The organism is Paenibacillus chungangensis, from assembly GCF_042675905.1.
GTDB classification, from domain to species: Bacteria; Bacillota; Bacilli; order Paenibacillales; family Paenibacillaceae; genus Pristimantibacillus; species Pristimantibacillus chungangensis.
In genome coordinates this window covers 1-57,671 of record NZ_JBHTJZ010000035.1, presented here as the reverse complement: position 1 = coordinate 57,671, position 57,671 = coordinate 1, and the positions used below count along the sequence as shown (strand labels likewise).

Annotated in this window: 49 protein-coding genes and 1 riboswitch (1 of these 50 running past the window's edge); of the genes, 11 read left to right on the top strand and 38 right to left on the bottom strand. The window is 51.8% G+C overall.

The window, feature by feature from the left end; all coding sequences use genetic code 11:
* The 17 genes from ACFQ2I_RS18725 to ACFQ2I_RS18645 all read right to left on the bottom strand — a co-directional run.
* Positions 1 to 572, bottom strand: partial view of a polysaccharide biosynthesis protein gene (locus ACFQ2I_RS18725; RefSeq protein WP_377566916.1) — the start only. 1,249 nt of this gene lie to the left of the window's left edge; only the first 572 of its 1,821 coding nucleotides appear in the window; its start codon is at positions 570 to 572; the stop codon falls past the left edge of the window.
* 40 nt (positions 573 to 612) lie between these two features.
* Complete coding sequence (locus tag ACFQ2I_RS18720; RefSeq protein WP_377566914.1) at positions 613 to 1,278, bottom strand: CpsD/CapB family tyrosine-protein kinase; 666 nt, start codon at positions 1,276 to 1,278, stop codon at positions 613 to 615.
* Entirely contained in the window at positions 1,268 to 2,002 is a 735-nt protein-coding gene (locus ACFQ2I_RS18715; RefSeq protein ID WP_377566912.1) for a YveK family protein, read from the bottom strand. Before ACFQ2I_RS18715 ends, ACFQ2I_RS18720 begins: the two co-directional genes overlap by 11 nt.
* A gap of 102 nt (positions 2,003 to 2,104) precedes the next feature.
* Entirely contained in the window at positions 2,105 to 2,515 is a 411-nt protein-coding gene (locus ACFQ2I_RS18710; protein WP_377566910.1) for a helix-turn-helix domain-containing protein, read from the bottom strand.
* A 242-nt stretch (positions 2,516 to 2,757) separates the two neighbouring features.
* Positions 2,758 to 3,624: a 5'-3' exonuclease gene (locus ACFQ2I_RS18705; RefSeq protein WP_377566908.1), complete on the bottom strand. Its 867-nt coding sequence runs from the start codon at positions 3,622 to 3,624 to the stop codon at positions 2,758 to 2,760.
* 91 nt (positions 3,625 to 3,715) lie between these two features.
* Entirely contained in the window at positions 3,716 to 4,942 is a 1,227-nt protein-coding gene (locus tag ACFQ2I_RS18700; RefSeq protein WP_377566906.1) for an aminotransferase class I/II-fold pyridoxal phosphate-dependent enzyme, read from the bottom strand.
* The gene (locus ACFQ2I_RS18695) at positions 4,935 to 5,315 is read right to left on the bottom strand and encodes an arsenate reductase family protein (RefSeq protein WP_377566904.1); all 381 of its coding nucleotides are present in this window, start codon (positions 5,313 to 5,315) and stop codon (positions 4,935 to 4,937) included. Before ACFQ2I_RS18695 ends, ACFQ2I_RS18700 begins: the two co-directional genes overlap by 8 nt.
* Positions 5,302 to 6,495 carry an RluA family pseudouridine synthase gene (locus ACFQ2I_RS18690; protein WP_377566902.1) on the bottom strand — a complete coding sequence of 398 codons (1,194 nt, stop codon included), beginning with the start codon at positions 6,493 to 6,495 and terminating at the stop codon, positions 5,302 to 5,304. Before ACFQ2I_RS18690 ends, ACFQ2I_RS18695 begins: the two co-directional genes overlap by 14 nt.
* Positions 6,496 to 6,539: 44 nt before the next feature.
* A complete protein-coding gene (locus ACFQ2I_RS18685; protein ID WP_377566900.1) occupies positions 6,540 to 7,133 on the bottom strand; it encodes a cob(I)yrinic acid a,c-diamide adenosyltransferase in 594 nt (197 codons plus the stop codon).
* Between the two features lie 160 nt (positions 7,134 to 7,293).
* The gene (locus ACFQ2I_RS18680; RefSeq protein ID WP_377566998.1) at positions 7,294 to 8,511 is read right to left on the bottom strand and encodes an aminotransferase class I/II-fold pyridoxal phosphate-dependent enzyme; all 1,218 of its coding nucleotides are present in this window, start codon (positions 8,509 to 8,511) and stop codon (positions 7,294 to 7,296) included.
* A gap of 13 nt (positions 8,512 to 8,524) precedes the next feature.
* Positions 8,525 to 9,016 carry an Lrp/AsnC family transcriptional regulator gene (locus ACFQ2I_RS18675; protein WP_377566898.1) on the bottom strand — a complete coding sequence of 164 codons (492 nt, stop codon included), beginning with the start codon at positions 9,014 to 9,016 and terminating at the stop codon, positions 8,525 to 8,527.
* 186 nt (positions 9,017 to 9,202) lie between these two features.
* On the bottom strand, positions 9,203 to 9,604 hold the full coding sequence (locus tag ACFQ2I_RS18670) for a spore coat protein (protein WP_377566896.1): 402 nt from the start codon (positions 9,602 to 9,604) through the stop codon (positions 9,203 to 9,205).
* Positions 9,605 to 9,648: 44 nt separating this feature from the next.
* On the bottom strand, positions 9,649 to 9,867 hold the full coding sequence (locus ACFQ2I_RS18665; RefSeq protein ID WP_377566894.1) for a hypothetical protein: 219 nt from the start codon (positions 9,865 to 9,867) through the stop codon (positions 9,649 to 9,651).
* A gap of 155 nt (positions 9,868 to 10,022) precedes the next feature.
* Positions 10,023 to 11,228 (bottom strand): MFS transporter, encoded by a 1,206-nt coding sequence (locus tag ACFQ2I_RS18660; protein ID WP_377566892.1) that lies wholly within the window; start codon positions 11,226 to 11,228, stop codon positions 10,023 to 10,025.
* Positions 11,229 to 11,318: 90 nt separating this feature from the next.
* Positions 11,319 to 11,813 carry a hypothetical protein gene (locus tag ACFQ2I_RS18655; RefSeq protein ID WP_377566890.1) on the bottom strand — a complete coding sequence of 165 codons (495 nt, stop codon included), beginning with the start codon at positions 11,811 to 11,813 and terminating at the stop codon, positions 11,319 to 11,321.
* 147 nt (positions 11,814 to 11,960) lie between these two features.
* Positions 11,961 to 12,365 carry a DUF350 domain-containing protein gene (locus ACFQ2I_RS18650; protein WP_377566996.1) on the bottom strand — a complete coding sequence of 135 codons (405 nt, stop codon included), beginning with the start codon at positions 12,363 to 12,365 and terminating at the stop codon, positions 11,961 to 11,963.
* A 45-nt stretch (positions 12,366 to 12,410) separates the two neighbouring features.
* Entirely contained in the window at positions 12,411 to 14,774 is a 2,364-nt protein-coding gene (locus tag ACFQ2I_RS18645; protein WP_377566888.1) for an endonuclease MutS2, read from the bottom strand.
* 195 nt (positions 14,775 to 14,969) lie between these two features.
* On the opposite strand from ACFQ2I_RS18645, the gene ACFQ2I_RS18640 reads away from it, so the two are divergent.
* Positions 14,970 to 15,329, top strand: coding sequence for a phage holin family protein (locus tag ACFQ2I_RS18640; RefSeq protein WP_377566886.1), 360 nt, complete (start codon positions 14,970 to 14,972; stop codon positions 15,327 to 15,329).
* Between the two features lie 294 nt (positions 15,330 to 15,623).
* Complete coding sequence (locus tag ACFQ2I_RS18635) at positions 15,624 to 16,031, top strand: hypothetical protein (RefSeq protein ID WP_377566884.1); 408 nt, start codon at positions 15,624 to 15,626, stop codon at positions 16,029 to 16,031.
* Positions 16,032 to 16,768: 737 nt separating this feature from the next.
* Here ACFQ2I_RS18635 and zapA read toward each other — a convergent pair.
* The 12 genes from zapA to ACFQ2I_RS18575 form a co-directional block, all read right to left on the bottom strand.
* Complete coding sequence (zapA, locus tag ACFQ2I_RS18630) at positions 16,769 to 19,240, bottom strand: cell division protein ZapA (protein ID WP_377566882.1); 2,472 nt, start codon at positions 19,238 to 19,240, stop codon at positions 16,769 to 16,771.
* Positions 19,241 to 19,422: 182 nt separating this feature from the next.
* Entirely contained in the window at positions 19,423 to 21,864 is a 2,442-nt protein-coding gene (pheT, locus tag ACFQ2I_RS18625; protein WP_377566880.1) for a phenylalanine--tRNA ligase subunit beta, read from the bottom strand.
* A gap of 21 nt (positions 21,865 to 21,885) precedes the next feature.
* Entirely contained in the window at positions 21,886 to 22,920 is a 1,035-nt protein-coding gene (pheS, locus tag ACFQ2I_RS18620; protein ID WP_377566878.1) for a phenylalanine--tRNA ligase subunit alpha, read from the bottom strand.
* A 448-nt stretch (positions 22,921 to 23,368) separates the two neighbouring features.
* Positions 23,369 to 28,078, bottom strand: a complete 4,710-nt coding sequence (locus ACFQ2I_RS18615; RefSeq protein WP_377566876.1) for a heparinase II/III domain-containing protein — start codon at positions 28,076 to 28,078, stop codon at positions 23,369 to 23,371.
* A 316-nt stretch (positions 28,079 to 28,394) separates the two neighbouring features.
* Positions 28,395 to 29,450: a M14 family zinc carboxypeptidase gene (locus tag ACFQ2I_RS18610; RefSeq protein ID WP_377566874.1), complete on the bottom strand. Its 1,056-nt coding sequence runs from the start codon at positions 29,448 to 29,450 to the stop codon at positions 28,395 to 28,397.
* 37 nt (positions 29,451 to 29,487) lie between these two features.
* Positions 29,488 to 30,363 carry a carbohydrate ABC transporter permease gene (locus ACFQ2I_RS18605; protein WP_377566872.1) on the bottom strand — a complete coding sequence of 292 codons (876 nt, stop codon included), beginning with the start codon at positions 30,361 to 30,363 and terminating at the stop codon, positions 29,488 to 29,490.
* A gap of 13 nt (positions 30,364 to 30,376) precedes the next feature.
* Positions 30,377 to 31,270, bottom strand: a complete 894-nt coding sequence (locus ACFQ2I_RS18600) for an ABC transporter permease (RefSeq protein ID WP_377566870.1) — start codon at positions 31,268 to 31,270, stop codon at positions 30,377 to 30,379.
* Between the two features lie 14 nt (positions 31,271 to 31,284).
* Positions 31,285 to 32,940, bottom strand: coding sequence for an extracellular solute-binding protein (locus ACFQ2I_RS18595; protein WP_377566868.1), 1,656 nt, complete (start codon positions 32,938 to 32,940; stop codon positions 31,285 to 31,287).
* Positions 32,941 to 33,277: 337 nt separating this feature from the next.
* Positions 33,278 to 35,599 (bottom strand): helix-turn-helix domain-containing protein, encoded by a 2,322-nt coding sequence (locus ACFQ2I_RS18590; protein ID WP_377566866.1) that lies wholly within the window; start codon positions 35,597 to 35,599, stop codon positions 33,278 to 33,280.
* Between the two features lie 431 nt (positions 35,600 to 36,030).
* Positions 36,031 to 36,720 carry a response regulator gene (locus ACFQ2I_RS18585; RefSeq protein ID WP_377566864.1) on the bottom strand — a complete coding sequence of 230 codons (690 nt, stop codon included), beginning with the start codon at positions 36,718 to 36,720 and terminating at the stop codon, positions 36,031 to 36,033.
* Complete coding sequence (locus tag ACFQ2I_RS18580; protein ID WP_377566862.1) at positions 36,717 to 37,574, bottom strand: sensor histidine kinase; 858 nt, start codon at positions 37,572 to 37,574, stop codon at positions 36,717 to 36,719. Before ACFQ2I_RS18580 ends, ACFQ2I_RS18585 begins: the two co-directional genes overlap by 4 nt.
* 57 nt (positions 37,575 to 37,631) lie before the next feature.
* Complete coding sequence (locus ACFQ2I_RS18575) at positions 37,632 to 37,952, bottom strand: hypothetical protein (RefSeq protein ID WP_377566860.1); 321 nt, start codon at positions 37,950 to 37,952, stop codon at positions 37,632 to 37,634.
* Between the two features lie 279 nt (positions 37,953 to 38,231).
* On the opposite strand from ACFQ2I_RS18575, the gene ACFQ2I_RS18570 reads away from it, so the two are divergent.
* Positions 38,232 to 39,611, top strand: a complete 1,380-nt coding sequence (locus ACFQ2I_RS18570; RefSeq protein ID WP_377566858.1) for a Glu/Leu/Phe/Val family dehydrogenase — start codon at positions 38,232 to 38,234, stop codon at positions 39,609 to 39,611.
* Positions 39,612 to 39,657: 46 nt separating this feature from the next.
* A complete protein-coding gene (locus ACFQ2I_RS18565) occupies positions 39,658 to 39,975 on the top strand; it encodes a hypothetical protein (RefSeq protein ID WP_377566856.1) in 318 nt (105 codons plus the stop codon).
* Between the two features lie 705 nt (positions 39,976 to 40,680).
* Here ACFQ2I_RS18565 and ACFQ2I_RS18560 read toward each other — a convergent pair.
* The 3 genes from ACFQ2I_RS18560 to ACFQ2I_RS18550 all read right to left on the bottom strand — a co-directional run bounded on the left by ACFQ2I_RS18560 (position 40,681) and on the right by ACFQ2I_RS18550 (position 44,430).
* Positions 40,681 to 41,640, bottom strand: coding sequence for an aldolase catalytic domain-containing protein (locus ACFQ2I_RS18560; RefSeq protein WP_377566854.1), 960 nt, complete (start codon positions 41,638 to 41,640; stop codon positions 40,681 to 40,683).
* A gap of 97 nt (positions 41,641 to 41,737) precedes the next feature.
* On the bottom strand, positions 41,738 to 43,012 hold the full coding sequence (locus ACFQ2I_RS18555; protein WP_377566852.1) for a DHHW family protein: 1,275 nt from the start codon (positions 43,010 to 43,012) through the stop codon (positions 41,738 to 41,740).
* An 11-nt stretch (positions 43,013 to 43,023) separates the two neighbouring features.
* Entirely contained in the window at positions 43,024 to 44,430 is a 1,407-nt protein-coding gene (locus tag ACFQ2I_RS18550; RefSeq protein WP_377566850.1) for an MBOAT family O-acyltransferase, read from the bottom strand.
* Positions 44,431 to 44,584: 154 nt separating this feature from the next.
* A riboswitch (cyclic di-AMP (ydaO/yuaA leader) is annotated at positions 44,585 to 44,746 on the top strand.
* A gap of 2 nt (positions 44,747 to 44,748) precedes the next feature.
* Here ACFQ2I_RS18550 and ACFQ2I_RS18545 point away from each other — a divergent pair.
* Positions 44,749 to 45,186 (top strand): hypothetical protein, encoded by a 438-nt coding sequence (locus tag ACFQ2I_RS18545; protein ID WP_377566849.1) that lies wholly within the window; start codon positions 44,749 to 44,751, stop codon positions 45,184 to 45,186.
* A gap of 80 nt (positions 45,187 to 45,266) precedes the next feature.
* On the opposite strand, the gene ACFQ2I_RS18540 is transcribed toward ACFQ2I_RS18545, so the two are convergent.
* From ACFQ2I_RS18540 to ACFQ2I_RS18530, 3 genes are read right to left on the bottom strand one after another with little or no spacing between them, the layout of a single operon-like run.
* Entirely contained in the window at positions 45,267 to 46,049 is a 783-nt protein-coding gene (locus tag ACFQ2I_RS18540) for an ABC transporter permease (RefSeq protein ID WP_377566847.1), read from the bottom strand.
* Positions 46,050 to 46,056: 7 nt separating this feature from the next.
* On the bottom strand, positions 46,057 to 46,872 hold the full coding sequence (locus tag ACFQ2I_RS18535) for an ABC transporter permease (RefSeq protein WP_377566845.1): 816 nt from the start codon (positions 46,870 to 46,872) through the stop codon (positions 46,057 to 46,059).
* A complete protein-coding gene (locus ACFQ2I_RS18530) occupies positions 46,869 to 47,858 on the bottom strand; it encodes an ABC transporter ATP-binding protein (RefSeq protein ID WP_377566843.1) in 990 nt (329 codons plus the stop codon). Before ACFQ2I_RS18530 ends, ACFQ2I_RS18535 begins: the two co-directional genes overlap by 4 nt.
* Positions 47,859 to 49,145: 1,287 nt before the next feature.
* On the opposite strand from ACFQ2I_RS18530, the gene ACFQ2I_RS18525 reads away from it, so the two are divergent.
* The 3 genes from ACFQ2I_RS18525 to ACFQ2I_RS18515 all read left to right on the top strand — a co-directional run bounded on the left by ACFQ2I_RS18525 (position 49,146) and on the right by ACFQ2I_RS18515 (position 50,630).
* Positions 49,146 to 49,796, top strand: a complete 651-nt coding sequence (locus tag ACFQ2I_RS18525; protein ID WP_377566841.1) for a hypothetical protein — start codon at positions 49,146 to 49,148, stop codon at positions 49,794 to 49,796.
* Positions 49,797 to 49,892: 96 nt separating this feature from the next.
* Positions 49,893 to 50,069: a hypothetical protein gene (locus ACFQ2I_RS18520; protein ID WP_377566839.1), complete on the top strand. Its 177-nt coding sequence runs from the start codon at positions 49,893 to 49,895 to the stop codon at positions 50,067 to 50,069.
* Positions 50,070 to 50,156: 87 nt separating this feature from the next.
* Positions 50,157 to 50,630 carry a GNAT family N-acetyltransferase gene (locus ACFQ2I_RS18515; RefSeq protein WP_377566837.1) on the top strand — a complete coding sequence of 158 codons (474 nt, stop codon included), beginning with the start codon at positions 50,157 to 50,159 and terminating at the stop codon, positions 50,628 to 50,630.
* A 95-nt stretch (positions 50,631 to 50,725) separates the two neighbouring features.
* Here the strand turns inward: ACFQ2I_RS18515 and kduD are convergent, their stop codons facing one another.
* From kduD to kduI, 3 genes are read right to left on the bottom strand one after another with little or no spacing between them, the layout of a single operon-like run.
* Positions 50,726 to 51,481 carry a 2-dehydro-3-deoxy-D-gluconate 5-dehydrogenase KduD gene (gene kduD, locus ACFQ2I_RS18510; RefSeq protein WP_377566835.1) on the bottom strand — a complete coding sequence of 252 codons (756 nt, stop codon included), beginning with the start codon at positions 51,479 to 51,481 and terminating at the stop codon, positions 50,726 to 50,728.
* A gap of 4 nt (positions 51,482 to 51,485) precedes the next feature.
* Positions 51,486 to 52,280 (bottom strand): DeoR/GlpR family DNA-binding transcription regulator, encoded by a 795-nt coding sequence (locus tag ACFQ2I_RS18505; protein ID WP_377566833.1) that lies wholly within the window; start codon positions 52,278 to 52,280, stop codon positions 51,486 to 51,488.
* 24 nt (positions 52,281 to 52,304) lie between these two features.
* Complete coding sequence (gene kduI, locus ACFQ2I_RS18500) at positions 52,305 to 53,135, bottom strand: 5-dehydro-4-deoxy-D-glucuronate isomerase (protein WP_377566831.1); 831 nt, start codon at positions 53,133 to 53,135, stop codon at positions 52,305 to 52,307.
* A 226-nt stretch (positions 53,136 to 53,361) separates the two neighbouring features.
* On the opposite strand from kduI, the gene ACFQ2I_RS18495 reads away from it, so the two are divergent.
* The 3 genes from ACFQ2I_RS18495 to ACFQ2I_RS18485 all read left to right on the top strand — a co-directional run bounded on the left by ACFQ2I_RS18495 (position 53,362) and on the right by ACFQ2I_RS18485 (position 57,152).
* Positions 53,362 to 54,840: a sensor histidine kinase gene (locus ACFQ2I_RS18495; protein WP_377566829.1), complete on the top strand. Its 1,479-nt coding sequence runs from the start codon at positions 53,362 to 53,364 to the stop codon at positions 54,838 to 54,840.
* Between the two features lie 7 nt (positions 54,841 to 54,847).
* Positions 54,848 to 55,534: a response regulator transcription factor gene (locus ACFQ2I_RS18490; protein ID WP_377566827.1), complete on the top strand. Its 687-nt coding sequence runs from the start codon at positions 54,848 to 54,850 to the stop codon at positions 55,532 to 55,534.
* Positions 55,535 to 55,664: 130 nt separating this feature from the next.
* Complete coding sequence (locus tag ACFQ2I_RS18485) at positions 55,665 to 57,152, top strand: S-layer homology domain-containing protein (protein WP_377566825.1); 1,488 nt, start codon at positions 55,665 to 55,667, stop codon at positions 57,150 to 57,152.
* The last annotated feature ends 519 nt before the right edge of the window (positions 57,153 to 57,671 follow it).

The window sequence follows — 57,671 nt, the reverse complement described above, 5'->3', positions numbered from 1 at the left end:
GCTACAATCTGTGATACCGTCCCCGCTACCGGCACACCCATAATATCCAGTTCTTGCTTATAAGCGTCGTCATCGACGAATGCGACGGGATACAGCTCCGTGTCAGAGTTGTTCAGCAGCTGCCGTACCAGCATGGTACCTGCCGATCCGGCTCCGACGATCAGCGTCCGCTTGCGCTTGCCGCTCTGCCGACTGAAGCTTCCCCGTACCACGCGCCAGACGAGTCTGGAACCGCCGATAAGCATCATATGCATCATACCGATGACCGTCAGCAGACGAACATGCATATCCCCGAAAGCGATCCACTGCAGGAGAGCCGTCCCGCCGATCGTCAGCGCAGCCGCTTTGGCAATCATGACGAGCTCACCGATACTGGCATACTCCCAGGCTTTCTTGTACAGCTTGTAGAATAGAAAGAAGATATGGTGCAGAACGAACAAGGATAATGCGAGCAGCATAATAGAGGAAGGAGCTGCCGACTCCCCCAGCAACCAAACGCTGCCGCCTACTGCCGCAGCTACAATGACGGAATCCAGTATGATCAACAACCAGAATCTGCGACGATAAGTCATATCAATCTCATCCTTTCGATACGCATTAACGACGGGACTTTTAGCGGTCTTTTTTGTTCAGTATTACCCCCACGATGTTCGCTCCCGCGAACGTGAGAGATTGCTTCGCCTGCAGCGCCATACTATGAGTCGACTTGCCGCACTGCAGAAGCAGCACAATCCCATCGCATTGCTTCACCAGCATATTCGTATCCGGTCCTGACAGGACGGGAGGACAATCTAGCACGATGCGATCATACTTCTCGGCAGCCTCAGCAATAAGCACTTTCATCTCATCCGAATCCAGCAGCTCTGTTGAATGAGACTGTCTCTGTCCGCTCGTAAGCAGATGTAATCCCTGAATTTCCGTAGGCTGTACAGCATCCTCCAGACTGAGCTGTTTTGACAAAACGTTGGATAAACCAGGAGAGGTTTGCAGTTGGAACAGTGTATGTATCATAGAATTGCGGAAGTTTGCGTCCACTAGCAGCACCTTTTCTCCCCGGTTCGCCATACTGATGGCAAGATTGACCGCTGCGGTCGTTTTGCCGTCACCTTCACCCGGCGATGTCATCATGATTGATTTGATCGTCCTATTCTGGACAGAGTACTGAATGTTGTTCCTGATGGTGCGGAATTGCTCTGCGATCCGGCTCGAAGGCTGCAAGTAGGAATACAGGCTGCGATGAATAACGGCTTTTGCCACTTTTGCTCGTTCACGAACCAATGGTCTCACTCCTGTTCAACGCTTGTTTTGGTTGATTGCTTCCGGTAGAAGACGGTACTCTGCGCTTGATGACGGACACATGCCCCAGCATATTGAGCTCTAGGAGCCTCTCAATCTCTCGCTCCGACCTTATCGTATCGTCCAAGGATTCCAGTAGGAATATAAGCGTCAGGCTGAGCATGAGGCCAGCTGCGAATGCCACATAGACAATCGTGTTCGTCTTCACTGTAATCGATACAGGAATGGGCTCCGCTGGCGTCAATAGACGAATGTTGCTTACACCCAGCGTATCCGCTGCCACCTTGCGGAACACTTCCACCGTTGTATTGGCGATATCCGCAGCCCGATTGGGATCGGTATTCGTCGCGGTGATGACGGTAACGAGCGAATTGTCTACATTGGTTACTCTAATCTGAGAGCGCAGTTGACTGACGGACACATTCAGATCAAGCATGTCGACCACCTGAGAGAGTACGATTGGCTCGCGCACCATGACTCTTACCGTATTCATCATGTCGTTGCTTGCAGATATGATAACCCGCGTAGAGGAGGAGTAATATTGCGGCTCCGGCTTGGCATTATACAGATAACCGAGCGTTGTCAGGAGTCCGGTAAGCACGATAACGATCCATAAGCGCTTCATGATGATGCCGGCAATTTCTTTCACATTAATTTCTTTCTCCTTTATCATTCCAGCGCTACTGTCCAATCTTCTCATTTCCATTAAATACACCCGCTTGCCGTTTGTTATAGTGAACATTAATATCATAATAGTTCTTTATATAGAACATGTCAACATACTTTCACTATAATATTTCACAACATGTTAATGATCGATATGAAGAATGATAATGTTAGAAGACTTCTTCTTCCCCTTATGCACGGCGTCTGACGCCAAGTATTCTTCCTTCCATTTCGTCGATCTGACCAAATCCTTCAACGCCTGGAAATCGCCCTTGCTCATTCCCTCATCCACCGCATCGCGAATTAGCGTCTGCCACTCCTCATCCAGCACATGATCCACCCACACTTTAGGAGCAAGCTCTTGTCCGAGCAAGTATTCAATATGGGTATCCAGATGATAAGCGATTTTGGCAAGCACTTGAAGCGAAGGATTATTCTGTACATTTCGTTCAATGTAGCTTAAATAAGACTTTGACACTCCGGCAAGGTCGGCAAGCTTCGTTATGGAATAACCTTTCTTCTCCCTCAATGATTTAATCCGTTCCCCAATCATAGAATTCTCCTTCAATTAGATTCGATCTGCAGTGCATAGTCTCTATAACGTACAATAATTATATTGTAGTTCTTTAAAGAGAACAGGTCAATACTTTGCAATGCTTTACTTTGTCCAACCTTTCATCCGCGGTTGTTCTTTATAAAGAACTTTTCTTGGAAACAAAATGCCGATCCTTTTTTTCGTGCTATGAAAAAAGGGACTGTTCAAGGCGCCCCTCACCTTTGCACAGTCCCACTGCTCTAACTTATTAATGAAAGCAGACTTCTGAATTCCAGCTCTTCGAACTTGTTCAGCACACTTGCCCGATTATAATGCCAATTGCAAGTTTCCCAATCCGCCTGAAGCGGAGCGTCGCATTTGATCGTCGCCAACTCCCGGGAGAGATGAAGCATGTCCAGATCGGCTTCAATCTTGGTCCGCACCGACTTCGATACGGCATCCAGATTGGCCAACAGCGCTTCGATCGATCCATACTCCAGCAGTAGCTTGTGAGCCGTCTTCTCGCCGATTCCGCGCACGCCTGGATAATTGTCGCTCGCATCGCCCATCAGACCTTTCATATCAATTACTTGCTTAGGCGTTAACTGGCGTTCCTCCATTAGGCTGTGAGGCGTGTAGAGCATATAATTGCCGATCCCTTTCTTCATTATCGCTACCGATACGCCTTCATCGACCAATTGCAGCATGTCGTGGTCCCCGGTTACGATATACACATCCGCTTGTTCCTTGTACATGGCCGCCAGCGTGCCGATACAGTCATCTGCCTCGAACCCTTCTATGCCAATATTGGGCACGTCGAAGCTCGCAACGACTTCCTTGACCAGACTGAACTGGGGAATAAGATCCTCCGGCGCCTCTGGACGGTTCGCTTTGTAGCCATCATACTGTTCCGTGCGGAACGTCTTGCTGCCCATGTCCCAGCAGCAGATGACGTGAGTCGGATTGAACGTCTTGACTGCGTCCATGAAGTAGCGGACGAAGCCGTGAACGCCATTGACAGGAATTCCGCTGCTCGTTCTTCGGATCTGACCGGTGAACGATGTGGCGAAATAAGCCCTGAACAGAATAGCCATTCCATCAATAAGCAGCAGTCGTTGTTTTTCCATCTTTCGTTCTCCTCTCTATTGGTGCTTGCCCCAGCCTGTCATTCATCTTGTTAAGCTCACAATGAGCTGCTTTCGACTTATGAAGCGCCTATTAGCTCCTATCATCACCGCGTATAAAGCGTCCTATACGTCTGGCTGCCTCTTGTAATCTCGCTTCTTCCTCTACCAGCGCGATACGCACATAACCTTCGCCTTCGGAGCCGAATGCTTCTCCGGGAATAACGGCAACGCCGCAGCTACGTAGCATTTCCCGGGAAAAGGTTCTCGCCGACCAGTTGCTCCCGTTATCCCAATTCATCTGAGGCAGCTTCGCCCATATGAACATCGTTGCTTTCGGCTTATTGACGTTCCACCCCTCCGCTCGGAGCGCATTTATGAAGGCATCTCTTCGCCGCTCGTACATGGCGCTTACAGCAGCCCTTCCGTCTCCTGCCATTGCTTCCTTCAGCGCAGCGATGCCCGCTTCTTGAATAGGAGTGAACACGCCGTAGTCAATGTTGTCCTTCAACTCCCGTAACGCACTGACCGCTTCCTTATTGCCCACTAGAAATCCGATGCGGCACCCAGCCATATTGAAGCTCTTCGATAGAGAGTGGAATTCCACGACATGATGAAATGCGCCCGGCAGCTGCAGCATGCTGGGAGGTCTGCAGCCGTCAAAGGCGAGCTCGGAATAGGCCAAATCATGCACGACCAGCACATCATGCTTCTTCGCTTTATGAAGCAGCCTCTCGTAGAAGGACAAGTCAGCTACAGCAGACAGCGGATTGTTAGGATAATTGACGAGGATGAACTTCACCCCATCCCATACCGACGATGGGATGCCATCCAGATCAGGCAAGTAATGATTCTGCTCGAGAAGCGGCATCAGCTCCGCCTGCACGCCTGCCAGCGCCAGTGACGCTCCATAGATGGGATATCCCGGGTCCGGGAGCAGCGCCCTGTCGCCTGGATCGCATATCGCCATGGCCAGATGGGCAAGGCCGTCCTGCGAGCCCATTAAGGTGACCAGCTCGGAGACAGGGTCTGCCTGAACACCGAATCGATGATGCATCCAGGCGGCGGCCGCCTCCTTGAACGGCATGCCGCTTCCCACAGCCGGATACGCGTAGGAATCATCCCTTAGCACCGCTTCGCTGAGCACACTCCGTATCGAAGCCAGCGGCGGACGGTCCGGACTGCCGATACCGAGGTCAATCATATGAAGGCCATCTGCCATCGCTTCCCGCTTCCAGGACGCCACTTCGGCGAAGATCGATGAACCGAGCTGCGACAAGCGGCCCGAGCGCCAACGCCGGCCTCTTGCGTCATTATGCATGACCGCCCCAAGCCTCCTCGAATTGCTCGGGCTTGAAGCCGATGGTCACTCGTCTTCCGTCTGTTACGATGGGGCGCTTAATGAGCATCCCGTGCGTTGCCAGCAGCTCCCTCTTCTCCTCGTCGCTCATGCTCGCCAGCTTATCCTTCAGTCCCAGCTCCCGGTATACTTCCCCGGATGTATTGAAGAACTTCTTCATATCCTGTCCGCTGATCGCGATTAGCTGCATCAGCTCATCCGCCGTAGGAGTTTCTTCAACGATATGACGGGACTCTACTTCGTAACCTTTTCCTTTCAGCCACTTGACCGCATTACGACATGTGCTGCACTTCGGATACTCGATAATCGTCACTTTCTGGTTAGCTTCTGTCACTGCTGCTTCTGTCTCCTTCCGCCATTTCGGATAATATTCTCTCCAATGTAATGAATTCATCAGGAAGTGGCGCTTGCCATTCCATCCTTTGCTTCGTCATCGGATGGGTCAATCCCAGCCGTTCCGCATGAAGCGCTTGCCGACCGGCCGCCTCCTCCAGCAGTTGCACGGTTAACTTCTCTATGCTATACATTTTATCTCCGATTAACGGACAGCCGATGTGCCGCATATGCACGCGAATCTGATGCGTTCGCCCCGTCTCCAGCTTCAATCTGACGAGGGAAGCGGCATCGCCAGACCTCTCTCCCCATCTGTACGTCCGTACCGTCTCATAATGCGTAACGGAAGGATATCCGTCAGGAGTAACGATGCGATAATGGGGGCGATCGGGATCACGATCAATCGGGCCTTGCACAGTGCCGCTGGACGGTTCCGGAATAGAGTGGACGAAGGCCAGATACTGCTTGTCTACCGTTCCGGCTTGAAGCTGCTCCGACAGTTGCTGGTGCACATAGCTGGTCTTGGCAATCGCAACAAGTCCCGAGGTCTCCTCATCCAGACGATGAATCGGGCGGAATCTCACCTTCTCACCCGCCGTCTGCCAATGTCGGACGACCCCGTTAGCCAACGTTCCGGTATAGTGACCATGAGTCGGGTGAACGATCAAGCCGGCCGGCTTATTCACGATGAGCAGATACTCGTCTTCATAGACAATCCGGATCGGAATATCCTCCGGCAAGATATCATCCGACTCTTCCCGCAGCATCCTCAACTGGACCACATCTCCCGCCGATACGATAGCGGTCGTGTAGACGCGCCGTCCATTCAAGGTCAGACCATGCTCGGTAAGCTTGACCTGTGACAACAGCTTGCGCGATACACCAAGCCGCCTCTGCAGCAATGTACGAACCTGCTTTCCTTCGTCGTCCGATGTTGCGTAGACGGTTAATGGCTTGTAATACAGTTCACTCAGCTCATCTTCTTCTGCCTCGATGTCCGCTTCTCCTCCAACAGCCGGCTTAGTGACATTCTCTGAATCTTCCTTATCCGCCATCGTCATATTGTCCATTGTATCATGATTGCCTGATGACGGTTGGCAACATATAATGTCAGCGGCTCCGGCGTTACCAGCTCGGCGGTCACTAGTATGGCTCTTCTCCGTATCCTCGCTTGGCCTCATGGCTTCCTCACCTTCTCGGTAATCGCGCTCGTTCTGACTTCTATCTATTTATTCCTATTCTCTTCCTTGCTTCTACTCTTGCGGAATACTTCAGCGCTGCGCACATATTCTATATCCGGTACGTTTAGCTTCGCGTTAGCTACTCTGGCAGCCGCGAAGAAAAAATCCGAAAGTCTGTTCAAATAAATCACGACATGCTCATTGACATCATGTTTCCCAGACAGCGTTACAGCACGCCGCTCCGCTCGGCGGCATATCGTGCGGCATACATGAAGCTGTGAAGCGGCCAAGCTTCCGCCCGGCAATATAAAGCGGGTAATCTCCGGAGCTTCCGCAATATAACGGTCGATCCATTGCTCGATTCGTAAGCCTGGCTCCTCGTTCATCTTGAATGGCGTTCCTTGCTTCGCATACGCAAGATCGGAGCCGCAATCGAACAACTCCTGCTGGATCTCCATTAACATGCCTGCCAGTTCCTCCAGCTCCCGATGCTTCAAGGCTTCGGCTGCCGCGACGCCAACGAAGCTGTTCAGTTCATCAATCGTACCGTAAGTTTCCACCCTCACGTCGTCTTTGCGAACTCGACCGCCTATGAGCGACGTCTCCCCTTTATCGCCTGTTTTCGTATATAACCTCATACGCCAACACCCCTTTTCGATTACGTTATTCGTAGCCATTTCGACTCTCTAGCGTATGCCGCATACACTGGCAACACTCCAACCTCCAGCGCGCCTTCAAGCATACGGCGCAAACAAACGGCAGGCCAGCTCTGTGACTGACCTGCCCTTAATGGCCTGCTTATCCTTTTCTCAATGTGTCCACAAACCGGCCGATACGATCCAACGCCTCGGTCAGCTGGGATACGGAAGTCGCATAGGAGCAGCGCAGATGGCCTTCGCCTCCCCTGCCGAACACATCGCCCGGCACAGCTGCTACGCCCGCTTCCGCCAACAGTCTCTCGGCGAATTCCTCACTCTTCAAGCCCGTCGATGCAACAGACGGGAATGCGTAGAATGCGCCTTGCGGCTCATGGCACTCCAGTCCGATATCACGGAAGCCCTTCACGACCAGACGACGACGCTGATTGTAGGACTCCACCATACGATCCTTCTCCTGCAGCCCGTTCGTCAATGCTTCTAACGCCGCATATTGCGCCATAATAGGGGCGCACATGACCGTATACTGGTGAATCTTCAGCATCGTAGAGATCAGATCGGGATGCCCGCAAGCGTAACCCATACGCCAGCCTGTCATCGCGAACGCCTTCGAGAAGCCGCTTACGAGTATCGTCCGGTCCTTCATTCCCGGCATCGACGCGAAGCTTACATGCTTGGAGCCGTACGTAAGCTCCGCATAGATCTCGTCGGAGATTACGATAAGATCGTTGTCTTCGACTACCTTGGCGATCGGCAGCCAATCTTCGTATGTCATAATTCCGCCCGTCGGATTGCTGGGATAACAGAGAATAAGTACTTTGGAGCGAGGCGTAATCACAGCTTGCAGCGACTCCGCCTTCAGCTTGAACTGATCCTTTGCGAACGTCTCTATGCCGACCGGAACACCGCCTGTCAAGGACGTAATAGGCGAATAGGAAATATAACAAGGCTCCGGCACAAGAATCTCATCGCCCGGCGATATAAGTGCACGCAGCGCAAGATCGATCGCTTCGCTGCCGCCCACCGTTACCAATATTTCATTGGAAGGCTCATAAGCAACGTCGAAGCTGTCGCTTAAGTATTGTCCGATCGCCTCTCTCAGCTCCGGCATACCGGCATTGGATGTATATTGCGTCTTGCCGGATTCCAGCGAATAGACTGCCGCCTCCCGCACATGCCACGGGGTGACAAAGTCGGGTTCCCCTACCCCAAGCGTAATGACATCTTTACGGGAGCTGACCAAGTCGAAAAAGCGGCGAATGCCTGATGGCTTCAGCCCTTTCGCCAAAGGAGACAAGTAATCTTTCATCGAATCGCGCCTTGCAGTCTCTTGAGCTGCATGTAGTCCCTCGTTCACCATCATCAATGCCCCCTTATGGCGAAACCATCAAGCGATGGTCACCTTCATCCTCTTCGAAGATGATGCCGTCCTGTTTATATTTTTTCAATATAAAGAATGTTTTCGTCGAAAGCACCGCATCGATCGGCGACAGCTTGTCAGAGACGAAGTTGGCCACCTGCCGGAGGCTCTTGCCCTCGACTTCTACGAGCAGATCGTAAGCGCCGCTCATCAGATATACGGACTTCACTTCGGGATATAAATAAATGCGTTCAGCAATGCCTTCGAAACCGCGGCCGCGCTCAGGTGTAATCTGCACCTCGATCAGAGCGGTAACCTTGTCGTTGTCCACCTTGCTCCAGTTGACAACAGTGGCGTATTTCACGATGACATGATCCTGCTCCAGCGCGGCGATGGCATCCTTCACTTCCTCCTCCGTGACGTCAAGCATCGTCGCAATCAACTCCGGCGCCCGTCGGGCATCCTCCTTCAGCAGCTCAAGCACCTTCAACTGTAGTTCGCTCATCACAAAACTCCTTCCTGCAGCCATTTATAAGTGAAAATAAGTAATAAAGAATATTTTACAATGAAATGATGCTTCCTGCAAAAAGAAATTGTTCATGGCTTTGCAAATTGACATCCCATCGTCGCAAGCAAGCAAAGGGGCTGCGCCCAAGGTTTTATTACGGCCTTGGGCGCAGCCCTTGTCAAGCTACATATAATACGGTTGATTGTTCTGCTGCATATTTTGCGGTTGTGCACCGCCGTGCTGCATCGGCGTATACATCGTTTGAGATTGACCCGCTCCCGCCTTTTGCAGTTGATTCATCGTTTTTTGCTGCGATTGCCGGTATTGCGTCGCTTGCTTGTCTATCTCCTGACGAAGCGCCGGCGATGCCGTATTGTACATATTGCTTTGCTGCATCGCCTGGAACATCTGTCCTTGCGCCGCCAACGTATTGTTCATCAGCTTCGTGAACATTTGTCGAATATCCGGACAAGTGGATTCCGTTGCGGCCGTCGCATATTCCCTCACGACCCGTTTCAAATCGTTAAGTACAGCGGATGCCAGATCCTCTTCAGTCAATATGGATTGCAATTGCTGTTGGTGCATATGGTTCCCTCCATTTAGTAGCTATTCTTCCATTCATCCTTCTCTTATTGGGGCCCAGTAGGCGCGATCCCCTGATGATGCGTTAAGGCGTGCATCATCGAATCGTAGTGCTGCTGATGCATGTTGATCATGCTGGAGCAGCAGTTGCGAATTGCGGGATGTGTCGACACAGAGACGACTGCTGCGCATTGCTTCATAAGCAGATCTTCATTGGACATGGAATCCACAATGTACTCCAACTCTTTGGCTGTCATTGGCTGCATGGTTGCATCCTCCTTCTAGATTCTAATGACTGGAACATCTAGTATTATGATACTTTTTTGAGAATGTTATGTATCGCCTCGTCATTCACTTCCACACCACGCAATCGTTGCCCAGAAGTGAATGACCAGATTCATGAAGAGGTGGAAAAAAGGAGTTACGCTTTCGTTCTCTGCGAATCGAGAAACGGGGAGATGAACCACCATCCTAAAATAGGTGATATGCCAACGGCAAGCATCAGCCAGGTTATGGCGGTCTCGGAATGATTGAAAGGTAGAACAAGCATATACGCTGCAAGACCAATCAATCGCCCGAACGTCAGACCTCCTTCTCTAAGCACAACGAATTCTTCTCTCTCCGTCGCACTTTCCTCGGTCTGACCGATCAGATCGAATACGCGAGAGGTCATTGGAATGATGTACAAGGGCATGAATAGCGATGTGCCCACGCCGAATAGAAGAAGCGTCGTATACGTAACGCCTTGGAACAAGGGGAGAATGACAACGCCAAGCATAATGACTCCCACGAGCATTGCCCACTTGCGCCCGCCTTTCTTCAACCATCTGCCTACGAGCCAGAAGCTGAGCAACGCGACGAACGAAGTGATGAGCGAATACATGCCCAGCTTGCTCTCATCCTTGGTCGCCGTATACACCGTCAGACCGACGAGGAACATGAACACACCCTCCCTGATCCCTTGCGCCGCGATGGCAGGCAGCATTCGCCGCCAGGGATTGCCCTTCTGCTTCAATTGCATCCAGCCATGCTTCCAATTGTAAGCTCCGTCTCCCTGCCGCTTCTTCAGGAAGAAGCTGAGCGAGACACTTACCGCGAATATGGCAAGCGAGATGGTGAAGATGAGCCGGTAACCCTTTACCCCTTGCATTGATGTAATCACGAGACCCGAAGTCCAAGGGGCGACAATACCGGCAGCCGCTCCCAGCAATCCGGCCCAGCCGTTGAATCGATCCCGCGTATCCGGCTCCGTAATTTCGAAGTAGACGACATTGTAGGCAAGCCAAAACAATCCCCCGGCCATTCCGCTCAATATGCCTAAGGGAACGATCCAGCTTGATGCAGCATCTTCCAGGAGCAGCACTGCACAATAGAATAAGCCTGACAACGCTATGCCAGCGCGCAGGCTATTCATCTTGTTATATTCTTTCACCCACTTGCCCGCCAGCCAAAACGTCAAACCGCCTACGACGTATTGCGCTAGCGTAAACCAGCCAATAACAGAATACGACTGGCTTGCTTTCCACAAATAAACAGGAAGAAAAGTACCGGACAGGGCATTCGCCACCCCGTATAGCGCCTGTACAATGAGTAGTAGAACAGCTTGTTTCTCCAGAATTCTTGCCAAAACGTCACCTCCTGATCCACCGCTTCAGCGGTATGCGAAATACGTTTTGTCAAGTAACATGCCCTGAAGAGAAAGCATTCATCCCCTCTACTAATCCGCGAGTTTCTTCAGCATGTGGAGCCGCTCCTCCAGCGCCAGCTGCGAAGTTGCTTGATGACAGGCTGGACATATATACCACTTCACATGGAAAGGATTGGGCAATAGCGGCTGACCTGTCGCTTCCGGCACGAATGGCTGGAAGTGAGCCCCTCCCATCGTCTGGGTTCCTGCTTCCAGCATATACTCCCGGCAAGACGGGCATTCCGGCGCTTCGTCCTGTTCGTCGATGATGCGCTGCATAACGCTTCCTGCTGCTAGCATGCTTCGGCTCGTTCGGGTATAGCCTTCTTCGTTTTCCAACCACGCTTCATCAGACCCGTCGCCATTGTTGATGTCGTCATCTTCCGCCTGATTATCAAGATCCATCTCGAGCGACCTGTAGCCTCCCAGTTCGTTCTCGCAATGCGGGCAATGGGATTCCGGCCCGAGCTCCTCGTCCCATACGATTTCCGTTGCACACCATGGACATAATTGTCGATCTTCCATTTATCCGCTTCCTTTCTTCTGCATAGCTTTAACTTCTATCCATTGAATACCATATACAACACGCCGAAGGCGAAAAACAGGATCGCCACAACGAGTAAAATTCTCCACAAATACTCCATACTTGCCCCTCCCAGCTGCATCATCGCATTATATCATTACGCTGGCTCCAATGACATAAGACAAGGCAATGGAAATAACCATCGCAATGAACCCCACAGCACGGTTATCTTTGGCGATCTCCTCATCAATCCGGAATACGGGTGTGAGGAACTCGAACAAGAAATACGCGATCAACAAAATGACGAAACCGTATGCACCCCAAATCAGAAACTGGTAAATGGAATCATTCGCTTCGATGGAGAAACGAAAGATGTTGCATATGCCGAAAATTTTGCCGCCGGTCGCCATCGCCACGGAAACATTGCCCCGCTTAATCTCTCCCCAGCACTTATACTTGGTGACAAGCTCAAATAAGGAAAGGAATACAATAAGCGATAGCACCGCAACTGACACATAGACAATAGTGGCAGCGTAAGGATTCGTCAGCAGCATATCGATATCTGTATCCAAGCTTCATTCCCCTCTCTATGTTCAGATCTACTTCAATTCAGCGACGGTAACACCTATGCCGCCTTCCCCGTAGTTCCCGCTGCGGAAGCTCTTCACATGACTGTGCTTGCGTAAATACTGCTGGATGCCGGAGCGTAGAACACCCGTTCCTTTGCCATGAATCAAATACACCTGCCCCATCCCGGCAAGGAATGACTCGTCCAGGAAGCGGTCAACCTCCATAATCGCCTCTTCCAGACTTTCACCGCGCAGATCGAGCTCCATCTTCACATCGTCGCCGCGCGTACGCTTCAGGCTCGCTGCATTCTTCACGGGGGCGGGAGCGGTCGACTGCTTCGCCTTCATGAGCTCCATATCTTCCAGGGCAACCTTCATCTTCAATATGCCTAGCTGCACAGTCGCTTCCGAGCTATGCATCTCCACGATGAAGCCCTTCTGATTCAAGCTAAGCACCTTCACCTCGTCCCCCACCTCGAGCTTCTCCTGCTTGCCTGAGGTTGACACGCTTCGCTTGCGTACAGGCTCCTTCGGCGCGGCCTCTTCCAGCTTGCGGCGGGCTTCGATCAGCTTGTGCTCTTTAATGGACGCGCCTTCCGCCAGCGCCTGCTTCCTGAGATCCGCGATGATCGCCTCGGCTTCCGCCTTCGCCTTCGCAAGCACCTGGCGAGCCTCATCCTTCGACTTCTCAAGCAGCTTATCCTTCTGTTCCTGGAACCGTTCGCGCTCGGCCTTGAGCTTCGCTCTCAGTTCCTCCATCTCGCGCCGCAGTTCCTCCGCGGTCTGACGCTCTAATTCCGCGCTCAGACGATTCTCCTCCAGTGAGGCGATCATGCTCTCGATCCGCTGATCCTCCTCGCTCACTTCGCCAGCGGCCCGTTCGATGATGGATCGATGCAATCCCAGACGCTCGGCAATGGCGAATGCGTTGCTTCGTCCCGGTACGCCTACGAGCAAGCGATAGGTCGGACTTAATGTTGCTACATCGAATTCCATGCTGGCGTTAATGACGCCCTTGCGGTTATACGCATATGCCTTCAACTCGCTATAATGCGTCGTCGCGACGATGCGGCAGCCCTTGGAGTGTACATGCTCCAGAATAGCAATTGCCAGCGCGGATCCCTCCGCCGGATCGGTGCCGGCCCCAAGCTCGTCCAGCAGGACGAGACTCTTGGAGGTCATCTCTCCCAGAATGGATATAATGTTCGTCAGATGGCTGGAGAACGTACTCAAGCTTTGCTCAATGCTCTGCTCATCCCCGATATCGGCATAGATGGCATCGAATACACATAGCTGGCTGCCTTCCTCCACCGGCACGAACAAGCCTGACATGGCCATCAAGCTAAGCAGCCCGATCGTCTTGAGGGTTACCGTCTTGCCGCCCGTGTTCGGACCGGTCACAATAATACTGCTGTACGAATTGCCGAGCTCAATATCGAGCGGAACGACCTTCGCTTGTTCAATAAGCGGATGACGGCCACGCTTCAGCTTGATGAAGCCCCTGTCGTTCATACGTGGACGGGAAGCTTTCATCGAATGCGCCAATCTCGCCTTGGCGAAAGTGAAGTCGAGCTGACCCAATATGTCGGAGTTGATCAACAGATCGTCTGCGCAATCCGCGACTGCCGCAGTAAGCATCTGCAAAATCTTCTCGATCTCTCTTATCTCGGACGCCTTCAGCTCTCGCAGCTTGTTGTTCATGGCCACGATCGCTTCCGGCTCGATGAACAACGTCGCGCCTGAGCCTGACTGGTCATGAATGATGCCGCCGAAGCTGGAGCGGTATTCCGCTTTCACAGGAATGACGAAACGATCGCCGCGCAGTGTCACGATAGCGTCTTGCAGCATCTTCTGGACCGAAGAGGAACGGATCATTGCCTCCAGCTTCTCCCTGATGCGGGACTCTCCGGAACGGAGCTCGCGGCGGATGGAGGCAAGCTCCATACTGGCGCTGTCGAGCACTTCCGCCTCTTCGCCGATACAGGAGAATATCTGATCCTCCAATGATTTGTGCTCCTGCACATGATCCGCGAGGCCTCTGAGCAGCGGTATGGGATGTCCTTCATGAATAGCCATAATATGCTTCTTGACGCGGCGTCCTCCTCTGGAGGTGGAGCCGACGCTCAGCAGCTCCGACGGATTCAGAGTGCCGCCGATCTTCGATCGATGCAGCGCAGAGCGTATATCGGATACTCCGCCGAACGGCGCGCTACCCTTCAACCGATCCGCCGCATACGCCTCATCGGTCGCTTGCAGCATTTCGTTCACATTGTCCAGCTCGCTGATCGGTTGAAGCTCCAATGCAGCGGCTTTGCCTAGCGATGTGGCGGCATGCTGAGCTAATTTATCTATAATTTTGCTATATTCCAACGTTTTCAATATCTTTCCATTCAAGCGTAACACTCCTCTCGCCATTATATTATAGCCGATGACTGAACCCGTTGCACGGGCGGAAATCGTTTAGAGCATCGACAAGCATAATTTATGTCATTACGGTCACACTATTAGTGCATGAACCGCACATGAAAGTTCCTTCGTGCAGTAACTATAAAGTCATATATCCACCAAATTCAAAGGAGGAATACTATAATGACGTTCTTGGGACATGTTGTCCGATTTATTGTTTCGGCATTGGTTTTAATGGTTGTTGGCTGGATAGTTCCTCAATTTAGTGTCGGCGGATTCTGGAGCGCGCTGTTCCTCGCACTGGTCATTGCTGTCCTTGGCTGGATTGTTGAGGCCATATTCGGCAAGAAAGTGACTCCGTTCGGCAGGGGCATCGTCGGCTTCCTAGCAAGTGCAGCCGTCATCTGGGTGGCACAGTTCATCGTTGGCGGCGTGGATGTCTCCTGGCTGGGCGCCATTCTGGCGGCGCTGGCTATCGGGATTATCGATCTGTTCATTCCCGTCAGCACGCCATATGAAGCAGGCAGAAGCCGCAACGACTAGATACAGCATACTTATTCGGAGAACCGCTGTAAGCAATGAGCGTTAGCGCCAGCGTAACGAGACAGAACTAAGAAGCCTTCAAGGCGAATCATGTCCCTTCATTAATGAGCATAAATGACCTCTCCAGCCCATGCTTCCGTCGCTAACGGACATGGGCCATTCTTTTTTTCAACATACTGTCATGATGTTGTCACATCGTTGCCATAAGTCATGTATAAAGCTGTGAGATTCTTCGCTACAATGAGTATGAATAGTCCTTACAGCTATTTATTGACAGGAAGGAGAATCTGTATAATGAAGAAATGGGTCGTATTTATTTCAATCTTGAGCATTGCGCTCGTAGTCGCTGCATGCGGCGCCAACTCCGGCGGTAATAAGCCTGCCAGCGGTACTGCAGAAGGCGGAAAGGGCGAAGTGAATTCTGCGCCGGCTAGCTCCGGTTCCGGTCTGGTCATTACAGCATCGAACTGGGAATTTGATCAAGAAGAGTACAAAATTAAAGCTGGTGAGCCGATTGATTTGACATTCAAATCCATTGAAGGCGTACACGGCATGGGCATTTTGAAAACGGATTACACAAACATAGGCATGGACGAAACCGTCTCCGTCAAAATTGACGAGCCCGGCACATACAACATCATTTGCTCTGTCTCATGCGGCGTTGGCCATGCAAAAATGCGGGCGAAGCTTATCGTAGAATAGCAGAAATTTAAGAGTCAGGTTGACCTAATTAAGGCGCTGTAGAGAAAGTAAACCACTTTCCTTGCAGCGCCTTATTTTTGTTTCTTAGTCGTCTGGATGTTGTCCGATAATTAGGCGATTATCAACGGGTGCGTAACTGGAGGATACTGGTCAGCTTCGTAGGTTGCTTCGAAAGGGGAGTGGAGCGGGTTCAGAAGCAATGTACGGAGGGGCATGGTGGCGTAAGGTGTTGGAATAACGTAGGCGTGTATGGTGGATGGATGATAAGATACTTGATTGGATTTAGTAACTTTTCTAGTATGGACTTTGATGAGCTCGGACTCACTTTGATGGAACTACAGGCTTGGATCAGCTTGGACTCACTTTGATGGAACTACAGGCTTGGATCAGCTCGGACTCACTTTGATGGGTTTGGACTTGGACACACTTTGATGGAAATGATAAGCTTGGTGCTCGCAACAACTGGATTTTCTGTATTTATTTCTTCCTTTCTCGCGGTTGTGCGACCTTCCAAATGGATTTCTTGCTATTATTTTCATTCATTTCAGCTCATATCGATCAATACTGCTTAAATAAATGTACAATTTCCATTTAAGTTGTACGTCTACGCCATCTCAGTTTGAAATAATGACATGAAATCCATTTAAGGGGTGTCCCTAATCGTCGATTATCGACTTTTGGGACACCCCTCCATTTCAACTGCTAGTCTGATGTTATTATTCCTGACTCATCGTTGCTCAGCTCTGCTCAATCAGCTCTATCCATTCGTTGAACTCCGTCTGAAGCTTCGAATATTCCTTCTTCAACTTGCGATGCTCGTCGAGCAACTCGGCCAGCTCTTGCTCGACGCGCTCCTTCTGACGGGCAGCCTCTTGCTGTTCATGCTGGAGATCCTCCAACTTCTCTTGCCAACTTTGCTCAAGATCAGTAGCGGATGCCGCTTCTTGCATCGCCAGTTCCAGACGTTCGCGCAATTCATCCTCCTGCGCTGTCAATGCCAGCTGTGCTTGCTTCAAGCGTCTCGCTTCTTCTGCTGCTTCTTGAGCTGTGAGCTTCTGCTCTTCCAACTCCTTGACCAACTGTTCTTCACGTTCCATCATGGATGCCAGCTGACCCGATGCCAACCGCTCTCGGGCGGCTGTCAATTCCAGTTGACCGATTAAATCCTCTTCCTTCTCTTGCTGCGCGGACAGTTGCTTCTGCCAATCCTGTTCCGCCGTCTTCAGCTCCAACAGCTTCTGCTTGTAGTCGGCCAGTTCTTTCGCATGTTGGTGAAGACCTTCCCGGCCGGCATCCAACTGCCCTTCCAGTTCCTCAATTTTCGCTGTAAGCTTCGAGACCTCCCGCTGGTGGTCGTGGGAAAGCAGATGTTGCTTCTCTTCCAGAGTCGCTTGCCATTGCTTTCGCTGCTCGGTCAGCTCAGCTTCTGCAGTAGCCAGCAGCTCCTCAAGCTGCCCGTCCAGCTCTACCTGGGCCGCGCGCTCCAACTCCGCACGCTGCTCGCTCAGCTTCGCCTCCGACGCGCGCTCCAGCTCCGCACGCTGCTCGCTCAGCTTCGCCTCCGACGCGCGCTCCAGCTCCGCACGCTGCTCGCTCAGCTTCGCGCGCTGCTCGCTCAGCTTCGCCTCGGCCGCGCGCTCCAGCTCCGCGCGCTGCTCGCTCAGCTTCGCCTCCGACGCGCGCTCCAGCTCCGCACGCTGCTCGCCAAGCTTCGCCTCCGACGCGCGCTCCAGCTCCGCACGCTGCTCGCCCAGCTTCGCTGCCGCCGCGCGCTCCAGCTCCGCACGCTGCTCGCTCAGCTCTTGCGCAGACCTGCCTTCCAGCTCCTTGTAATCGATCTGCAGCTGCAGATACAACTCCTCGTATTCGCTGCATTTATGTACAAGCTGCTCAATCCGCTCATTATGCTTCACTGCCGTATCAGCAAGCTGCTTCATATCATCCTTCGCGGATCGAAGCTGCTCCTGTTGCTCTTCCCGTTCCTGCTCTAATTGTGCAATCGTGCCTCTAAGCGACTCTTCCTGCTCCATCGCCGTTACCAGCTGCTCTTCGGCAAGCGCAATCCGATGCTCCAATGCCGACTTGTCAGCTGTGTGTGCCTCTTCCTGCTCCGCCAGCTTCGCGCGAAGCGCAGCAAGCTCTCCCTCCAGCTCCACAATCCGTTCCTTGCACTGCTCCTTCTCCTGTACAGCCGCAGCATAATTGGATTCAAGCGAGCTGAATTCCAATGTATTCTTATCGATAGCTGCCTGCAATTCCGACTTCTCCCGCTCCAACTGGGCTACGTTCTCCCGAAGCTTATCCCGTTCCTGAAGCCAATTGCTTCTTCTGCGCTCCAGATCCTCCTTGAAGCCGGCTTCCTTCTTCAGCAGCTCCTTATTGTAACGTTCTTCCCTTTGCTGCACCTGGAGATCGGCCGCTGTTCGCTTTTCTTCTTCGGCCTGCTTCCACTGCTGCTCTCTTTGCCCCCACTTTTGCTGCCACTCTTCATGAATCCGCGACTTCTCCGACTCTATCGCTTTCGCATGCTCTTCCTCCTGCTGCCTGCGTTCATCGGCCATACTCGCAAGGGCTTTCTCCTTCTCCTCAGTAAGCTGGGCAATGATTGAATCCTTCTCGCTCGCCTGCTTCGCAAGTTCGGTTTCCAGCTTGCCCTTCAGACCCACTAATTCCGTCTTTTTCTCCATCGCAAGCTTTTGGGTCAATCTTTCAATCGCTTGATTTTTCTCCTGCTCCTGCTCCTTCAGCTTTGCGTCCCGAGCCTGCAGCTCCGCTGCTGCCTTCTCGCTTTGCTGCTTCAGACGCTCCTCCAGGTCGGCCTTCACCTTGGCAAGCTCCTGCTCGGCCGCCTTCGCCAGCTCCGCCTGTTTTTCCTTCGCTTGCTGCTCCACACGGTTTGCATTGACTTGCAATTGCTCGATACGAATTTTTTCTTTGTCCAATTGCTCTTGAAGGGCATGCATTCGAGCTTCCTCTTCTTGCAATTGAGCGTTATCGCGCCTGAGCCTGAACACTTCTTCCGTAATTTGAACAGCAGACAGCACTGCCAGCTTTTGCGTATCCAACATAGGATAACTCTTGGCTAGCTTTCGCATGCTATCGTCGATCGAGGTCGCCACTTTCTTCATATAGTCCGCATTAGAATGACCTTTAATCTTATATTGAATACCATATATATCAACAGTTACAACCACTTGATCAGCTTCCATTCGCTGTCCCTCCCAATCTTCAAGCCGAAAACGCCTTATCCCGTAGCTTATCAATGAAAGCTACCAGTTAAATGCGTTGTCAATGCGCCTGTCAGCAGGCAATCACAGTCAATTTCGATGCAGAAAAAGCCGCATCGGCGTTCACTAGGAACTTATTCGATGCGGCTTAGGAGGTTTCCTGCTTATTTGCGCAATTCCGCTCCAAAAGATTGTTCCAATATTTGCACAATCTTCCCGTGCCGTTCCGTTACCTCTTCATCGGTCAAAGTCCGCTCCTCATGGCGATAGACGAGCGATATCGCAATGCTCTTCTTGCCTGCGCCAAGACGGTCTCCCGTATACACGTCAAATACAGATACCGACTCCAGCAGCTCTCCCGCCGCTTGCCTAGCGCTATCAGTCAGACTCGCAGCCGGTACCGCCTCATCGACTACGACGGCAATGTCACGTTGCATGGATGGATAACGCGGCAGTAGCTTGTAGACAATCTCTCTATCTGCCATCTCGAATACATGCTCCAGATCAAGCTCCAGCAAATACGTATCCGCCAGATCGAATTCAAGCTGCAGCTCCGGATGAAGCTGGCCTACGTAGCCAATGCATGACTTTCCATTCTCCGTATTCAGCATAACAGCTGCCGTTCTGCCTGGATGGAAGCCTTCCGGAGCCGCGGCTTCGTAGGAGACGTCAGCCGTCATTCCCAATACATGGAACACCGTTTCCAATATGCCCTTGGCGTCAAAGAAATCATAAGCTTCAGATTTGCTGTTCCATTGCTTGCTTCCCTTGTACCCCGTCAGCATGGCTGCGAAGCGGCTCCGTTCGTCAGGCTGGCGGGTAATCGTCTCTTCATCCGTATGATATACGCTGCCGATTTCGAACAGCGCAAGCGACTCGTTTTTGCGATTGCGGTTATACGTTGCCGTATCGAGCAGACCGGCGATCAGCGTTGTCCGCAGTACGCTCCGCTCCTCGCTCATCGGCATTGCCAGCCGCACGGGCACTGTATTTTCGCACAGCGCCGGGAACAGTGCCGTTCTGGCCGGGCTTGTGAATGAATAGTTGATGACTTCGTTCATGCCGGCACTGGTTAACCGATTGCGGAGCTCGCGGCGAATGCTTTGCGATTTCGTCAGAGCACCGGGAATAACCTCGCCCAGAATAGGCGTCGTCGGGATATTGTCGTAGCCATAGAGACGGGCGATCTCCTCGATTACATCCACATCACGCGTAATATCGCCGCGTCTTGTCGGCACCTGCACCTGGAAGACGTCAGCAACAGACAGCTCATACGGGAATTGCAAGCGGCCCAGAATCGTTCGCACCTCCAGACTGGAGAGGTCCGTTCCCAGATAAGCATTCAATTTCTCCAGCGACAAGGCAACTGGCTCTACCTTTGCTTGAGGCACTGCCGCTTCCGCAATGCCGTCTGTCACGAGACCGTCCGCCAGCTCGGCGATTAACGCCGCGGCACGGTTCAGAGCAGGGATGACTCTGCCAGGATCTACTTCCTTCTCGAAGCGCATGCTGGACTCCGAACGAAGTCCCAGCTGGCGCGACGTTTTGCGGATAGTGCCACCGTCGAACTTTGCGGATTCCAGCAAAATATTAACCGTCGATTCGCTTACCTCCGTGCTTGCCCCGCCCATCACGCCTGCAAGCCCGATCGGTGAGGACTCATCGGCAATGACGAGCATATGAGACTCAAGCTTGCGCTCTTGATCGTCCAGTGTCACAAGCGTCTCGCCTTCTTGCGCTAGCCGTACGACAATACGTCCTCCCGGAATGCGATCCGCATCGAAGGCATGCAACGGCTGACCATATTCCAGCATCACGAAATTCGTAACGTCGACGACATTGTTGATGGGTCGAATACCGGCTGCCATCAACCGATTACGAAGCCATTGCGGCGACGGACCGATCTTCACCCCTTTAATATAGCGCGCGGAGTAATGGGAACAATGTTCTGTCTCCAGAACGGTGACGGATACATGATCCGCAGTGTGTTCCGCTGCAGCATGCACATACGTCTCGGGCAGCTTGACCTCGCGGCCCGTCAGTGCGGCTACTTCATAAGCCGTTCCGATCATGCTCAAGCAATCGGAACGGTTCGGCGTCAGATCCAGCTCCAGCACTTCATCGTTCAGCCCAAGCACCGCTTCAATCGGCGTACCGATCACCGTCGCTTCCGGCAGGACGAGAATGCCTTCCTGCTGCTCCTTCGGCAGTAGCTTGTCATTCATACCCAGTTCCTTCGCGGAGCAGATCATGCCTTGCGATTCCACCCCGCGAAGCTTGGCGCGCTTGATCTTGAAGTCGCCGGGAAGCTTGGCGCCGACGACAGCAACGGGAACGAGCTGGCCGGCATCCACGTTTTTGGCGCCGCACACGATTTGCAGAAGCTCTTCTCCGCCAACGTCCACTTTGCACACATTCAATTTGTCCGCATCGGGATGCTTCTCCTTCTCCTTCACCAGGCCGACGACCACGCCCGTTACGCCCTTATTGAGCTTCTCCACGACATCAATCTCGATGCCGCCACGCGTCATGCGCTCTGCCAGCTCCTCCGCCGGCAGTCCGTTCAAATCGATATATTCATTCAACCATGAATAGGATACCTTCATCTCATCTCTTCCCTTCTCTCGTTACTTGCGTGCGAACTGGCTCAGGAATCTCAGATCGTTGCTGTAGAAATGGCGTATATCGTCGATGCCGTACTTCAGCAACGCAATCCGCTCGATGCCCATGCCGAAGGCGAAGCCGGTCACTTCCTCCGGATCGTAGCCGCCCATCTCCAATACGCGAGGATGAACCATGCCGCAGCCAAGTATTTCGATCCAACCCGTACCCTTGCACATCCGGCAGCCGTGTCCACCGCACTGGGCGCAGCTTACATCCACTTCCGCGCTTGGCTCCGTGAACGGGAAGAAGCTTGGACGCAGACGAATTTGCGTGCCTGCTCCGAACATTTCCTGAGCGAATTGCAGCAACGTACCCTTCAGGTCACTCATGCGAATGTTGCGGCCTATGACCAGACCTTCGACCTGGTTGAACTGGAAGGAATGCGTCGCATCGTCGTCATCTCTGCGATACACCTTGCCCGGGCAGATGACGCGGATCGGCGTCGTGCCCTTCGCCGCTTCCATCGATCTGATCTGAACAGGAGAAGTCTGTGTCCGCATCAGAATATCTTCCGTAATGTAGAAGGAATCCTGCATATCGCGAGCGGGATGGTTGTGCGGCAAGTTCAGCGCCTCGAAATTGTAGTAATCCGTCTCCACCTCAGGCCCTTCTGCAATGGAATACCCCATCCCGATGAAGATATCCTCGATCTCCTGCGCTACCTTATTGAGTGGATGCACCGCGCCTTGCGGTAACCCCTTGCCAGGCAGCGTCACATCGATCGTCTCTGCGCGCAGCCGCTGCTCCGTCTCTTCCTTGATGAATGCTTGAGTCTTCTCTTCGATAACCGTTTCAATCGAGCCGCGCACCTCGTTGGCTACGCCCCCGATAACGGGACGCTCCTCCGCGCTAAGGCCGCCCATGCCGCGCAATATTTCCGTCAATGCCCCTTTCTTGCCCAGATACTTCACCCGCAGATCATTCAGCGCCGCTTGCGATCCCACGCCTTGCAGCTCCTGCAGCGCCTCCGTACGGAGCGCTTCCAGTCTTTCCTTCATCATCATCGCCTCCATTAGTCGATTCCCAAGCTTCTGCCAATAAAAAAAGGCCCTTCCTCCCCGAAGGGACGGAAGAACCGTGGTACCACCCTGATTCAGATCGCCTCAACATGCCGCCGGCAATCCCTCAACCCCGATAACGGCGGGAAGCCGTGCCGCCCTACCAAGCAGAATCCGCAATTAGGCGGTTCATGCCCTTCAGGCACAAGCTCCGGAGCGAACTTCGGCAGCCGATCCTCGCGAGCACGCTCTCAATCTACGGCGCCCTCTCCCTGTGCGTTCGCACTGCTTACTCTTCTCCATCTAAGCCCATCAACATCATTTGGAAACATTAATCTATATTATATGCAATCGGTTGGCGAGTTGCAACATTCGTTTTACAGAAGATGCGCACCTAAGGTCATACCAACTCATGGGGAGAGGCGCGTTCAGCGCCCCCCCTCACAACTTAAGGAACGAGCAACGATTGCGCATCGCGCAGCAAATATGCGGCAGCCTCAGCGGCTATATGCTTCCCGCTCTGTGCCTCTACTGCATGGATGAAAGCTTCCAGATTGCCATTCTTCAGCTTCTGGGAAAGGCTATTCCATATGCCTTGGTTGTCAATCCATCCCTCCTGAGTGAATTGCATGAGAAGGGCTTCTAAGCTCTCCACACTTGCCGCCGTATGAAACGTAACGGACTGACTCGCCGTATTGCCTGCGTGGTCACTCGCCGTCACGGTGAATGCATGGGCGCCCAACGGCAGCGTGTATAGAGGAATGGCAGCGTCGGGATCGATCACCGTCCCATCCAGTGTTACCGTCGTTACGCTCTCATCGACACCTGAGCTGTCGTCCGTCATCTGGAACGTCGGCAGCAGGTTGTACGATGTCAGATAGCTGACATCTTCGACAGGTTCAGCAATTTCAATCTGCGGCGCTGTCGTGTCTTCGGCCATCTCCAATACGATGTAGTCCAGATTCAGCGCCCCACTTGTATTCTCCATCGTAATGGTATGTGTGCCCGGCTCCAGATAGAAGAGCAGGTCTTCGCCTTGTACAGTCTGAAGCAGAGCGTTCCTCCGGTCATTCCACCCCGGCGTAGTCGGGAAGTGGAACAGATGCGCGTCGCCATCATCGATCCGGAACTCCCGGACCGAATTGTAGACGCGAGTAGCATAACGAAGCATGATGCGGTAATACCCGCCCTGCGTCACGTTCGCTTCCCACTTCAGGACATGTCCCTTACTGTCCCAGCCATAGAAGGCATCGCCCTGCGGATGATTCGTCGTATGCGATCCATTCTTGAACGCAATTGTTACGTTGCCACCGTTCTCGTATACGAAGTCTTCCGCCTCTACCAATTGACCGCTAAGCGGAGAATCGATGATCGCGAGCTTGCCTGGCGAAGGCGCCGGACCTTGCTGCGGGAAGCCCATCGGCACGGTGACCGGAAGCGGCAGCGAGCCGAATTCTGCCTCATCACCTGCCAGATAAATCTTGCCCGGTTCTGCTGTAAACGTTAGAACGCCATCGGAATAACTAGACGCTACAGGCGCCCATTCGTTCACATCCTTCAGTGCCAATTCATATACGCCATATGATGCAGGCAGTCCGTTAATCGAGAGCTGTACCGTCTGCCCGCCGTCGTAATCCACACGCAGAGCACTCTGCGACAAGCGGGTCAACTGAACGGTTCCCGCTGCGGACAATGACACCGTCCAGTCCGTACCCGCTGCATGCGAGCCGTTCACAACCGCAAGCGCCTGATCCTGCCCGGATACCTCCCGCCGGAAGGCGACCTCGCCATCCGAAGTCAGCGCGCCTGCCTGCTTCATGCCGGCTGTCATCCCCGCAAGCAAGATATCCTTCACCGTACCGGATGCGGAAGCAATCTCTGCGGCATAAGCATCACCAGGAGTGGACCCCGTCTGCTGAACAGCAAGAGGCGTTATCGTGCGCTGCTCATCTGCTGCGCGATACGGCTCCAGCACGTTATAGAACAACGTATCCTCCCGCAGATCCCTTCTGCCGATCAGCAGCTGATTATTATGCTGGCCGTTTTTGGACAAGCCCGCTCCTTTAATCACCTCTGTCTCTCCGGCTCCAAGCATCGTCGTCCTGAACTTCCGATCGTCGCCCAGGTCCCAATGCGTGCTCCATACGCCCTGCGCCATGCCCTTCGACAACTGCTTGATATGCTTGTAGCCCATCGTGCTGCCCAGCGTCTCCTCGGGAGGAAGCGCTTGCAGAGCGACGCTGCTCTGCTCCAGCTGGCCGTTGATCGTCAGCGGATAATCGTACCGGTGAGAGACGCCGCTACTCGTACTCTCCGCCTTGAATACGTCGATGATGTAATCGTCGATTTGCGCTACTGTTCGCTCCAGTTCAACGCCTTGATCGGCATATACATTGCTGTTGCCCGCTTGAATCAGCTTGAGTACCGGACCGATCGATATCGCCTTCGCTTCTCCTCGAGATGTGCGGTCCGGCGCATCCGCCACCCATTCATCGTCGTTGTCCGTATACGGATATTGCGACTTCTCGTCAACGACGACAGTATTATGGGCGATCGTATGCTTGGCATACTCCTTCTGCCCCATCGATCCGTATGTGTATCTTCCGGGATCGGACAGAATCTCCTTCCCTAGTCCGAAGAGCACGATGCCCAGCTTATCTCCATGGGAATGTCCGATCGTGCCGAACCGGTTCCATTGCATCGCCAGATTGGTAGAGTGCTGATAATCGCCCTCTGAACGCAATATCGCCGATCCGCTGTCTTGGAAGACGGAGCTGCCCAATTTGTTATAGCCCTGCTTGTTGAACTGCCCGTTGCCGATAGAGAAGCTGGCCCCAGCCGGAAGCTCCGGCTGCGCTGCGAATATGCTGAAGTAGTCGTGCACTCCGCCGCCAGCGCGAGTCGGACCGAAGGCTTGCGACAGCAGCCAGCCGTACTTGGGGTCGCCATAGTGCGTGTAACCGTACTCATAAGCATACTTCGGCAATAAGCTGGTGTGATCGGAGTCTCCGAATACGGGACGGGACAAGTCCGGGAACATGAAGTACAACGGGAAGTCCAGCAGCTCCTTGATGCTCTTGCCCTCGACCTCGACCGGCCGCCCTTCGATATGCCTCGGCGCATCCCTGCCGATGTATTCGATATCTCTTGTACCGCTTAACAAGTAACCGTACAGATCATAATTGCTGTTATGAGCCGCTTCGGCCAGCAGCACCGTATTATCGGTTCGCTCTTCATGATAGCCGATAGACTGCTCCCACCAGTTGCTGTCGTCATTGATGCCATTCAGCCAATTGTACTTCAGACCGTACCCGTCGCGATCGAATGCCTCGTTCAGCATCGCCTGATCCCGCAGCAGGAAGCCAACCGTAGCAATAGCCCAATTATTCATGCCTTGACCGTTCATCCTGCCTCTCCAGGTTGTCTTCAGACGCGCTACCGCTTCGCGGAAATAGTCGTCTTCGATCTGCTGCTTCTCAGCCGCGCTTAATCCGGCGCTGTTATAGATGAAATCGTATGCCCATGCGAGCGGAACGACCATATAGCCGTCGTCTTTGGTCTGGTTGAAAATAAAATCATGATTCCGGTAATAATCCGCATACAGCAGCAAGATGTGCTTGGCGGTCGCGGCATACCGCTCGTCATCGGTCAGCACATAGGCGAATGAGAGCAGTCTCGCCGCATCCGCGGCAGTCCGATGACCGCTATTGTTCTTAGGCAGCGGCTCCGCCATGCTCCCGTAAGTGACGATGGCGTCTTCCGCATTGGCGATAAGCATGTTGTATGTCATCTGCAGCCATGGATACTGGGTCATCTGCTGCTTAACGGCGTCGATGTCGCTCTGTGTGGCGAACAGATAAGGATGCTGCGGAAGCGGCGCTTGCTCATCGATGACAGGCAAGATGGAGTAAGCGGCCGCAGAGACCACTGCCGACTCGTTGCCGTCTCCATCAACAAGCGACACAGCATAGTAAGGCTTTATATATTGCGCCACCTGCCCGTCAATGACATATTGAAGCGTCGCGGGGTCAATAGGCGAATGAGGCATAATCTGTGTCGCCTCCGCCTTGTTCTGCTCCGTAATCGGTTCGCCGCTTGCATACAATTTAATCGCATCGGCTCTCTGATCGGCGGTTAATGTCCAGGCCAGCTGCACTTCCCGGTTGATCGTACGTATCGCTTGCAGCGACTGTGCAGGCTGAACGGCAGGCAATGTCTGCGGGATCACAACGCTGACCTCATCGGACTCCAACAGAGCTGCGCCTCCCCCTCTGTCCATCACAATTTTGTAATAATATTGCTGATTGGATGCCACTGTCCTATCGATGTAGGCATTGGCTGAAGTAACGGCGATTCTGTTGCCGGCATTCGGAAGAAATTCGCTTGTTGTGCTGCGATGCACAGTATACGTCACAGGATCATTGGAGAGAAGCAGCGAAGTCCAGTGCAAAGCGACAGATCCCGTATTCTTCAGGGATGCGTCGAAGCTAAGAAAGCCTAGATCGGGATACTGCTCCGTATTGAAAACCATTAGATCGTCAAACCATACTTGTCCATGCGCACGGAACATGACCGCATCTACCCATACCTTTGCCGTGTTCGCTGGCGTTGTGAACACACTGTTGTATTGGCTCCAATCTGTGCTTCCTGTTACTTTGCCGACAATATAGTTAGGACCAGTCTTCACATTAGCCGCATCCAGGAACTGTATCCGGACATGCGCATCGCCTGCCGGATCGACGTCACCGGTCTTTATCCAGTAGGAGAGCGCATAGCTCGTCTCCGATTCGACCGCTACAGTTTGCGAGAGAACGGTAGTCCCCTTAATCGTTGCGGAAATATGTGCCGATTGTTGACCATTCTTGGCTTCATCACTCGCAATGCCCGTCACCGCATCTCCCGCGCTCGTCCATGACTTCCATGAGGGGATGCTCCCGTCAGCCGCAAGCGGCTGCTCGAAGCCGGGATTCTGCAATAAATTGATCACTCCGCTCATCGTATCTACTAACGCTTCCTGTCCTGCATCTCCGTTGGCATCCGCTTGCGGAGTCAGAATCAGGGAAGAGCATACCAGACTGAATACCAATAACACAGCTATTGCTTGTTTCCAGCTCTTATGGGCGGATACAGTGTTCCGCCAGATTGACATCACTCTCATCAAATCTCTACTCTCCTTCAGCCTTCATGGCTATAATAATGATCTGACAGGATACAAGCACTCAGATTGCCCTTCTGCAATTTCCGGGACAGCCGCTTTCATTCCCCCATGCAGCAGTCAAGCTGATTGTATCCGCTTCCATTTTGTTGTTCCGTAATACCTCCATCGCGTACATAAGTAGTATGAAGCAGAAAACGCTGGATGACTGATCATTGGGTCGGTTTGCTGGGGGATATATTGGCGCTTGCCGCCGCTGATGACGGCACAACGCTAGAACCTATTTTTCTATCCCCCAAAACAAACCGTCTTGCGATTGTCAGGCCTGCGGCAGGACTTCATTCGCAAGCGCGAAACGCATCATCTCCTGGAACAGCAGCAGATGGCTGTCCACAATCTCATCCGGCGATAGGCGCAGCCCCTCACCATCATAGTTCTGATTGGATTCATACAACATGCTGAGACCGCCGCATACATGGTGAAGAGCCGACGTCAGATTGAAGGACGGCGGCGACCCCTCCGCTCCGTCCGGACCGAGCATATTAATCCGCACGATGCCGTACCCCTTCTCCGAAGCGCGTTCCATGAACGCATCGTAGAAGAGCTGATGGCGTCCCTTCACAGCATCCGGCACATAAGCCGTCTTGACGAAGTGCAGCGGACAGTTCAGGCCGCCATGAAGCAGCATGGAGAAGTCCGCTGCTTCTCTCTCTGCCAGCGCAAGCAGACTTGCCGTCTCTTCCGCCATCGGCTTGAAGAACTGGTCGTGCATCATATTCACGCCGTCATCGTTGAAGTAAGCGCCAAGGAATTGCGCTTCTTCCTTGATGGGATGCACAGCCTTGCAGTCCGGCCATTCGCACAAGGAACCATCTTTCCATCTCCCCTGCGTATAATGCCGGACCGTCTCGTAATCCATCTCCCACACCGTCCGTTGCGGCACGCGGGCGCGTCCGTCCGGATTCATGCACGGGATGGCGAGCAACCGGACTCTACTGCTAAGCTGATGCAGCTCCTGCCACCCCTTGCCGCGCCAATCCTTGCCCGTCTCCAGCACCTGCAGCAGATTCATCACGCCGACGATGCCTTCCAGCTCGCTGCCATGAATGCCGCCGACGATCAGCAGCACGGGCTTGTGATCCGCTCCCCTCCTCGCGTAATGAGAAGTATTCCCTGCGCCGCATGCCGAATTGTAATTGGCGCGCATATACAGCTCCTGACGCTCTCCGTATTCCACGAGATGAACGGGACGCCCGCCGGCAGAGCGGCACAATAGCCCGCTCCTGCCGCGCGATAATCTCCCAAGCTCGGCTTCTATCTCTTCCAGCGTTCCCTTCCAATAAGAAGGAACGGTTAATGCTTCTGCTTCCTTCATGCTTTCTCGACCTCCAGTCCTGTTGTCCACTGTTCCGCTACCCTTTAATAGCGCCGATCATAATGCCCTTGACGAAGTACTTCTGCAAGAACGGATAGACAAGCATAATAGGCAAGGTAGAGACGATAATCGTCGCATACTTGACGCTTTCCGCCAGTATCGCCTGCTCCTGCGCCCCCGCCGTCATGCTATCCGTGCTCCCCGCAATCAGAATTTCACGAAGGATAAGCTGAATCGGGAATTTCTCGCGGTCGTTCAAGTAGATAAGCGGTCCCATGAAGGAGTTCCAGTGCGCAACGGAATAGAACAGCACCATGACGGCCATAATCGGTATCGCAAGCGGGATCATAATGCGGATCAAGATGATGAAATCGTTAGCGCCGTCCACCTTGGCGGACTCCTCCATACTCTCCGGAATGCCCACGAAGTAGGTGCGCATAATAATCAGATTCCAAGTACTGATCGCACCGGGCAGCACCAGCGCCCAGATCGTATCGTACAGATGCAAGCTCTTCACGAGCAGGAAGTTCGGAATGAGACCGCCCGAGAAGTACATGGTGAAGATGATGAGCAGCAGCAGCGTGCGCTTGCCGGGAAGATAGCTTCTGGACAGCGCGTACGCAGCCAGCGTCGTCATCATCATATTGATCGCCGTGCCCAGCACGACATAGATCAACGTGTTTTTATAACCGATCCAGATCATCGGATTCTTGAACACGAGCTGGTAGCCCTCAACGTTGAATCCGACAGGGAACAGCAGCAACTTGCCGTTGTTGTACAGCAGTGTGGGATCGCTCAGTGAAGCATACAGCACGTACAGACAAGGATACAGCGTGAAGACGATGAGCAATCCCATCAGAAGGCTGTTGCCGATGTCGAAGGCCATTCCGGCAGGCGTACGATATAATTTCATGGAAGTCCTCCTTCTACCATAGGCTGGTCTCGCTGTACTTGCGGCTCATCCGGTTCGCGAACACGAGCAACGCGAAGTTGATGATGGAATTGAATATGCCTACGGCGGCACTGAAGCTGTAATTCAACTCCAGAAGCCCCTTCCGGTACACATAGGTGGCGATCACATCCGCCGTCTCATAGATGGAAGGGTTGTACAGCAGCAACACCTTCTCGAATCCGATCGACATCATATTGCCGATCTGCAGGATGAACATAATAATAATGGTCGGCGCGATGCCGGGAAGGGTAATGTGCAGGAACTGTCTCCATCTTCCCGCCCCGTCAACGACTCCCGCTTCATACAGCGTCGGATCGATCCCCGCAAGCGCGGCCAAATAAATGATGCTGCCCCATCCCACATGCTGCCAGATGCCGGAGATAATATAGATAGGATAGAACCATTCCGGCCGGGTCATGAAGGACGTTTTCTCGCCACCCAGCATCTCGATAATCCGATTAATGACGCCGTCGCTGGAGGCAAAGTCCAGCACAATGCCCGCCATGACGACTATGGATATGAAATGCGGCATATACGTAATCGTCTGAATGCTTCTCTTGAACAGATTGTGCCTGATCTCATTCAGCAGCAAGGCCAGAATAATTGGAGCAGGGAAGCTGAACAGCAATTCGTACAGATTGATCATGAATGTGTTGCGGATAAGACGCCAAGCATATGGCCCGGTAAAAAAGTCGATAAAATGAGCCAGCCCGACCCACTCGCTCCCCCCGATGCCCTTCAGCGGGCGAAAATCCTGAAAAGCGATAATCGCTCCGTACATGGGCGCATAATGGAAGAGAGCGTAGTAGGCCACGACGGGGACCAGCATGGCATATAAGTATTTGTATCTGCTCAACGTGCGAAGCATGCGGTCCACCTCGTTTATTTATTCATGTAGCGGTCGTAGGCAGCCTGCTTGATCGCGATCGCCTCTTCGATTCCCATCTTCTTCAATTGGCTTACGAAGTCGTCATACTTCTCTAACGGCTCGATGCCCATGACGAACTTGTCGAACATCTCATCCGCATAGGTCGCAATCTCAGCGAGCAGCTTCGCCTGCTGCTTATCCTCTTCAGCCGTATAGGAGAGGATTGGGAGAATACTTGCGGTGGATACGTCCTTCCATATATTGATTGCCTCGACGGAGAAGTCCGGCATCATCTGGTTGAAGTATTCCACATCCTGAGCCATCGGCCAGCCGGTCAGCGCCTTAATGTATTTACCCATCGCTTGCGAAATGGAGAGCCCATCCTTATTGTTCATAATGACATCTGTATATACGGGCTTGCCGTCCTTCATCTCATACGTTAATCCTTCCACTCCAAAGTTGAACAGCATGTTGCCTTCCTCGCTGAACGCATAATCCAACCATTCCATCGTCTCCTCAGGATGCTTGTTGGCCGTTGTGATTGCAATGCTGAAAGACGGAACGGAAATATCAGTGTACGCACTCTCGAATACGAGCTGCTGTCCGCTCGGACCGGTCAAGTGCGGCATCGCCACCAGCTTGAATTCAGGATCCTTCTCCGCCATTGTGGTCATGAACTTCTGCATCTGGAAGTGGTACATAGCGCCGACCTTATCCGCCATCACTTTATTGTCCAGCTTGCTGCGGTCAAGCAGCACGTAGTCGGGATCCAGGAGGCCTTCGTTATACAGCTTGTTGATGAACGCCATACCTTCCTTGAACTCCGGCTCCAGCGGACCGTATGTCACCTGGCCGTCCTTCACCATGAAGTCGAAGTGCGAGCCGAATGGCCACAGCAGCTTGCCCACTGCGAATATCGTATCTTTGAACTTAGACCCGGAATATGGAATTTCATCCTGCTCGCCGTTGCCGTTCGGGTCCTGCTCCTTGAACGCTTTCAATGTCGTATACAATTCATCGATTGTCGTAGGCACAGGAAGCTCCAGCGCATCCAGCCAGTCTTTGCGCAGCTGTGGGCCCACATAGATACGTAGAGCAGGATCCATACGCAGCATAGAGAGGTTATAGATCTGTCCGTCTTCAGAAGCAATCTCCTTCAGCAGCTGAGGATTGTCATCCAGATAACGCTTGAAGTTCGGCGCATGCTCCTCGATCAGATCGTTAAGCGGAATGATTGCGCCGTCATCAGCCAGCTTGGCTGCACCACCGGGCAGTCCTTTGAATCCGTACATAATGACATCCGGCAGCTCACCCGAGGACAGCATCAAGTTAAACTTCTCGTTGGCCTGACCTGTCGGAGGATGCATCCAATCTACCTTCACGCCAGTCCGTTTCTCCATCTCCTGGAAGACGAGATTATCGTTATTCGACTTTCCTGTAGAAGACAGATGGCCGCTAAGCTCTGCGAATATACTCAGCTCCTTCAGTTGCTTCTCTTCTTTCTTTGCACCCGAGTTGCTGCCGTTTTCGCTTGCATTCTCCCCCATTGCATTTCCACCCGTGTTGCCTGTTCCGTTCTCTTTCGTCTCATTGCCGCTGCAGCCTGCCGCTAACGCAGCCGTCAACATTGCAACAAGCGCGAGCATGCCCAGCTTTCTTTTTGTACTCATCGCTGACTCCTCCAAATCATAGACGCTCCCTACTGCGTCGAATAATGTGTAGACAATTTCTTGTCTGCCCTTATCCTACGAGCGGGAGCGTCCTTCCGTAAATCGCCCATTCCTGCGGCTATATTCCATCTTTAACCTTGGCAATCATCGATTGTATCGACGATTGATGCAGCCATCGCCCAATCGTATGCTCGGCTAGCTGCAGCGATCATTCATTCGTATTCCAGGCAATCTTCCATCGTTGCAGCGATCACCCATACCTATTCTTTGGCAATCTTCCATCGTTGCAGCGATCGTCCATTGTTGCTCCCGCCGCATAACCACGCGCCATTCCGGCTTAAGATTGGGCTGAGCCGGCATGGCTTTCCTTGTATTGTCCCGGCGTGACCGACTCGTACTTCTTGAATACACGGATGAATGTGTTGGCGCTCATGAAGCCGCTGGCTTCCGCCACCTCGCTAATGGACATCGTCCCCTCCTTCAGCAGTTGCTTGCCTTGTGAGATTCGGTAGCGGTTAATGTAATCTGCGAACGTATAGCCCGTCCCTTCCTTGAACATTCTGCTCAAGTAGGTTGGGGAGATGCGGAATTGCTCCGCCACCAGAGATAGCGACAGCCCTTCGTTCGCATAATGGCGATGAATGTGCTCCAGCACATCTTCATGCAGCGTTTTGCCGCTGTCCGCCTTTCGTTCCACTACGGTTCCGCATATCCGTTCCAGGGTGGTAGCAATATATTTGAAGCGTGCCTGGCTATCCTCCGCTTGTCCCTTGTCCATCCACTTGCTCATATCCTGATCGAAATAATCAGTGTAGTCCAGATGCAGCTCGTCGAGTATGTTGAAGGTCGTGCTCATCAAGCTGTAAACCAGGCAATTGACCATGGCGACAGGCAGCTGGCGCTCCACGATGTTAAGGCGGTATATTTCATCCAGCAGCCGCAAGGCATTCGCCCCATCCCCGGCCTTCACGCAATTCATCAGCTGGCGCTCCTTGTCCATGGGGTAGTAGATCGTATTGACGTGCTCGCCGATATGCGCATAATGCGTAATGCCGCCGGACTTCCGAATAAGCCCGTAATGCAAGGCGCTTACCGCTTCATTGAAGGAGCCTCCAATGTGTGTCAGTTCACCGCAGCCCCGGCCGATGCCGATGCTGATCGTCATGCCGAGCTGCTCTCGACAATAGCTTTGCAGCTTCTTCCATAAAGGCTGCTCTCGGGAATGCTCTTCATCGATGTCGGAATGCTCCGTGTTCACGATTAGCGCCAGCATCCCTTCCTCCAACTCCACAGCATATGCGTTGCCAAGAGAACTCAGCAGTTCTTCCGCGATGTTGGATACGGCGAAGCGGGCGAACGCCTTGTCCCTGGTATGGCTACTGAACTTGCCGAAGTCATCCATGTTGACGGCGGCTACGTGGTAGGAGCGGTAAGGAAAGCGAAGCCCGTACAGATCGGCAAGCTCCCGCTCCGATTGCACTCCTCCTGGATGCTGCTGCTTCAATAGCCTCTGCAAGAAATGCGTCTTCAGATTGGGCAACTGGGAGTTGAACTTCTGCTCCAGCTCCTTATTCTCGGTGAAGGCGTCCCGAATCGTGTTGAATATGGTCTCGTATTCCACTTCCCCGTCCTTAGCATCGGCCCTATTGCGGCGGATGAACCTTACAATATTCTGCAGCGGCGTATAGCTCCGCTTGGACAGGAAGTAGGATAATGCAATGCCCGCTAACAGGCAGATGAGCATGACCGCGACGAATATAGCGCGAACGGACGAGATTTTATTAAGCAGCACCTTCTCAGGCGTGATGAAAAAGTAAGTCCAGTCCACCACGTCGGACGATGCGTGCATGACCGTGTAACGTTCCTTACCTTCCCGGAAGGAGTAATAGCCATCTTCCGCCTTCAGCACATCTTCGTAACTTATTTGCGGCGCTGACTGTTCTTGCTTGGGAGATATGATCATCTCCCCCTTGCTGTCCACAATGCCCAGATAACTGTTCTGGGCCAGCTCACTCTTGCCAAGCAGCGACCAGATCATCTCTTCATCGATGAGAGCGAAGAATACCGCCAGATGCTCGCTGCGTTCAAGCGGCAGCGATCTCAAGTAGGTAATATAGCGGCGTGGTACGCTGTTCTCGTTGTCGATTACAGCGGAGGGCCACAGCTCTCTTCCTTTCAAGCTCCGCAGCTTTTCCAGCCATTGCTCATAGGGCATGTCTCTATAGCGAGATATGTATCGATAGAAGTAATTCGTTTCGTAGCTGGAATTTTGCGTCAACACGATATTATTTTTGAAGAAGAAGACGCCGCTAGTATCCAGCAGATTATTGGGAACCTGATAGAGACTGAGGTCTTGGACGATCTCTTTCATCTCCCATATTTTAAGCGGTCCTTCATTCATCTCATTATTCATGAAGCTCGCAATATTACGGTTCTGCGACAACTGATATGCTTGATCGTCCAATTCGCGAATGCGCATATCCATCACTTCGCTCGTCCCTTGCAGCGTGGCCATGCCGTAATCCCGGGTTTCCTCCTCTAGCGTCGCCAGCACCGTCCCGTACACCAGTACGCCTACAATCGCCAGCGGTACGATAAACATAATGGCGTAGGACAGATAGAGCTTCAAAAACAGCTTATTGCTTTTTAACAGCTTCATGCTCTACAATGACCTCCCTTCCCTTCAACACTTAAGCGCTTCCAGTAATGACTGCTCTCTATTTGTCATGTTGCCGTTCCGGTCCGCTTCTGCGGTTCCGTCATGGCCACCAATATATACGAAAAATCGTACAAAACTGCCACTCAATGCTGCTACTTAGCCACTTTTATACGAAAAATCGTACAAAACTGCCACTCCTTGCTGCTATTTAGCCGCTTTTATACGAAAAATCGTACAAAACTGCCACTCAATGCTGCTATTTAGCCACTTTTATACGAAAAATCGTACAAAACTGCCACTCAATACTGCTACTTAGCCACTTTTATACGAAAAATCGTACAAAGGCAAAAGCTTCTACTAATCGCAACAACTCCTTACAAATGCACATGAAGTGCCCTGCCCATCCCAAACGTACTTGTCGTATCTGCTACTCATTCCACCATGCCTCGCTCCAGCGCATAGCGGGTCAGTTGCACCCGATTGTCCAAGTGAAGCTTTTGCAAAATATGACGCATATGATTTTTGACCGTATGCTCTGACAACTGCAGCGACTGGGCGATTTCCCGGTTCGACGCTCCAGTTGCAACGCGCCTTAGTACCTCTTCCTCCCGCTCCGTAAGCGGTGTCGTCATCGCCTGTTGCGAAGCTGCGCCGCGCTTGCTATCGTCGCCGGCACTTGCGCCGCCATGCGAAAACTCCTGAAGCAGCCGGAACGCCAGCTCCTTGGACATCGGCGCCTCGTCTACCGCGACGGCCCGCAAATATTGTAGCCAGGCGGACGGATCCAGATTTTTCAACAGATAGCCCTGCGCCCCCCGCTTGATCGCCTCGAACAGATGGGTTATATCATCGGATACTGTAACCATAATAATCTTCAGCGAAGGATAGAGCAGCTTCAGCCTATACGTTGTCTCTAAGCCGTCCAGCCCGGGCATATTGATGTCCATTAGCACGAGATCGGGCTGGAGCTCCGCCATCACGGCGATCGCCTCCTCCCCGCAAGCCGCTTCCCCAGCAATTTGAAAGAAGGAATCGCCAGACAATATATCCCGAATGCCTTCCCTGCCATGCGGGTGATCGTCTACAATGAGTACGCGAACCGGTTTTGTTCTATCCATCATCGCTTCTTTCCCCCTCCACATATGTTCACAACCGTACCGCCGCTTTCTTTTGACGTGATCTGTAGCGCCCATCCCATGGAGTGAGCCCGTTCCAGCATCATTTTCACCCCGTACTTCCCCTTCTTCTCCAGCTTCTGCTCATCAACCCCGACTCCGTTGTCTTCTATGCTGCAATGAAAACAGTGCTTTCCGTCCCCGCGATCGGTCACTGCTTCGGCCTTAATCGTCACTGCATCTGCTTCCGCATGCTTGCGGATGTTCATTAGCGACTCGCGAATGATCGCCAGCAGCTCTATCTTCTCCTTAGCCGTCAGCATGCCGTCTTGCAGCTGCCAATCCACCTCTGTCCGAATGCCGCTTGCCAGCCCCATCTCTCCGATTACATTATGCAGGCTTTGCAACCAATTCGTATCGGGCGCGGCAGGAGGAGTCTGGAGGTTGCCGATAGACTGACGGACATCCTCATGCACATGCCTTACCGTATTCCTGATCTCCTCCATCGTACGGGCGGCATCGTCAGGCGTAGCTGCCTTGTCCAGCTTGTTCAGCTTGACAGACAACATGAAGAGCGACTGCGATATGCCATCATGCAGTTCTCGTGCCAGCTGCTCCCGCTCTTCGAAAGCCGCCTTCATCACTTCCTGCTGCTTCAAGGAATTTTGCATGCCTTCCAGCTTCTTGAACAGCGATCGTAGCAGTGTGAGTGTGACCGAGAACACAAATACGGGAGCCAGCAGATTGCCGAGATCCATCGAAATATAAGGAAGCAAAAAAGCATGACGAACGTATTCCCATACCCCGATGACGATAGTAGGAATCCAAAGTATTAGCCATTTCAGCCATTTGTACGACATTAATCCGAAAACCTCCCGCAGCGATTATCGTGTCTGACCGAGGTAGCCGCTGCCAAGTTAAATTCTGCGAATATACTTGCTGCCCGAGCCGTCGGTAATCGTAATCTCGGCGACCCAGATACCGCTGCCAGACAGCCGGACACCGACAGAATCGTATTGCGTCTCGCGAAAACCCGGAAACGTATAGCCTAATTCCCTCTCCTTCGTGCTCAAAGGTACGTTGAACCCTGAAGAAGGGCTATCCTTGCGATATAATTCCAGTTCGACGTCCTGTGGTTCGCCGGTCTCCTCCGGCAGCCAGACGGCCAGCATAAGGTCATTCGATCCTGGCGCATTAGGCGTGGTCAACTGCCAGTATGCGGTCGACCTGCTCGCCATGCTGACACTTCCTCTATTTCAAAATGCATTTTTCATACACTTCAGCGCACGAATTGTCTTCTTTACCCCTTTAAAGTTTACTAGAGGTATCCAGAAAGAACAATGCCGTAGGGTTCATATTTCCTGCTTTTCTACTCACCCTTGAAAATAATGAAATACATTGTTGATCATACAGACACCAACGTCATTAGCCAAGCTATCCCTCATTTAACCTTGGCTCAGTAATATGTTACAATTTACCTTGACACTATTATGGCATAACAAGGAGGAAGAATCACAATGGCAAGTCAAACAGGCGAAATCGTCATGCAGTCACTACACACACTTTTGGAAAATGAGACATTCCTGCCATCCTTGCAAGGAGAGCGTAGGAAACAGGCATTCACTTCGCTAGCTGCAATTCTGTCCACTCCTAATAAAATACATAAAGCGTTCCTCCGCATCGCGCAGGAGAACGGCGAGGTCGTGCGCATACCCGCATACCGCATTCAGCACAACAACGCGCTTGGTGCCTATAAAGGCGGCATCCGCTTCCACGAATCCGTGAATGAGGCGGAAGTGACCAATCTGGCTGCGCTGATGACGTTGAAGAACGCACTTCACGAGGTTCCGTTCGGAGGCGGCAAAGGCGGCGTCTCTATCAATCCGCGCAATTTCACAGAGAAAGAATTGTATCTGATCTGCCAAAAGTATGTCCAATACTTCAGCGACGTGCTTGGTCCCGATAAAGACATACCCGCTCCCGATATGGGCACCGGCGAACGAGAAATGGACTGGATGATGTCGGAGTACAAGAGCATCAATCCCGGCAAACCTTATCTGGGAAGCTTTACAGGCAAAAGCATCGTAAGCGGCGGGTCGCTGGGCCGCAGGGAAGCGACAGGCAGAGGCGTCTACTTCAGCTTCCGCTACCTGATGCACGACTTCTTGAAGGAGCAGCAGAATTGGTTGGCCGGCAGTTCCAACATCTTCGCCAAGACAGCATTAGAGCTAGGCAACAAGCCATTGACTATAGCGGTACAGGGCTTCGGTAACGTCGGATCGATCGCCGCTCTGGAAGCTTATCGTTGCTCCTATCTGCAAAATAAAGTCGTGGCAGTGAGCGATCGCAACGTAACGCTTTACAACAACGACGGACTGTCCATACCGGCATTAATTGATTATGCGAGTACGCATCAAAGCGAGCTGCCTACGTCGGAGGAAGCTTTGGCCGAACTAGGCATTCAGGCGCAGGTGTTGGATCGTGAGGCTGTGCTGTATATGGATACGGACGTGCTCATACTGGCGGCGTTGGAGGATCAGATTCATATCCAGAATGTGGAGCAAGTGAAAGCGCGCATCATCGTCGAAGGTGCTAATGCGCCTGTTACAGGCGAGGCGGACAAGCTGCTGGCTGAAAAGGGAATTATTATCATACCGGATATTCTCGCGAATGCAGGCGGTGTCATCGTCTCCTACTTCGAATGGCTGCAAGGACGCGAGACACAATTCCATACAGAGGAAGAGATCTACAAGCTGCTGCATGACAAGATGCAAAAAACGATGAGCAGCATACTGCCGGTGTACTTCTCCGATCCATTGGCGCTGCGGCAAAACTGTTATGTTCAGGCCATCACGAAGCTGTCGACGGTTCTATACAGACAGGGCAAGCTGTATTGATTACGGCTCGCTTCCCGACATCTGCAACAAGAGAGGAGATGTAGCGATGTCAGTAGGCATGGAGGCGGTTGCGCTTAGATCGATCGCAATCAGCTATGACGGGAATGCTGCCCGGATTATTCCGTTTCAAAGCGCTGAGCTGATAACGGTTACCCAATACGGCGATCGGCTATGGTATATCGATATGAACGGGGTGAGCGACGAGGAGCTGCTGCACTGGTTCGGTCAAAGCGAAGATATCGGCGTCGGAGTGATTGCAACGGCGGAAAGCGGCATCGTTTATCGGGGCGAAGGCCACCTGCACCCGAACGAAACTAATAAAGCAGCTGCAATTCGCGGTAACGGCGAGCTGCTGCAAGGATAGCTTGGCTGTCAGGATAAGAAGTGAAGAATGGATTGACTGCCGGTTCGGCAATACGAATTGGAAAGCGGGAGAAGGCTTAAGCCATCTCCCGCTTTTTTTGCAGTGCACAGCAGTTTCTGGTTTCTCGAAAGCGACACTTCAGCGTTCCAAGGTTAGGCTACCTACACTAATTCTGCTAGCACGCACCATTTGGGCTCTCTAGTGTAGGCCGCCTACACTAATTCTGCTTGCACGCACCATTTGGGCTCTCTAGTGCAGGCCACCTACACTAATTCTGCTTGCACGCACCATTTCGGCTCTCTAGTGCAGGCCACCTACATTATTTCCTCGCGCACCCGCCTTTTTGGCTCTCTAGTGTAGGCCACCTACACTAATTCTGCTTGCACGCACCATTTGGGCTCTCTAGTGTAGGCCACCTACACTAATTCTGCTCGCACGCACCATTTCGGCTCTCTAGTGTAGGCCACCTACACTAATTCTGCTCGCACGCACCATTTCGGCTCTCTAGTGTAGGCCACCTACACTAATTCTGCTCGCACGCACCATTTCGGCTCTCTAGTGTAGGCCACCTACATTATTTCCTCTCAATCACATCTGCCACAACGATCTGTTTTGGTGAGAGAGGCCATCTATAGCAGTGATTTGTGACAAAAAAAGCCCGCACAGCACGTCAAGCGTGCGATGCGGACTTCACTTCCATTCTCCTTACTTGCTTGCCATCTCGGGAGTCGTCAGCTGATCGTAGAAGTCGACCGCCTTATCCCTGTTCTCCGTCGCACGCAGCGCCATCGCGGAACGTGGATGCTCATCCAGTATGCCTGTAATCATGTAAGGAATGATGTATCCCCACTCTTCCTTCTCGCGAAGAGGAATCATATACTTCTCGATCATATCCAATACAGGACGAACGTTGTACTTCGCATTTTGCAGCTCCGATACGAGCAGCTCCGTGTTGCAATTACCCGCCGCGCGGCCCATGCCGTATACAGAAGCGTCCAGCAGCTCAACACCTTTGCCAGCCGCCAGCAGCGTGTTGGCGAAGGCCAGCTGCAGATTGTTGTGCGCATGGACACCCAGACGCTTGTTCGGCAGATGCTCCTTGAATTTGTCCACTAAGTAGCTGAAGTCTTCCGGCTTCAGACTGCCGTAAGAATCCACAATATATACGACGTCTACGACGCTGTCGTTAATCGCTTTGAACGCCTCAATAAGCTGATTCTCCATCACGTTAGACAGCGCCATTATGTTCAAGGTCGTCTCATACCCGCGATCATGGAAGATTCGCACCAGTTCCAGTGCCTTGTCGACATCTTGAATATAGCAAGCTACGCGGATCAGATCCAGCATGCTCTCGCTGCGCGGTAAAATGTCGCTCTCGTCTACACGACCGATATCTACGAGCGCAGACAGCTTCGTTCTTCCTTTGTTCGGGATGACCTTCTTCAAGAAGTCATCGTTCAGGAAACGCCATGGCCCCGCCTGATCAGCGCCCTTGAGCAGCTTCGGCGAGTTTTTATAGCCAATCTCCATATAGTCAACGCCTGCTTCGTTCAAGCTATTATATAAATGGCTGACGAATTCTACGCTGAAATCCCAGTTGTTCACGAGTCCGCCGTCACGAATCGTACAGTCGACAATTTTGCAGTGGCTAGTTTTCGATTGCATGTCAGATGCTCCTTTAAGTTGAACATGAGTTCATTTAATTAGATTTTATCTACCATCATACTTCAATTAATGATGGAACGCAAAGCAATTTTCGCTATTATTTCTTGTCATTCGCCAGGTTCAGCCCCAGCCGCTTCTCCAGCACTTCCGTAAAGCCCGAATGAGAAGTAACCGCCGCATTGTTCAGGAACAGGACATCGTTGATGTCGTTCCGCTCCATATAGTCATATACATCTCCCTTATAATAACGCAAATCCAGCAGATGAATCTCCTCGTAATGCGGGATGAGGAACGGAGCAAAGGCGTTGGCGTAGGAATCCTTAATAATGAGAATACGATCGTCTGATTGCTCGGTAGAGATGACGGCAACGGAAGTGTCGCCCCCAAGAAAAGCGCTGTAGCCGGTCGCATACTGATCGATTACCGGCATTCCAACCATCTTGCCCATATTCTCGGCTGTCAACGTGGCTTCCTTCGCCTTATACAGGAACAGCTGATCGGGATCGTCCTTCATTCCCTCGCCCAACGTCGCAGCATAGGTCGTGCCCAGGAACGTCCCCCGCTCCTGCCACTCGTAGTCTTCGACAGACAACGTCTCTTTGCCAGCCGCCTTCGAGTAACTGACATAGCCGTAATAAGCGCCAAGAGCTGTCCAGTGGTGGTCGGTCCTGAAATAAATATACTCGTCGGCATGCTGCTCCAATTGTTCATAGACGGGCACATTTGTCACTCCAGGAGCCAGATGCTTCACCACCTCCTTCGCTGCAGCCGCTTGAGAGGGAGACAGCTTGCGGTATTTGTCATTGTTCAAATATTCGATAGAGGACGGCACAAGCATCGTATAGATGCCCTTCACACTCTTCACGGCCTTCGCTTTCAGCGCAAAAGCGTTGACCGCTGCCGCATACTTCTGCGCTGCTTGCTGTCTGTAATAATAAATCTCCATCGCCCGATTGCCGATGACGAGATATCTCCCCTTCTTGCCGTCACTGTCATCCTCATGCTGGCTGCCGCTCGCCCCTGGAATTGCATTATCGTCAAGGCGCTTGCTGTCTGCAATGACGTGCATATTGTTGCCCACGGACAGTTGAATGGACACTTCCTCTCCGCTGGTAATGCCGTACAATGCGCTAAGGCCACTGCCAGCAGCGATGAATCCGCTTCGGAACGCGAAGCGGTCGGAGAAGTAATCCTCCACATCCCTCCCGTAATCGCCGTTCAGCAGGCTGCTCACGGACCAATCCGGCCATTGCTTAAGCGTGCGCTGCTCCGTCTGCGACACTTCCGCCGTACTGCGAAAAAAAAGATTCAATAGAAAGAAAGCCGCCAGGATGGCGAAGAACAAGCCAACATTCCACTTCTCACGGTTCATCCCTTCGCCCCCTAAAACCTAAAGTACAGAAACGGATTGTAGGTGCTGCCTACAAGCATCGTTGTCGATATAAATAGAACAGTCGCATTAAAGAGTGGGACGGAAAGCGGTCGAAGCCTCCCCATCGCCGGGAGTCGAGCCGATAAGGCGGCTGCAAGCTGCTTCGGCAGAGGCGTACAGGCGACAACAGCCACGATTAGAAAGAACAAATGATCCATCACATAAATCTGCAGCTCAAGATTGTACAGCTTCGCTTTCTCCAGCCCCAACAGCGTCTTGAAAAAGCGTATGCCCGACGACATATCCGTAAAGTAGAAAAAAACCCAGCCCAAAAGCATGGCAACAGTAGCATATATATGAGACAGAAAAACCGGTAGTTGGCGCAGCAGACGAAGCAGGAACAGCTTCTCGATATAAATGAGAAAGCCGAAGTAAAGTCCCCAAAAAATAAAGTTCCAACTCGCTCCGTGCCATAGCCCTGTCAGAAACCAGACAACGAGCAGATTACGAGCTTGCCATCTGCGATTGCCGCCGAGCGGAATGTACACATAATCGCGAAAAAAACTGCCCAGCGACATGTTCCATCTGCGCCAGAATTCCGTTGCCGAACGCGATATGTAAGGATAATTGAAGTTTTCCGGATAGGTGAAACCTACCATCTTGCCCAGCCCGATCGCCATATCGGAATAACCGGAGAAGTCGAAATAAATTTGCAGTGCAAACAACAGAATGCCGAACCAGGCTCCCAGCACGGTCGCTTCGGACAGTTGATTATCAAGGAAAAGCGGGGCAAGCTCGCCGCATCCGTTAGCCAATATCACTTTTTTGCCCAGTCCGATGACAAACCGGGTAATTCCTGAGCTGAATGAGGTCCAGGAAAACCGCCTATCCTGAAATTCATGCTCGATATCTTTATACCGCACGATCGGTCCCGCAATTAGTTGCGGGAAGAGGGACACATAAAGCAGAACATGGGTGAATGTACCCGGCCGCTTCACATCGCCCCGATATACGTCAACAAGATAAGACATCATCTGAAAAGTGAAGAATGAGATGCCGATTGGCAACGCCACTTCTGTGTAGGGAAGGTCTACCCGGGGCAGCAAGTTCAGATTGGCGATGAAGAAGTCCGCATACTTGAAGAAGCCCAATATAACCAGGTTGACGCTTACAGCCGCGGCAGTTAACCACATGCCCGTCCTTGTTCCCTTATGCCGATGGATGTAGTGGGCGAACCAGTATCCGTTCAAGCCGCACAGCAACAGCAGGGTGACCCAGATTGGCTCCCCCCACGCATAGAACAACAGTGATGCGACAATTAATACGCCATTCCGATAGCTTGTACGCTTGGATAAAAAATAGAATAGAAACAAAAGCGGCAAAAAAACATACAAAAAAAACAAGCTTGAAAAGACCACGTCCCCAACTCCCAGCTATGTCTATGCCGTTTATCAACATTTCCAAAATTATATCAAATCAGTGGGAAAAAGAGAACAAGCATCACAAGCTCGGCCTTCGGCTTCCACCTAATTGCGCATTTACAAATGGAAAAAATAGCGCTAAAATATTATGTAAACATAAACGCTTAATTTTTCGTTTTTCGAAAAAGCGGGGGAACCAATGCAGGCGATGATTCGCATGCAAGGGGTGAATCCGGGGAGTTGTACCCCCGGTAGGGCCTTCTCTCTAGCCCGAATCCGACAGCTAACCTCGTAAGCGGAAAAAGGAGAGATGCAATGATGCTGTCCATTAGCGTTAATGATTCCCCCTTTCCGGCGGATCAGCCGCAGCATCTGACGATTAGCCGAATTGAGCTATTCGTCATACCCGCCCTTGCGGTTGATGCAGCCGGATATCGAGTCTGTATTCGATTAACGAGCGAATACGGCTATGGATGGAGCGAACAGTTCCTATGCGAGACTGAATCGCTTGATCTGGATGATTGGAGCCATCACTTACGCCCCTTTATCGGACAATTCCCGCTATCCTCGCTTACGGAAAGGCTCACGGAGCGAATTGCCGAATGGCATGATGCCGACAGCCGCATGACCGCCATGTTCGCAACTGCATTGACACAGCTTACGCTTCAGGCCGGTCAACCTGGCTCCACATCGCTTCATGCAGAGGAATCGGTTCTGCAGCAACGCGCGATCGCTTATATCTCGATTGATTAATCACAGCAATTGCATGTCTTCATGAACAGCATGGACAGTGGCCCAGAGCTCTTCGCAGATGAGCTCTGGGCTTATTGTTGTTATGAGCCGGTGGAATGATAGTGCTTCACCCCCGCTCGCCATACCAGCAGGCACGGAAGTAGGAACAAGGCGCCGCCAAGCGGCGTAAGAATGCCCGACAACAGGCTTCCTTCCTCCTTGTCCAGCAGATACAGCAGCGGATAATACGTCACGCATCCGAAGGGGATAATGAAAGTAAAGAATTTGAATACAGGCCTCTCATAAATATGAAGCGGATACTGCGCCATCTCCCGCCCCCCGTCCGTGAATACGTTCGCCACCTCCAAGCCTTGAACCGTCCAGAAGCATAGCGTCGCTGCCAATATAAAGATGCCTGTGAAAATAAATACGCCATTCAGCACCATAAAAGCAAGTGTCAGAAGCTTCGAAAGCGACCAAACCTGTGGCAGGTTCGACACGGACCAGATAAGCACGATGATGCTCTGAAGAAGTCGACCGATGCGCGTAAATTCGAACTTCGAGCCGAGCACCTGCAGCACTGTATTACGTGGTCTGACCAAGAGACGGTCGAAGCCGCCCGCCACGACAAGAGCGGAGAACGCATCGAAGCCTCGCGCCAAGCTCTCGCTAAGCGAGAAGGACAAGTGAATGACCGCGTAGCATAACGCCACCTCGAAGAAGCTCCAGCCCTGCAGCTGTCCGAACCGCTCGAACATAAAGTACATACCGGCAAATACAAAGAACGGGATAAAGAATTGACCGATGCTCAACAGAAAAAACGACGTCCGGTATTGCATCTGCGATCTAAAATGGATGGACATGTATTGAAAGTACAGCTTCATAAGTATTCTAGCCTCCTTGCACGACTACGGCGCGAAGCGCTCGCTGCATAAGCCAGTAGCCACCACCGATAAGTAGAATCAACCACAGGAACTGCACGCCGATGCCAGTCAGAGCCTCCAGCTTGGGAATATGCCCCGAATAAACCCGGAACGGGAAATCTGCCGTATAACGGAAGGGCAGCAGTATGACGATGGATTGCAGCCACGATGGCATGAGCGGCACAGGGATAATCAAGCCCGCCAGAAATTCGCCTGCCACCCCCACCATCAGAATGGAGCCGACGGGAGACATCGTCCAGAACACCGAAATGTAGATCAGCATGGATATGGCCGTTACCAGCAGAAGAGCGAGCATGAGCGCAAGTGTGAACAGGATGAATGTGAACACATCCGGCGGCAGCTCCATGCGATAAGGCTGGGGAAGGAAGAAGATGATCCCAAGCAGCGGGAAGCACCGCAGCAGCGCGCTGGCCACTCGCTGCGCAATCAGCTTCGCATACCAGAAGGGATACAGCTTCGCAGGCCGGCATAATTCATAGGCAATATGACCTTCCGTAATCATGCCGAACAGTTCATTGTCCCGGAACCACAGTGCGATGAAGGAAAGGAAAATTTGCTGCAGCCATACATAAGTAATCAGATCCTCCAACGGGAACACAGCTGTTGCCACACTATTCTCATAAAATGCGATGAAGATCATGATAAAAACAAATCCGAAAAACAGCTGGGTCGCGATACCGGCAAGTGCTGCAGTCCGATACTGCAGGCCGTTAATGAACCTTAAGCGCCAAATGGACCAATAGGCATTCCTCGTGCCTATCATATCTGATGCTCCTCGTACAGTTGAACAATAATTTCGTCAATTCCCTTCTCATCGACCGCAATGTCGAGCAGCTCTACTTGCTGCGACAACGGTGCAATGAGATCAGCCAGCTTGATCCGCTCGGCGTCGAATGCATACACAGCCCGTTCCGGCGTCCAGCTCAGCCGACTTGCCCCCGGCAGCTCGATCGGCTCCGTATGCTCTCTATAATCTACTGTCAACGTGCGGCCCGACCCGAAGCGCGCCTTCAACTCCGGCAGCGTGCCGTCGTAGAGCAGCGTCCCTTTTCCAATCATCAGAATTCTGTCCGCCAGCGCCTCGATATCGCTCATATCATGTGTGGTCAGAATAACGGTCACTCCCCGCTCTTTATTGATCCGCTTAATGAACTTGCGAACGGCAATCTTGCTTACCGCATCCAGTCCAATCGTCGGCTCGTCGAGGAAGAGCAGCTTCGGATTGTGAAGCAGCGAAGCCGCGATCTCGCACCTCATCCGTTGCCCTAAGCTGAGCTGGCGGACAGGCACGCCCAGAATGTCGTCAAGAGCCAGCATCGCTGTAAGCATGGTCAAATTATCCCTGTAGATGGGCTCCGGAATGCGGTAGATGTCCCTCAGCAGCTCGAAGGAATCGATCACCGGCACATCCCACCATAGCTGCGAGCGCTGGCCGAACACGACTCCGATATGCTCCACATACTGTGATCGATCCCGCCATGGGGTGAAGCCCATAACGGTGCAGGTGCCCTTATCTGGAACCAGAATACCGCTCATCACCTTGATTGTCGTAGACTTGCCTGCTCCGTTGGGACCGATATAACCGACGATCTCCCCTTCCCCGATACTGAAGGATATATCCTTCAATGCCTCCACTTCTCTGTGCTTGCGGTTAAACAACGATTTCACGGCTGACGCCAGTCCCGCTGTCCGCTCCGCTACCTGGAACGTCTTTCCGATGTCTTCAAGCTCAATCACTGGCTTTCGCATCATTTGTTCTCCTTTTTCTCCTGTTTAATTTGACGGTCGTTCTGACATTCTGACATGGCACTTAAGGGGCATGAAGCCTCTATGCAGATGCCGCTTGATGGCAGGAAAAAAATATATATCAAATTCCCAAAAAAGTATAGACTTATATTTCAGTCCGGGTTATACTATTATTATAAGTGACGAAGAACACTTGGTTTTCGCAGGAAGTTTAAATTTTATTTTTTGAGGGACTATATTTTTTTTACATAACCAATGCCTGGCCGGTTTAAATATTAAACCTGTCGGGCATTTTATATGTCTTTTGACTTTTCCTCCACCTTTGTCTTCAGCAGACCACATCCCCTTACAGGTAACAGGCATCGTCGTTCCATGCTTCCGTTCGATGTCTCGTTCGATGCTCCTGTGCTCCTTTTCGACGCCTCCGTTCGATGTTACCGTTCGTCCCTTCCGCGCTCCCTTTCGACACTATTACGGTTGTCATCGAGCTTGTTTACGTCTCCCTTCCAACTTTTTCGATGTAACGGGCGCCACGAAGCCTATTTCACTCAGTAACATGCGATATCGCACTTTCCTCGCTCCATAAGCGCCAAGGCGACCGTTAACCTGCAAATCCGCTCATGTTAAGCCAATTAAGCCCTGTGGCAACCGCTATATTCACCTCTGCACAGTATGGGCGACTAGTCGGCCCTCATTTGCTCCGCAGCCGGCATATGCTAGCTACGGTTAAGGTCATCCTTTTACAATTATGATCATTTACCTTATCTAACTGGATTTTACGACATTAATTTGGCCGAAATGCTCCTTCTGATCACAATGAACTGGATTTTATGCTACTAAATTAGCCCATTAGATCGATGTTGTGCAATCTGATCCGATTCAACTGTACTTTTTCCATTTGTTGTTGTGACGAACGATGATTTCAGGTTTATTAATGTCACAAAATCCAGTTAGAGTTTTTATTGTGACAAATGCTTTCAAGCAACCATTCGCTACAACGTTCCAATAACCTCCGCTCCTGCCCCCATCTATTGAGTTCTTGCCATTAAACTGACGCTTCGCCACAATCGAATAGGATAGTTTTGTTAAAGTTGTTTTCTACCCTTTCAAATATGGTACAATTTGGTGTGTTATAGCAGGCTTAGAAGGCCTGAACGAAATGCACGGCGGTCTGTTGTTCGTCTGCACGGCAATGTGGCTTGGTACAGAATTGGTAAAACATCAGTCGATGGGCTCAGACATCCCTTCATAAGAGATCAAGCTGACTGGCAGGAAAAAAGGAGGATTAGAATGAGATTTAAAAGTTATTTGTGTTGGTTACTTCTATTGTCTATTAGCATTTTAGCGGCATGTACCTCTGCGACGTCGTTGGGGCGTTCGGAGAAACAACAGATGGTGGAACATGTGAAGACAGTTGAAAAGAGTGAATTTGATCTTATTTACTTTAACAAATCGCATAAACAATATTTCAAAATTGTAAATGAAATCGTAAGTGAAGAATACTGGGTGTCTATGAGCGATGAGGTCGTATTTGGATATGATAGCGTAACATACACCCGAGATGATCTGAAGAATATGTCGCAATGGGATTACGACAAACATAAAGAACGTATGCTTCGTTTAATTCATAGAATCGAAATGGATAAACTCAGCGTAACTGTACGTATATCGGATGTGTATAAAGGAAATCAGGCCAATCAAGTCAATATTTACACATTTGAAAATAAAGAGTTGAAAGATCAACCGTTCACCGCAACTACTAAGAAGTATACATTGGAGAAGCTTGACAAGAAATGGCTGATTACCGGCGTGGAGCAAGATAAATTCAATTATGGAAGTGAGCAAACAGCCGAGGAAATGGAAGAGGGAATCAAGGGGCTTAAATATCAAACCCATGATGGTAAGGCTATTGGTTATCCCACGGTACTAGTGCTTGGTTAGTTCACCATCGTTCCCCTCCTTATTTTTATAGTCAGTTCAGCTGGGCTGACTGGATTTTATGACATTAATTTGAAGCAGAAATGAGGGGGATAACCAATGGAGCAAGAAAAAGAAATTCAGGAACTAAAAGAGCGGGTAGCTTCTCTCGAAAATCAAGTTCAGAACAAATCACAGGGATCAAATATTTTGCGGTTTAGCTTAACTTTTATAATTGTATTCGTAGTTTTACTGGTCTTGATTGGTATCTTCCAATTTATAAACCCAACCAATTGAACGATCGAAAACAATGCTACAACTAATAACCAGGACACGACAGCGGGCATGAGTCGGTAACCACGTTATACTCTAGGGGGTGTTTCATTGCTGCTTCGAAAATTTCACAGGACGGATATTGACCAGATTATCACTTTATTTTATGAGACCGTACATACTATAAATAAGCAAGACTATACGCAAGAACAAGTATACGCTTGGGCTTCCCCAACGAGTTTGAAGGAGCGAAAGGAGGTCTGGTTGAAAGCTCTAACTACTCATATTTCATATGTTGTTGAAATGAATGGTGACATCGTGGGCTTTTCAGACATGACTTTACAAGGGTACCTGGACAGACTATTTGTTCATAAAGAGCACCAGAGACAGGGAATTGCTTCGGCATTGGTAGATACGCTTGAATCTGAAGCCAATAAATTACGTCTAAACCAAATAGAAACCGATTCCAGTATTACTGCTAAACCCTTCTTCGAAAGAAAAGGGTATATCGTAGTAAAATCGCAAATCGTAGAACGTAATAGCACTAAGCTAATGAATTTCAAAATGATCAAGCGTTTACGCTAATGGACACGTAAGTTCATTGCAAAACAAAGCACCCTCAAGCCGCATAATGCGTGCCCGAGAGGTGCCCTGTATCTTATTCGTATTCTACGTATGGATTAGCGAACGAGCCAGCCGCCGTCTACCGCAAGAATATGGCCGTTCATATAATCTGAAGCGGCAGAGGACAGGAATATGGCTGGTCCAGCCAAGTCGTCCGGCGTGCCCCAGCGACCTGCAGGAATACGCTCCAGAATGGACTTGCTGCGCACCGGATCCTCGCGAAGCGCCTCCGTGTTGTCTGTGCTCATGTAACCGGGAGCAATCGCATTGACCTGTACGCCTTTGGATGCCCATTCGTTCGCCAGCGCTTTCGTCAAGCCCGCAACCGCATGCTTGCTGGACGTATAGCCAGGCACCGTAATACCGCCCTGGAAGGTCAGCATGGATGCTATGTTAATAATCTTCCCGGAGCCGCGCTCAATCATATGTCTTCCAGCCAATTGACTCAGTACAAATACGGAGTTCAGATTCACATCGATGACCGCTTGCCAGTCCTCATAGCTATGGTCTGCAGCCGGTGTGCGGCGAATAATGCCCGCATTGTTGACCAGAATATCCACAGCTCCCAGCTCTGCAATTGTCCGGTCGATAATGCCCGCCAGCTGGTCACGATCCGACACATCCGCTTGAATAGTGATTGCCTTGCGGCCCATCGCTTCGATCTCCGCTTTCACCGCATCAGCCGGCGTACGATTTGTGACGAGAGCCACGTCCGCTCCCGCTTTCGCCAGCCCCAGCGCGATGGAAGTTCCCAGTCCACGGCCCGCGCCTGTTACAACTGCCTTTTTGCCCGTCAAATCAAAATAACTCATCCCACTACCCCTTTCGCTTCCCGCTCTTCCCGTCAGAGGACAGCCCAGCCTTCATGATGCGCAGACCTTGCGCTTCATATCTGGCCGCCAGCTCGTCATCTATTCCGTCATCGGTCAGCACGCAGTCGACTTCATTCAGTTCGGCAAAAGTGATGAGAGCACCTTTGTCGAATTTGCTAGAATCGGCCATACAATAGATCTCTCTGGCATTATCCATATAAAGTCGCTTCAGCTTCGCCAATTCCTCCGTAAAAATCGTCAATCCATACTCTTGGTGAACGCCCGTTGTGGACAGGAACAGCTTGTGGACGTTGAGCCTCGCGATCCATTCCTGGGACTCTCCGCCGATCAGCAGGTTATTGTGGCGGTAGCCGCCGGGAACAACCAGTCGGATGTTCTCCTTCGCTGTCAGCTCACGAATAATGAGCAGATCGTTCGTCAGAACCGTAATCGGCTTGTTCGGAAGCAATCTGGCCAGCTCTAGCGTTGAGCTGCCGGCATCCAGTGCAATAATATCGTTGTCCTGGATGCAAGTAAGCGCAAGCTCTGCGATCGCGCTCTTCTTCCGGCTGTGCTTCACATTCGGTATTTGAAGCGGGAGCAAGCTGTCCTCACTCCCCTGTTCCAATACAGCACCGCCATGCGTTCGCTTAAGCAGGCCTTTCTTCTCAAGCTTCTCCAGATCCTCACGTACCGTCTTCTCCGTTACCCCGAACAGCTCGCTGAGCTCAGACACTTTGACAGCCCCGTTGTCCTCAAGCTTTGCAATGATTGCACGATGGCGTTCCGCAGCAAGCATGGCCTTCCTCCTTCAAAAAAGTGACTATTTCATTTCGCTGGCTTGTACAACGTCCATATCGGTAAAGGTGTAGTTTTCTCCCGCCATCGACCAGCAGAACGTGTAGTTGCTCGTACCTACTCCGGAGTGGATGGACCATGGCGGCGAGATGATCGCCTGTTCATTCGCTACGACGAGATGTCTTGTCTGAGACGGCTCGCCCATCATATGGAAGATGCGCGTGTCTTCTTCCATGTCAAAGTACAGGTAAGCTTCCATGCGGCGATCATGCAGATGCGCTGGCATCGTATTCCAGATGCTGCCTCTTTGCAGGCTTGTTACGCCCAGCATCAGCTGGCAGCTTTGAATGCCATCGGCATGAATGTACTTGTAGATGACGCGTTCATTGGACGTTTCTTGTGCGCCAAGATGTACCGGGTTAGCTTCTTCCATAGTCATCATGCGAGTCGGGTACTCCGCATGCGCCAGCGCGGAGCAGAAGTACAGCTTCGCAGGATTGCTGGAATCCTTGCTTGCCAGCTTTACGTCTTTTTTGCCTTTGCCGACATACAGCACGTCCAGCTTGTTCAGCTCGTGGGCTTCACCGTCAACGGTAATGACAGCAGGGCCGCCAATACTCAGGAAGCCGATCTCTCTGCGCTCCAGGAAATATTCCGTCTTCAGCGTATCTCCCGCTTCCAATGTCAATGTTTCCTTCACCGGGTATGCTCCGCCGACCACCATACGATCGTAATGTGTATATACCATGTTAATTTCATCGGCCTTGTACAGGTTTTCAATCAGAAATTCCTGGCGCAGGCGCTCTGTATCGTATTGTTTTACATCTGTCGGGTTCGTCGTGTGACGTACTTCCATTATAAATTGCCTCCTCATTTTAGCAGCTCTCTGCGCTTGGCGCAGCACTGCGTTTAATAATGTTTGATTACGTTCGTTTTAATCATACCACACATTTTCAAACCTTTAAAGTACAAATGCTTGCAATCACATTTCCTGCATGGCATGATTCATGAGAAAACCTCTTTCGAGGCACATCAATACCTCATTTGCATCGCAGCTTAGCTATGAAAGGAGCATTCCGGCTATGTCGATACGATTCCGCTTGCTGCTGTCCTTCGCCTCGTTAGTCATCGTATCCGTCATTCTGTTCGTTACCGCCGCTTACTTGTTGTCTGTGGCCGTAACGGGAGACTTCCGAAGCATAAGCAGCTTCTACCGCATTCATTATTCGCTGCACCCGCTGTCCGAAGAGGAGGAGAGCATCTTCCTCGACTTGAAATATCTGGCCAAGCACGATCCCATACTCCTTCAAGATCCGGAACGCTTGCAGAGCTACGACATGAAGCTGAAGCTCGTACAGGCAGGTCTTGTCGTTCGGCGCAACGATCAGCTCGTCTATGTCAGTCCGATGCTGGGCAATTCGCTTCAAGCTTCGGAGCTGCCCGCTTACGAAATGAACAATTACTCTATTCGCAACACAATGAATCTGGGCAGTCGCTTTTATTCTTATGCGAAATTCGACTTTAGCTTCGGTGCCGACACCGCCGATCGGGGGAGCATCTACGTCCTGCGGGAACGAAGTCCGTTCGCAGAAGTCATTCGAATGGTGCTGCCGATTCTTATTGGCATTTTCGCCGCTGCACTGCTGATCACCAGCCTACTGCTATATCGCTACGTCACCCGCAACATCATTCAGCCTCTGGAGCGCTTAAAGCAATCCGCCAAGCATATTAAGGAAGGCAATCTCACCTTCGCGCTGAAGCCGGAATCCGACGACGAGATTGGCCAGTTGGTTATGACCTTTGAGCAAATGCGTCTGAGATTACACGAGTCCATTCAGCTTCAACTGCACTATGAAAATAATCGCAAGCAGCTTCTCTCCAACATTTCACACGATCTGAGAACGCCCATTACGACGATAAAAGGATATGCGGAGGGAATCCGCGACGGCGTGACGAATACGCAGGAGAAGCTGAATCGTTACGTTGGAGCCATTCATACAAGAGCGACCGATATGGAGAAGCTGGTCGATGAGTTGCTTTACTTCTCCAAGTTAGATTTGAACAAGGAACCCTATTCTTTCCAACAACTGGAGCTAGTCTCTTTCTTGAGGCATACGCTGGACGAGATGGCGATCGAGTTGGACCAGCACAACGTTGATGTAGCGTGGAATTGTCCGTCTCCGCCGGAGCAGAGTATTTTCGTCATGGCAGACAGCGAGAAGCTGAGGCGCGTTATCGTCAATCTAGTTGACAACAGTCTGAAATACATGGTCCGCGAGCCGAAGACATTAACGATAGGCGTTAAACGGGGGCCGGAGCGGGCCGAAGTATGGATTAAGGATAACGGCCCGGGCATTAAGCCGGAATCTCTTCCCCATATATTTGAGCGGTTTTACCGGGAAGAGGAATCGCGAGATCAGTCGGCGCCGGGATATGGCCTTGGACTGGCCATCGCCAAGGGAATTATGGAGGGACACGGCGGAGATATTTCAATTAAGAGCTCTGTTGGCGAAGGTACGACCGTTTTTTTATCCTTACAAAATTTCACAGATCACCGGTGAGGTTACGATGAGACAGATACTAATTATTGAAGACGACCATTATATTGCTGAATTACAGCGCGACTATTTCCTCCTGCACGATTACGGAGTGACGATTAGCCACAACGGTCTGGAAGGCTTGAACAAGGCGCTGACGGGAGACTTCGATCTCGTTATTGTCGACCTGCAGCTGCCGGAGACAGACGGCTTCGACATCTGCAAGCGAATTCGAGAGAAGCTGGATATTCCCATTCTAATCGTATCGGCCAAAAAAGAAGAAATCGATAAAATTCGCGGCTTCGGCCTTGGAGCGGACGACTTCGTTACGAAGCCGTTCAGCCCTAATGAGCTGGTAGCGAGAGCGAAAGCCCATCTGGCGCGCTATGAAAGGTACACCGGAGGAAAGAGTAAGCCAGACAGTATCGATATCCGGGAGCTGTCCATACAGACATCTTCCAGACGGGTATTCCTGCACGGGAAGGAAATTACGCTGACAGTTAAGGAATTCGAGGTACTTCTGTTCCTGGCAACGAATCCTAACCGTGTATTTAATAAGGAGCAGTTGTTCGAGCGCCTCTGGGGCATGGATTCGAGCGGCGACATCGCGACGGTCACCGTGCATATTTCCCGTATTCGAGAGAAAATAGAAGCTGATCCCTCCAACCCGCAGTTTATCGAGACCGTCTGGGGAGCCGGCTACCGCTTCACCGTGTAGCCCTCTCTGGCTTTGAACATTGTTTAGCCCCCGTTTATAAAAAGTTTATATTCTCTTATCCGGCGGTTTAGAGCTGTCCTGTATGCTAAATGCATGGGACTACTAACAACGCTTGAGAGGATGAGTGAATATGAACAAATTTCAACGGAACGCTGCGGTCATGGCCTTAAGCGCAATCATCGGAGGCAGCGCTTTGCTGCCGTATCAGACGCAAGCCGAGCAGCTTGCCCCGGTAGCTGACGTTCAACAAGCGGTGGTGAAGAATTTCGAGGCGCAGTATAGCGACGCAATCCGGCAGTTGCAAGCTAAAGGCGTGTTGCAGGGCTATGAAGACGGGCAAATACGACCGAACAAGCCAGTCACGAATGCGGAGCTGCTGAAGATGACTCTGCTAACGTTCCGGCTGGAAGTAACAGAAGCAGCCGAGCCGGAAGCAAATGCGAAATGGTATGATGCGTACGTAACGTCTGCTATTGCGCTCGGTCTGATCGAAGATGACGGCAAGCTCCAGCCTAGTCGGCCTGTCGAAGCTGCGGATGTAGCGGCCATTCTGGCCAAAGCGCTGCAGCGGGATACCAAATCCGTTCTTCATTGGATCGATGGGCTATCGATCACGGGCAACCATCTGACACGTGGTGAAATGGCTGAGCTACTTGTCCAGTCAGAGAAGGCCGTTCGTTCAGAGGACGCACGTATCGTATCCGTGCGCGCGCTGAATAAAGTAGCTCTGGAATTGACTTTCGACGCTCCGCTTGCGCTGGAGGATGAGTCCAGAGAGGCCGCGTCCGAGAACTTCGCCTTTGAACCGGAACTGAAGCTTGTAAATCAGCCCCGGCTGAAGACGGGGTCGATCGCCACATATATCGTTCCGATGCAGACCATGCCTGAAGGAGAGATGATGACACTTACCTACAAGGGAGTACAGACGGTTACATTCGAGGCCAGCGACAAGCTGATTCCGTTGCGCGAAGCGCGTCAAGTGACATCCGACACGTTCGAGATCGAATCGTTACGTCAAGACGGCGTCATCGACTACGGCTATGTCATCTCGGCTTATGCCGGAGGCAGAGGAAGCAACGCCATTGCGCTGGACGAGGAGAACAGCTATAACGGTCAGTCGCTGGAGATCATTCCGTCGCTCGCTTCCCGCACTGCCGTACTGACTCCAGACAATGGCGAGCCGATCACTGTCTCATATGTAGGCTATACACAATCCACGGACGGCAAGCAGGAGCCGAAGTTCAGACTGCCTCAAGGACAGACGCTGCAGCCGGGTACGACTTACACGGTATCCTCGGACTGGTTCACCGTTGAGTACGCAAGCTTCGTGGCGGAAGAGATCGATCCGCTTGCCATCTCAAGCGTACAAGCTGTCGACGACAAGACACTGCAGGTGACGTTGAGCGGCGACCCTGGCGATGAATTGTTCGCTTACCGTTCCATTCAATTAACAGGCAATGACGGTTCCACATTGACAGCGCAATACAAGGTGCAGAGCCGCCAAGGAGCTGTTGGCATCTTCGAGATCAGCGAAGGAACTGTTGACGAAGGCATCCGGTATACCGTCTCTCCTGTAGGAACTTGGGCAGTAGCTGACGACGTAACGTTAGCGGAATAATTAAAGTCTGTATTGAAGTGAAAGCTCCGAGGCTGCATAGCCTTGGAGCTTTCGCTTGTTGCTTGGTGCATCGCTTATCAATAGGCTTCCCTCCAGCTTTGAACCTCTGCCGCATGCCCTGCAGCCTCCAAAGAAGTGCTCTCTCGCTCCAAAACATGTCCCATGACTTGCGGCCGCACACTCGCACTTTTAGCACACTCCGATCTATGTGGCCGACACTATTTCTGCTCGTACGCACCTTTTTGGCGCTCTAATGTAGGCTGCCTACACTATTTCTGCTCGATCGCACCTTTTCGGTACTCCAATGTAGGTGGCCGACACTATTTCCGCTCAATCGCACCTTTTCGGCACTCCAATGTAGGTGACCGACACTATTTCTGCTCGTACGCACCTTTTCGGCACTCCAATGTAGGCTGCCTCAGTAGCGTTGCATAAAAACTAACACAATAATTAATCTGAATTGTCAGAAAATAATTTCCCGTGGACAATGGCCAAAAACGTTAGGGGTCTTCATGTCAG

Bases quoted from the DNA above. Each gene is read 5' to 3' on its own strand.
- ACFQ2I_RS18715 (WP_377566912.1), bottom strand. From the start codon at position 2,002: ATGGAAATGAGAAGATTGGACAGTAGCGCTGGAATGATAAAGGAGAAA.
- ACFQ2I_RS18710 (WP_377566910.1), bottom strand. From the start codon at position 2,515: ATGATTGGGGAACGGATTAAATCATTGAGGGAGAAGAAAGGTTATTCC.
- ACFQ2I_RS18705 (WP_377566908.1), bottom strand. From the start codon at position 3,624: ATGGAAAAACAACGACTGCTGCTTATTGATGGAATGGCTATTCTGTTC.
- ACFQ2I_RS18700 (WP_377566906.1), bottom strand. From the start codon at position 4,942: ATGCATAATGACGCAAGAGGCCGGCGTTGGCGCTCGGGCCGCTTGTCG.
- ACFQ2I_RS18690 (WP_377566902.1), bottom strand. From the start codon at position 6,495: ATGAGGCCAAGCGAGGATACGGAGAAGAGCCATACTAGTGACCGCCGA.
- ACFQ2I_RS18685 (WP_377566900.1), bottom strand. From the start codon at position 7,133: ATGAGGTTATATACGAAAACAGGCGATAAAGGGGAGACGTCGCTCATA.
- ACFQ2I_RS18680 (WP_377566998.1), bottom strand. From the start codon at position 8,511: ATGGTGAACGAGGGACTACATGCAGCTCAAGAGACTGCAAGGCGCGAT.
- ACFQ2I_RS18675 (WP_377566898.1), bottom strand. From the start codon at position 9,016: ATGAGCGAACTACAGTTGAAGGTGCTTGAGCTGCTGAAGGAGGATGCC.
- ACFQ2I_RS18670 (WP_377566896.1), bottom strand. From the start codon at position 9,604: ATGCACCAACAGCAATTGCAATCCATATTGACTGAAGAGGATCTGGCA.
- ACFQ2I_RS18665 (WP_377566894.1), bottom strand. From the start codon at position 9,867: ATGCAGCCAATGACAGCCAAAGAGTTGGAGTACATTGTGGATTCCATG.
- ACFQ2I_RS18655 (WP_377566890.1), bottom strand. From the start codon at position 11,813: ATGGAAGATCGACAATTATGTCCATGGTGTGCAACGGAAATCGTATGG.
- ACFQ2I_RS18650 (WP_377566996.1), bottom strand. From the start codon at position 12,365: ATGCTGCTGACGAATCCTTACGCTGCCACTATTGTCTATGTGTCAGTT.
- ACFQ2I_RS18640 (WP_377566886.1), top strand. From the start codon at position 14,970: ATGACGTTCTTGGGACATGTTGTCCGATTTATTGTTTCGGCATTGGTT.
- ACFQ2I_RS18635 (WP_377566884.1), top strand. From the start codon at position 15,624: ATGAAGAAATGGGTCGTATTTATTTCAATCTTGAGCATTGCGCTCGTA.
- zapA (WP_377566882.1), bottom strand. From the start codon at position 19,240: ATGGAAGCTGATCAAGTGGTTGTAACTGTTGATATATATGGTATTCAA.
- pheT (WP_377566880.1), bottom strand. From the start codon at position 21,864: ATGAAGGTATCCTATTCATGGTTGAATGAATATATCGATTTGAACGGA.
- pheS (WP_377566878.1), bottom strand. From the start codon at position 22,920: ATGAAGGAAAGACTGGAAGCGCTCCGTACGGAGGCGCTGCAGGAGCTG.
- ACFQ2I_RS18615 (WP_377566876.1), bottom strand. From the start codon at position 28,078: ATGAGAGTGATGTCAATCTGGCGGAACACTGTATCCGCCCATAAGAGC.
- ACFQ2I_RS18610 (WP_377566874.1), bottom strand. From the start codon at position 29,450: ATGAAGGAAGCAGAAGCATTAACCGTTCCTTCTTATTGGAAGGGAACG.
- ACFQ2I_RS18605 (WP_377566872.1), bottom strand. From the start codon at position 30,363: ATGAAATTATATCGTACGCCTGCCGGAATGGCCTTCGACATCGGCAAC.
- ACFQ2I_RS18600 (WP_377566870.1), bottom strand. From the start codon at position 31,270: ATGCTTCGCACGTTGAGCAGATACAAATACTTATATGCCATGCTGGTC.
- ACFQ2I_RS18595 (WP_377566868.1), bottom strand. From the start codon at position 32,940: ATGAGTACAAAAAGAAAGCTGGGCATGCTCGCGCTTGTTGCAATGTTG.
- ACFQ2I_RS18590 (WP_377566866.1), bottom strand. From the start codon at position 35,599: ATGAAGCTGTTAAAAAGCAATAAGCTGTTTTTGAAGCTCTATCTGTCC.
- ACFQ2I_RS18585 (WP_377566864.1), bottom strand. From the start codon at position 36,720: ATGATGGATAGAACAAAACCGGTTCGCGTACTCATTGTAGACGATCAC.
- ACFQ2I_RS18580 (WP_377566862.1), bottom strand. From the start codon at position 37,574: ATGTCGTACAAATGGCTGAAATGGCTAATACTTTGGATTCCTACTATC.
- ACFQ2I_RS18575 (WP_377566860.1), bottom strand. From the start codon at position 37,952: ATGGCGAGCAGGTCGACCGCATACTGGCAGTTGACCACGCCTAATGCG.
- ACFQ2I_RS18570 (WP_377566858.1), top strand. From the start codon at position 38,232: ATGGCAAGTCAAACAGGCGAAATCGTCATGCAGTCACTACACACACTT.
- ACFQ2I_RS18565 (WP_377566856.1), top strand. From the start codon at position 39,658: ATGTCAGTAGGCATGGAGGCGGTTGCGCTTAGATCGATCGCAATCAGC.
- ACFQ2I_RS18560 (WP_377566854.1), bottom strand. From the start codon at position 41,640: ATGCAATCGAAAACTAGCCACTGCAAAATTGTCGACTGTACGATTCGT.
- ACFQ2I_RS18555 (WP_377566852.1), bottom strand. From the start codon at position 43,012: ATGAACCGTGAGAAGTGGAATGTTGGCTTGTTCTTCGCCATCCTGGCG.
- ACFQ2I_RS18545 (WP_377566849.1), top strand. From the start codon at position 44,749: ATGATGCTGTCCATTAGCGTTAATGATTCCCCCTTTCCGGCGGATCAG.
- ACFQ2I_RS18540 (WP_377566847.1), bottom strand. From the start codon at position 46,049: ATGAAGCTGTACTTTCAATACATGTCCATCCATTTTAGATCGCAGATG.
- ACFQ2I_RS18535 (WP_377566845.1), bottom strand. From the start codon at position 46,872: ATGATAGGCACGAGGAATGCCTATTGGTCCATTTGGCGCTTAAGGTTC.
- ACFQ2I_RS18530 (WP_377566843.1), bottom strand. From the start codon at position 47,858: ATGCGAAAGCCAGTGATTGAGCTTGAAGACATCGGAAAGACGTTCCAG.
- ACFQ2I_RS18525 (WP_377566841.1), top strand. From the start codon at position 49,146: ATGAGATTTAAAAGTTATTTGTGTTGGTTACTTCTATTGTCTATTAGC.
- ACFQ2I_RS18520 (WP_377566839.1), top strand. From the start codon at position 49,893: ATGGAGCAAGAAAAAGAAATTCAGGAACTAAAAGAGCGGGTAGCTTCT.
- kduD (WP_377566835.1), bottom strand. From the start codon at position 51,481: ATGAGTTATTTTGATTTGACGGGCAAAAAGGCAGTTGTAACAGGCGCG.
- ACFQ2I_RS18505 (WP_377566833.1), bottom strand. From the start codon at position 52,280: ATGCTTGCTGCGGAACGCCATCGTGCAATCATTGCAAAGCTTGAGGAC.
- kduI (WP_377566831.1), bottom strand. From the start codon at position 53,135: ATGGAAGTACGTCACACGACGAACCCGACAGATGTAAAACAATACGAT.
- ACFQ2I_RS18495 (WP_377566829.1), top strand. From the start codon at position 53,362: ATGTCGATACGATTCCGCTTGCTGCTGTCCTTCGCCTCGTTAGTCATC.
- ACFQ2I_RS18490 (WP_377566827.1), top strand. From the start codon at position 54,848: ATGAGACAGATACTAATTATTGAAGACGACCATTATATTGCTGAATTA.
- ACFQ2I_RS18485 (WP_377566825.1), top strand. From the start codon at position 55,665: ATGAACAAATTTCAACGGAACGCTGCGGTCATGGCCTTAAGCGCAATC.